The organism is Streptomyces fildesensis, from assembly GCF_016107395.1.
GTDB classification, from domain to species: Bacteria; Actinomycetota; Actinomycetes; order Streptomycetales; family Streptomycetaceae; genus Actinacidiphila; species Actinacidiphila fildesensis.
On record NZ_JAAIKO010000013.1, the window covers coordinates 110,567 to 152,215 of the forward strand.

39 protein-coding genes (1 of these 39 running past the window's edge) are annotated in these 41,649 nt (G+C 70.8%); 24 read left to right on the plus strand and 15 right to left on the minus strand.

The features are described from left to right. On the minus strand, positions 1-807 hold the 5' portion of the coding sequence (locus tag C6N31_RS19980; RefSeq protein ID WP_198357932.1) for a threonine aldolase family protein. It extends 330 nt beyond the left edge of the window; 807 of the gene's 1,137 nt are visible here — the first part of the coding sequence; its start codon is at positions 805-807; its stop codon lies off the left edge, out of view. A 186-nt stretch (positions 808-993) separates the two neighbouring features. On the opposite strand from C6N31_RS19980, the gene C6N31_RS19985 reads away from it, so the two are divergent. From C6N31_RS19985 to C6N31_RS20030, 10 genes are all read left to right on the plus strand, one after another. Then, positions 994-1,893, plus strand: coding sequence for a Rossmann-like and DUF2520 domain-containing protein (locus C6N31_RS19985; protein ID WP_164296156.1), 900 nt, complete (start codon positions 994-996; stop codon positions 1,891-1,893). Further along, complete coding sequence (gene panC / locus C6N31_RS19990) at positions 1,890-2,753, plus strand: pantoate--beta-alanine ligase (protein ID WP_198357934.1); 864 nt, start codon at positions 1,890-1,892, stop codon at positions 2,751-2,753. The genes C6N31_RS19985 and panC overlap by 4 nt, the downstream gene beginning before the upstream one ends. Then, a complete protein-coding gene (locus C6N31_RS19995) occupies positions 2,750-4,513 on the plus strand; it encodes an L-aspartate oxidase (protein ID WP_138354115.1) in 1,764 nt (587 codons plus the stop codon). The genes panC and C6N31_RS19995 overlap by 4 nt, the downstream gene beginning before the upstream one ends. Then, the gene (gene nadC, locus C6N31_RS20000) at positions 4,510-5,547 is read left to right on the plus strand and encodes a carboxylating nicotinate-nucleotide diphosphorylase (protein WP_138354116.1); all 1,038 of its coding nucleotides are present in this window, start codon (positions 4,510-4,512) and stop codon (positions 5,545-5,547) included. Before C6N31_RS19995 ends, nadC begins: the two co-directional genes overlap by 4 nt. A gap of 7 nt (positions 5,548-5,554) precedes the next feature. Then, on the plus strand, positions 5,555-6,352 hold the full coding sequence (locus C6N31_RS20005; RefSeq protein ID WP_138354117.1) for a type III pantothenate kinase: 798 nt from the start codon (positions 5,555-5,557) through the stop codon (positions 6,350-6,352). Between the two features lie 78 nt (positions 6,353-6,430). Further along, positions 6,431-7,162: a hypothetical protein gene (locus C6N31_RS20010; protein WP_232485412.1), complete on the plus strand. Its 732-nt coding sequence runs from the start codon at positions 6,431-6,433 to the stop codon at positions 7,160-7,162. Between the two features lie 14 nt (positions 7,163-7,176). Beyond that, positions 7,177-7,356: a hypothetical protein gene (locus C6N31_RS20015; protein ID WP_138354118.1), complete on the plus strand. Its 180-nt coding sequence runs from the start codon at positions 7,177-7,179 to the stop codon at positions 7,354-7,356. A gap of 39 nt (positions 7,357-7,395) precedes the next feature. Then, complete coding sequence (locus C6N31_RS20020) at positions 7,396-7,791, plus strand: BlaI/MecI/CopY family transcriptional regulator (RefSeq protein WP_138354119.1); 396 nt, start codon at positions 7,396-7,398, stop codon at positions 7,789-7,791. 9 nt (positions 7,792-7,800) lie between these two features. Next, positions 7,801-8,319, plus strand: coding sequence for an amino-acid N-acetyltransferase (locus tag C6N31_RS20025; protein WP_138354120.1), 519 nt, complete (start codon positions 7,801-7,803; stop codon positions 8,317-8,319). A 122-nt stretch (positions 8,320-8,441) separates the two neighbouring features. Further along, the gene (locus C6N31_RS20030) at positions 8,442-8,780 is read left to right on the plus strand and encodes a histone-like nucleoid-structuring protein Lsr2 (RefSeq protein WP_138354121.1); all 339 of its coding nucleotides are present in this window, start codon (positions 8,442-8,444) and stop codon (positions 8,778-8,780) included. Here C6N31_RS20030 and C6N31_RS20035 read toward each other — a convergent pair. Then, positions 8,711-9,292: an SCO3374 family protein gene (locus C6N31_RS20035; protein ID WP_198357935.1), complete on the minus strand. Its 582-nt coding sequence runs from the start codon at positions 9,290-9,292 to the stop codon at positions 8,711-8,713. The genes C6N31_RS20030 and C6N31_RS20035 overlap by 70 nt on opposite strands. Before the next feature lie 429 nt (positions 9,293-9,721). Between C6N31_RS20035 and C6N31_RS20040 the strand changes: the two genes are divergently transcribed. After that, a complete protein-coding gene (locus tag C6N31_RS20040; protein ID WP_138354122.1) occupies positions 9,722-12,256 on the plus strand; it encodes an ATP-dependent Clp protease ATP-binding subunit in 2,535 nt (844 codons plus the stop codon). 86 nt (positions 12,257-12,342) lie between these two features. On the opposite strand, the gene C6N31_RS20045 is transcribed toward C6N31_RS20040, so the two are convergent. After that, positions 12,343-15,615 (minus strand): NACHT domain-containing protein, encoded by a 3,273-nt coding sequence (locus C6N31_RS20045; RefSeq protein ID WP_244809337.1) that lies wholly within the window; start codon positions 15,613-15,615, stop codon positions 12,343-12,345. A 5-nt stretch (positions 15,616-15,620) separates the two neighbouring features. Then, positions 15,621-15,965 carry a trypco2 family protein gene (locus C6N31_RS20050; RefSeq protein WP_138354123.1) on the minus strand — a complete coding sequence of 115 codons (345 nt, stop codon included), beginning with the start codon at positions 15,963-15,965 and terminating at the stop codon, positions 15,621-15,623. Positions 15,966-16,445: 480 nt separating this feature from the next. On the opposite strand from C6N31_RS20050, the gene C6N31_RS20055 reads away from it, so the two are divergent. Next, positions 16,446-17,150, plus strand: a complete 705-nt coding sequence (locus C6N31_RS20055) for a M23 family metallopeptidase (protein ID WP_138354124.1) — start codon at positions 16,446-16,448, stop codon at positions 17,148-17,150. Between the two features lie 39 nt (positions 17,151-17,189). On the opposite strand, the gene C6N31_RS20060 is transcribed toward C6N31_RS20055, so the two are convergent. Then, positions 17,190-17,765, minus strand: coding sequence for a TetR/AcrR family transcriptional regulator (locus tag C6N31_RS20060; protein ID WP_138354125.1), 576 nt, complete (start codon positions 17,763-17,765; stop codon positions 17,190-17,192). A 178-nt stretch (positions 17,766-17,943) separates the two neighbouring features. Between C6N31_RS20060 and C6N31_RS20065 the strand changes: the two genes are divergently transcribed. Further along, positions 17,944-19,530, plus strand: a complete 1,587-nt coding sequence (locus tag C6N31_RS20065) for an MDR family MFS transporter (protein ID WP_187144970.1) — start codon at positions 17,944-17,946, stop codon at positions 19,528-19,530. Positions 19,531-19,604: 74 nt separating this feature from the next. Here the strand turns inward: C6N31_RS20065 and C6N31_RS20070 are convergent, their stop codons facing one another. The 5 genes from C6N31_RS20070 to C6N31_RS20090 form a co-directional block, all read right to left on the minus strand. Beyond that, positions 19,605-20,843, minus strand: coding sequence for a sensor histidine kinase (locus C6N31_RS20070; protein ID WP_138354126.1), 1,239 nt, complete (start codon positions 20,841-20,843; stop codon positions 19,605-19,607). Between the two features lie 6 nt (positions 20,844-20,849). Beyond that, positions 20,850-21,533 carry a two-component system response regulator CseB gene (gene cseB, locus C6N31_RS20075; protein WP_138354127.1) on the minus strand — a complete coding sequence of 228 codons (684 nt, stop codon included), beginning with the start codon at positions 21,531-21,533 and terminating at the stop codon, positions 20,850-20,852. Next, positions 21,526-22,134: a hypothetical protein gene (locus C6N31_RS20080; protein ID WP_244809340.1), complete on the minus strand. Its 609-nt coding sequence runs from the start codon at positions 22,132-22,134 to the stop codon at positions 21,526-21,528. The genes cseB and C6N31_RS20080 overlap by 8 nt, the downstream gene beginning before the upstream one ends. Further along, positions 22,122-22,652 carry a SigE family RNA polymerase sigma factor gene (locus tag C6N31_RS20085; protein WP_138354128.1) on the minus strand — a complete coding sequence of 177 codons (531 nt, stop codon included), beginning with the start codon at positions 22,650-22,652 and terminating at the stop codon, positions 22,122-22,124. Before C6N31_RS20085 ends, C6N31_RS20080 begins: the two co-directional genes overlap by 13 nt. A 178-nt stretch (positions 22,653-22,830) precedes the next feature. Beyond that, positions 22,831-23,727, minus strand: coding sequence for an HhH-GPD family protein (locus C6N31_RS20090; RefSeq protein ID WP_138354129.1), 897 nt, complete (start codon positions 23,725-23,727; stop codon positions 22,831-22,833). 131 nt (positions 23,728-23,858) lie between these two features. Here C6N31_RS20090 and C6N31_RS20095 point away from each other — a divergent pair, with 131 nt between their 5' ends. After that, positions 23,859-24,680: a hypothetical protein gene (locus C6N31_RS20095; protein WP_138354130.1), complete on the plus strand. Its 822-nt coding sequence runs from the start codon at positions 23,859-23,861 to the stop codon at positions 24,678-24,680. A 214-nt stretch (positions 24,681-24,894) separates the two neighbouring features. Here the strand turns inward: C6N31_RS20095 and disA are convergent, their stop codons facing one another. Both disA and radA read right to left on the minus strand, forming a co-directional pair. Beyond that, entirely contained in the window at positions 24,895-26,019 is a 1,125-nt protein-coding gene (disA, locus tag C6N31_RS20100; protein ID WP_138354131.1) for a DNA integrity scanning diadenylate cyclase DisA, read from the minus strand. 101 nt (positions 26,020-26,120) lie between these two features. Further along, positions 26,121-27,506: a DNA repair protein RadA gene (gene radA / locus C6N31_RS20105; protein WP_138354132.1), complete on the minus strand. Its 1,386-nt coding sequence runs from the start codon at positions 27,504-27,506 to the stop codon at positions 26,121-26,123. Between the two features lie 192 nt (positions 27,507-27,698). On the opposite strand from radA, the gene C6N31_RS20110 reads away from it, so the two are divergent. Beyond that, a complete protein-coding gene (locus C6N31_RS20110) occupies positions 27,699-29,330 on the plus strand; it encodes a BACON domain-containing protein (protein ID WP_138354133.1) in 1,632 nt (543 codons plus the stop codon). Positions 29,331-29,528: 198 nt separating this feature from the next. Here the strand turns inward: C6N31_RS20110 and C6N31_RS20115 are convergent, their stop codons facing one another. After that, positions 29,529-30,338, minus strand: coding sequence for a DUF3109 family protein (locus C6N31_RS20115; RefSeq protein WP_138354156.1), 810 nt, complete (start codon positions 30,336-30,338; stop codon positions 29,529-29,531). A gap of 122 nt (positions 30,339-30,460) precedes the next feature. On the opposite strand from C6N31_RS20115, the gene C6N31_RS20120 reads away from it, so the two are divergent. The 6 genes from C6N31_RS20120 to C6N31_RS20145 all read left to right on the plus strand — a co-directional run bounded on the left by C6N31_RS20120 (position 30,461) and on the right by C6N31_RS20145 (position 36,614). Further along, the gene (locus C6N31_RS20120) at positions 30,461-31,429 is read left to right on the plus strand and encodes a Ppx/GppA family phosphatase (protein ID WP_138354134.1); all 969 of its coding nucleotides are present in this window, start codon (positions 30,461-30,463) and stop codon (positions 31,427-31,429) included. A 109-nt stretch (positions 31,430-31,538) separates the two neighbouring features. Then, a complete protein-coding gene (locus C6N31_RS20125) occupies positions 31,539-32,351 on the plus strand; it encodes a sugar phosphate isomerase/epimerase family protein (protein WP_138354157.1) in 813 nt (270 codons plus the stop codon). Continuing rightward, positions 32,348-33,037, plus strand: a complete 690-nt coding sequence (locus C6N31_RS20130) for a TetR/AcrR family transcriptional regulator (RefSeq protein ID WP_138354135.1) — start codon at positions 32,348-32,350, stop codon at positions 33,035-33,037. Before C6N31_RS20125 ends, C6N31_RS20130 begins: the two co-directional genes overlap by 4 nt. 210 nt (positions 33,038-33,247) lie before the next feature. Beyond that, a complete protein-coding gene (ilvD, locus tag C6N31_RS20135; RefSeq protein WP_138354136.1) occupies positions 33,248-35,089 on the plus strand; it encodes a dihydroxy-acid dehydratase in 1,842 nt (613 codons plus the stop codon). 150 nt (positions 35,090-35,239) lie between these two features. Then, on the plus strand, positions 35,240-35,788 hold the full coding sequence (locus C6N31_RS20140; protein ID WP_138354137.1) for a hypothetical protein: 549 nt from the start codon (positions 35,240-35,242) through the stop codon (positions 35,786-35,788). A gap of 67 nt (positions 35,789-35,855) precedes the next feature. Then, positions 35,856-36,614 carry a class I SAM-dependent methyltransferase gene (locus C6N31_RS20145; protein ID WP_198357936.1) on the plus strand — a complete coding sequence of 253 codons (759 nt, stop codon included), beginning with the start codon at positions 35,856-35,858 and terminating at the stop codon, positions 36,612-36,614. A 73-nt stretch (positions 36,615-36,687) separates the two neighbouring features. Here the strand turns inward: C6N31_RS20145 and C6N31_RS20150 are convergent, their stop codons facing one another. Then, positions 36,688-37,149, minus strand: a complete 462-nt coding sequence (locus C6N31_RS20150; protein ID WP_138354139.1) for a hypothetical protein — start codon at positions 37,147-37,149, stop codon at positions 36,688-36,690. Positions 37,150-37,323: 174 nt separating this feature from the next. Here C6N31_RS20150 and C6N31_RS20155 point away from each other — a divergent pair, with 174 nt between their 5' ends. The 3 genes from C6N31_RS20155 to proC all read left to right on the plus strand — a co-directional run bounded on the left by C6N31_RS20155 (position 37,324) and on the right by proC (position 39,944). Beyond that, a complete protein-coding gene (locus C6N31_RS20155; RefSeq protein WP_138354140.1) occupies positions 37,324-38,124 on the plus strand; it encodes an ABC transporter ATP-binding protein in 801 nt (266 codons plus the stop codon). Next, a complete protein-coding gene (locus C6N31_RS20160; protein ID WP_138354141.1) occupies positions 38,121-38,960 on the plus strand; it encodes an ABC transporter permease in 840 nt (279 codons plus the stop codon). Before C6N31_RS20155 ends, C6N31_RS20160 begins: the two co-directional genes overlap by 4 nt. A 174-nt stretch (positions 38,961-39,134) precedes the next feature. Next, the gene (gene proC, locus C6N31_RS20165) at positions 39,135-39,944 is read left to right on the plus strand and encodes a pyrroline-5-carboxylate reductase (protein WP_138354142.1); all 810 of its coding nucleotides are present in this window, start codon (positions 39,135-39,137) and stop codon (positions 39,942-39,944) included. Between the two features lie 57 nt (positions 39,945-40,001). Here proC and trpS read toward each other — a convergent pair whose 3' ends face one another. Continuing rightward, positions 40,002-40,991, minus strand: coding sequence for a tryptophan--tRNA ligase (trpS, locus tag C6N31_RS20170; RefSeq protein WP_164296179.1), 990 nt, complete (start codon positions 40,989-40,991; stop codon positions 40,002-40,004). Positions 40,992-41,649: the final 658 nt, after the last annotated feature.

Sequence of the window (41,649 nt, forward strand, 5' to 3'; positions counted from 1 at the left end):
GCGCGGCAGTTCGGTGTCCAGCCCTGCCAGCGCGGCGAGCACCGTCGGGAACTGCTGGAAGGGCAGCCCGCCGTACCGGTGGCGCCAGGCCTTCGCCTCCGCGATCAGGTCGGCCGGGCCGGCGAGCACCGCGCCCGCGATGCCGTCGAGCGACTTGTAGAACGACACATAGACGCTGTCCGCGAGGTCCGCGATCTCCGCCAGGGAGTGCCCGAAGTGCGGCGGGCACTCCCACAGCCGGGCGCCGTCGAAGTGCACCACGGCGTCCCGGTCGCGGGCGGCGGCCACCGTCGCGGTCAGCTCCTCCCAGGTGGGCAGCTGGAAGCCGGCGTCGCGCAGCGGCAGCTCCAGCATCAGCGTGCCGAACGGTTCGTCGAGGTTCCGGATCTCCTCCGCGGTCGGCATCCGGGGCGCGGTCGTCGGATGGACGGTGCGCAGCCCGCTCACCACCGAGAGGGCGTCGCGCTCATGCACCTCGGGATGGGCCAGCGGGTGCAGGGCGACCGCCGGGTTGCCCGTCCGGCCCGCCCAGCAGCGCAGGGCCACCTGCTGCGCCATCGTGCCGGTCGGGAAGAACGCCGCGGCCGCCATGCCCAGCAGCTCCGCCACCCGCTGCTCCAGCGTGGCGACGACGCCGTCGCCGTACATGTCCAGCGGAAGGTCCAGGTCGTACGCGGCCGCGCTCTCGGCCACCAGACGCTCCAGCCGTTCGCGCATCAGCGGCCGCTTGCCGCCGGACAGCACCCGGTCGCACGCCCGTACAGCCGCCAGTCGCGCTGCCTTCTCGTCGTCGATCGCATTGCCCATGGCACCGATCCTGCCCCACGGGCCCCCCTTCTGCCGAGGGGGATTTCCCGGCTGCCCGGTGTCCGTCCGGTGGACCCCCGGGGAGGCCGGGAAGCATTCGCGTAGCATTGACGAGAACGTCCGGTACCGCTCAGGACTGGAACGGAAGGCCAGCGCAGCGTGAACGCATCGCATACCCCGGGCCCCATGCCCTCCGAAGCGGAGGCGCGCCCCGCCCGTCTCACCGTCGGCGTCGTCGGCGCGGGCCGGGTCGGACCGGCGCTCGCCGCCGCCCTCAAGCTCGCGGGTCACCGGCCGGTGGCCGCGTCAGGGGTCTCCGACCTCTCACGGCGCCGCGCGGCGACCCTGCTGCCCGACGTGCCGCTGGTCGAGCCCAAAGAGGTGCTCGCCCGCGCGGACCTCGTCCTGCTGACGGTCCCCGACGACGCGCTGCCCGGCCTGGTGGCCGGCCTCGCCGAGACCGGCGCCGTACGCCCCGGCCAGCTGATCGTGCACACCTCGGGCCGGTACGGCACGGGCGTCCTCGAACCGGCGCTGCGGGCCGGCGCCCTACCGCTCGCGCTGCACCCCGCGATGACCTTCACCGGGACCGCGGTGGACGTGCAGCGGCTGGCCGGCTGCTCCTTCGGCGTCACCGCCCCCGAGCAGCTGCGGATGGCCGCCGAGGCCCTCGTCATCGAGATGGGCGGCGAGCCCGAGTGGATCGACGAGGCGGCCCGCCCGCTCTACCACGCGGGTCTCGCGATCGGTGCGAACCACCTGGTCACCCTGGTCGCCCAGTCCATGGAGCTGCTGCGCGCGGCGGGCGTCGAGGAGCCGGGCCGGATGCTCGGCCCGCTGCTCGGCGCCGCACTCGACAACGCCCTGCGCGCCGGCGACGGCGCCCTCACCGGCCCGGTCGCGCGCGGCGACGCGGGCACGGTCACCGCCCACCTGGCGGAGCTGCGCAAGCACTCCCCGCAGGCCGTCGCCTCCTATCTGGCGATGGCGCGGGCCACCGCGGACCGCGCGATCGCCAACGGAATGCTCAAGCCGGAATTCGCCGAGGCACTGCTCGAAGTCCTCGCGGACGGGGGACCCCGATGACCACGCACCTGCTGGAGACGGCCGCGGAACTGCGGGCGGCCGCCCGGGACGGCCGCCCGCGCGCCGTGGTGATGACGATGGGCGCGCTGCACGAGGGGCACGCGACGCTCGTCCGTACCGCGCGGGAGCACGTGGGGGCGGACGGCGAGGTCGTCGTCACCGTCTTCGTCAATCCGCTGCAGTTCGGCCCCGGCGAGGACCTGGACCGCTATCCGCGCACCCTGGACGCCGATGTGAAGATCGCGGCCGAGGCCGGCGCGGACATCGTCTTCGCGCCCGCGGCCGACGAGGTCTACCCGGGCGGCGCACCGCAGGTGCGGATCACGGCCGGTCCGATGGGGGAGCGCTACGAGGGCGCCTCCCGTCCCGGCCACTTCGACGGCATGCTCACCGTCGTCGCGAAGCTGCTCCACCTCACCGCCCCGGCCGTCGCGTTCTTCGGGCAGAAGGACGCCCAGCAGCTCGCGCTCATCCGCCGGATGGCGACGGACCTCAACTTCCCGGCGGAGATCGTCGGCGTCCCCACGGTCCGCGAGAGCGACGGGCTGGCGCTGTCCAGCCGCAACCGCTACCTCTCGGACGCCGACCGCCCGGCGGCCCTCGCCCTGTCGCGCGCGCTGTTCGCCGGCCGGGACGCGGTCCAGGCGGGCCCCGACGCCGTACGAGCGGCGGCGCGCACCGTACTGGAGCAGACGGGGGACGGCGGCCCGGCCGTCGACTACCTGGCCCTCGTCGACCCCTCGGACTTCACCGAGGCGCCGCCCGGCCACACCGGACCGGCGATCCTCGCCGTCGCCGCGAAGGTCGGCACGACCCGTCTGATCGACAACATCCCCCTGGAATTCGGAGCCGCCCGATGAACGGAACCGGCATACGGTTGCACGCCCCCGCCCCCGGCTGGGCGATCGCCGCCGACGTGATCGTCGTCGGGTCCGGCGTCGCCGGCCTGACGACCGCGCTGCGCTGCGCCGCCGCCGGGGCGAAGGTCGTCGTCGTGACGAAGGCGCAGATGGACAACGGCTCCACGCGCTGGGCCCAGGGCGGCATCGCGGCCGCGCTCGGTGAGGGCGACACCCCGGAACAGCACCTGGACGACACCCTGGTCGCGGGCGCCGGGCTGTGCGACGAGCCCGCCGTGCGGGCGCTGGTCACCGAGGGCCCGGACGCGGTGCGCCGGCTCATCTCCACCGGCGCGCAGTTCGACACGTCCGACGAGACCGGCGAGATCCTGCTGACCCGCGAGGGCGGCCACCACCGCCGCCGGATCGCGCACGCGGGCGGCGACGCGACGGGCGCGGAGATCTCCCGCGCCCTCGTGGAGGCGGTCCGCGACGCCGGGATCGAGACCGTGGAGAACGCGCTCGTCCTGGACCTGCTCACCGACGAGGCGGGCCGCACCGCCGGTGTCACGCTGCACGTCATGGGCGAGGGCCAGCGCGACGGCGTCGGCGCGGTGCACGCCAAGGCCGTGGTGCTCGCGACCGGCGGCATGGGCCAGGTGTTCTCCGCGACGACCAACCCGGCCGTCTCGACCGGCGACGGCGTGGCGCTCGCGCTGCGGGCCGGCGCCGAGGTCAGCGACCTGGAGTTCGTGCAGTTCCACCCGACCGTGCTGTGGCTGGGCCCGGACGCCGAGGGCCAGCAGCCGCTGGTGTCCGAGGCGGTCCGTGGTGAGGGCGCGTACCTGGTCGACGCCGAGGGCATCCGGTTCATGACCGGCCAGCACGAGCTGGCCGAGCTGGCGCCGCGCGACATCGTCGCCAAGGGCATCACGCGGCGGATGCAGGAGACCGGCGCCGAGCACATGTTCCTGGACGCCCGGCACTTCGGCGCGAAGATGTGGGCCGAGCGCTTCCCGACCATCCTCGCCGCCTGCCGTTCGCACGGCATCGACCCCGTCACCGAGCCGATCCCGGTCGCTCCTGCGGCTCACTACGCGAGCGGCGGCGTCCGGACGGACCTGCTGGGCCGGACGACCGTGCCGGGCCTGTACGCGTGCGGTGAGGTCGCCTGCACGGGTGTGCACGGCGCCAACCGGCTCGCCTCCAACTCGCTGCTGGAGGGCCTGGTCTTCTCCGAGCGCATCGCGGCCGACATCATCGCCGACCCGACCGTGCCGGGCGCCCCCGTAGTCCCCGCACCGGCCCGCACCCCGCTGCTCGCCTCCGAGGCCCGCTACGAGATCCAGCGGATCATGACGGCGGGCGCGGGCGTGCTGCGCAGCGCCGCCAGTCTGGCGGGCGCGGCCACCGCGCTGGAGCGGCTCCACACCGCCTCGGTCGAGGATCTGGAGCGCGACGGCAAGACCGCGGAGCCGTGCGTCGAGACGTGGGAGGCGTCCAACCTGAGCCTGGTGGCCCGGGTCCTGGTCGCGGCCGCCCGCCGCCGGGAGGAGACTCGTGGCTGCCACTGGCGCGAGGACCGGCCGGACCGGGACGATGCCCAGTGGCGCCGGCACCTCGTCGTCCGCCTGACGCCGAACGGGACGCTGGCCGTCCACACCACCGACACGGCGGACTTCCCGCCGGTGCGCAATGCAGAGGCACCGCTCGACAGCCTGCCGGTGACCGCAGAAACCCCGCGGGGGACGACCCGCGCAGCCCTCAAGGAGCCCTCGTGAGTACCCCGGACCGTCCTCAGCCCGTCCTTCTTCCGCTGCCGCAGTTCGGCCTGCCCGTCGGCCTGCCCGACGAGGGCTCGGGCGGCTGCGGTGACGCGTGCGGCTGCGGCGGCGAGGAGGAGCTGTACGAGCACGACCCGCTGCAGTGCGGTCTGGACGCCGATCTGGCGCAGCTGCTGGTCGACGCGGGCCTGGACCCCGTCCAGGTCGAGGACATCGCGCACATCGCGATCGAGGAGGACCTCGACCAGGGCGTCGACGTCACCACCGTCGCGACCGTCCCCGAGGACGCCTTCGCCACCGGTGACTTCACCGCCCGCGAGGCCGGCACCGTCGCGGGACTGCGGATCGCCGAGGCGGTCCTGTCGGTCGTCTGCACCGACGAGTTCGAGGTCGAGCGGCACGTCGAGGACGGCGACCGCGTCGAGCCCGGCCAGGTGGTGCTGACGGTCCGCACCCGCACCCGTGACCTGCTGACGGGCGAGCGCAGCGCGCTCAACCTGCTGTGCCGGCTGTCCGGTATCGCGACCGCGACCCGCGCCTGGTCGGACGTGCTGGAGGGCACCAAGGCGGAGGTCCGCGACACCCGCAAGACGACGCCGGGGCTGCGCGCCCTGGAGAAGTACGCGGTGCGCTGCGGCGGCGGCGTCAACCACCGGATGTCGCTGTCGGACGCGGCGCTGGTCAAGGACAACCACGTGATCGCGGCCGGCGGCGTCGCGCAGGCGTTCAAGCTGGTCCGCGACGAGTTCCCCGACCTGGCCATCGAGGTCGAGGTCGACACCATGGACCAGGTGCGCGAGGTCCTCGCGGCGGGCGCCGACCTGATCCTGCTCGACAACTTCACCCCCGAGCAGACCGCCGAGGCCGTCACGCACGTCGCCGGCCGCGCCGTCCTGGAGTCCTCGGGCCGGCTCTCCCTCGACACCGCCCGCGCCTACGCGGAGACCGGCGTCGACTACCTGGCGGTGGGCGCGCTGACGCACTCCTCGCCGATCCTGGACATCGGCCTCGACCTTCGCCCGGGAGTCTGAGACCCGCATGCTCCTCACCATCGACGTCGGCAACACGCACACCGTCCTGGGCCTCTTCGACGCGGAGGAGATCGTCGAGCACTGGCGGATCTCCACCGACTCGCGCCGTACCGCCGACGAGTGGGCGGTCCTGCTGCAGGGCCTGATGGGCATGCACCCGCTGCTGGGCATGGAGCTGGGTGACGGCATCGACGGCATCGCGATCTGCTCGACGGTGCCGGCGGTCCTGCACGAGCTGCGGGAGGTCACCCGGCGTTACTACGGGGACGTCCCGTCGGTCCTCGTCGAGCCGGGCATCAAGACGGGTGTGCCGATCCTGGTGGACCACCCGAAGGAGGTCGGCTCCGACCGGATCGTCAACTCCCTCGCGGCCATGCACCTGTACAACGGCCCGTGCATCGTCGTGGACTTCGGTACGGCGACGACCTTCGACGCGGTCTCCGTGCGCGGTGAGTACATGGGCGGCGCCATCGCCCCGGGCATCGAGATCTCGGTGGACGCCCTCGGGGTGCGCGGCGCGCAGCTGCGCAAGATCGAGCTGGCGCGCCCGCGCAGCGTCATCGGCAAGAACACCATCGAGGCGATGCAGTCCGGCATCCTGTACGGCTTCGCCGGCCAGGTCGACGGTGTCGCGGAGCGGATGGCCCGGGAACTCGCCGACGACCCGGACGACGTCACGGTGATCGCCACCGGCGGTCTCGCGCCGCTCGTCCTCGGCGAGGCGTCGATCATCGATGTGCACGAGCCGTGGCTGACGCTGATCGGGCTGCGCCTGGTCTACGAGCGGAACGTCTCGACGAGTTAGTCCCCCGGTTGGTCGGTGTCCCCAGATCCAGCCATGTCGTTACGGGAATTTTGTCCGTTTAGCACTTAAAGTCGTCTCATGCCCACGCCACACGGGTCCCGGGGCGGCATGGCGTTCAGCGCGGACGAACTGCGTGTGTTCCGGCGCGCCCTCGCAGCGGCCCTCCGACCCGCCACCACGACATCCGTCCCCGACGACCTCCAGGAGTACCTCCGGCTCGCCGAGGCCCTGGACGAAGCGGTCAGCGAGGGCGGGCGGCTCCGGACGTTCCTCCTCGCCGAGCTGGCCCGCTACCGCGAGGCCCTCCCGGGCAGCGCCGCCGGTTATCTCGCACGGCTGCGGGACGCCCTTGACACCGGCTACCTGCCGGGCCCCGACGACCTCGCGGCGCTGCGGCGGCTGCGCAGTCACCCCTGTGGCACGGTCGAGCACCGCCGCCGCACCGTGTTGCTGCGGCGCTGCGAGGACCTGGCCGAAAACGATCTACGAGCCCGCCTGGAGGCCCATATGCCCACGTCGCGCCGACGCTCCACGATCGCCGACCGCGGACGGCTGCTCTCGCTGCCCGGCGGCCGCACGGAATCGCCCGTGCCGGCTCTCCTGTTCGGCTCCGCGGCCGACCGGCCGGACACGTCGGGCAAGCCCGGGGAGAAGCCCGCACGGCCCTCCCAGGTGCCCGCTCCGGCCCCGGCGCCGTCCAGGGGCCCCGCGGCCCCCGACCCGGGCCGCCGGGTCCCCACGCCGGCCGAGGTGTTCCCGCCGGGACACCACCGCGCCACGCCCCCGGACGAGGAAGCCCGCTCGGCCTGACTACGCTGGACGGCATGGACTACGTATCCGCGCTCGTGCCGCCGTTCGTGATGGCGGTCTTCTTCATCGGCCTCGTCGTGACGATCATCAAGAACCAGGGCGGGGCCAACAAGGCCAAGGAGGACGCGGCGGTCGACGCCGCGTTCGCCAAGGCCGAGGCGGTCCAGCAGGCCGGAACCGACGAGGTTCGCTAAATAAGCGGCATTTCCGGCAATCGTCACTAGTATTCGAGAGTGCCCCGTCCATTGGGAGACCTCGAAGACGCAGTGATGACCAGGGTGTGGCAGTGGAATCGCCCGGTCACCGTTCGCGAAGTGCTCGAAGACCTGCAGCAGGACCGTTCCATCGCGTACACGACGGTCATGACCGTAATGGACAACCTGCACCAGAAGGGCTGGCTGCGCCGCGAGGCGGAAGGCCGCGCCTATCTCTATGAGGCGGTATCCACAAGAGCTGCTTACTCGGCCGCACTGATGAACGAGGCATGGGCGGCGAGCGACAACCCGGCCGCGGCCCTCGTGCACTTCTTCGGCATGATGTCGCCGGAACAGCGGGAAGCTCTCAGGGACGCAATGCGCGTAGTCCAGTCCGTGGACCCCTCTGCCCCTCCCGAGCCCGACGAACGATAGCGTCCGGCCATGCCCCTCGTATCAAATGACGTCACCATCCGCCGGGCCAGGACCAGTGATGTGCCGGCTGTCCGCAGCCTGCTGGACTCATATGTCCGTGACCGCATCCTGCTGGACAAGCCCACGGTGACTCTTTATGAGGACATCCAGGAGTTCTGGGTCGCCGAACGCGACGAGGACGCCGCCGTCGTGGCCTGCGGCGCACTTCATGTGATGTGGGAGGACCTGGCAGAGGTCCGCACGCTGGCGGTTCATCCGGGACAGCGTGGGAAGGGCGTCGGACATCAAGTCCTGGCCAAGCTCTTGCAGACCGCGCGCTGGCTCGGAGTCCGCAGGATTTTCTGTCTCACCTTCGAAGTCGACTTCTTCGCGAAGCACGGCTTCGTCGAGATCGGCGAGACGCCGGTGGACGGTGATGTCTTCGGCGAGCTGCTGCGTTCCAATGACGAGGGAGTGGCCGAGTTCCTCGACCTCGAGCGAGTGAAACCGAACACCTTGGGCAACAGCCGCATGCTGCTGCAACTCTGAGGGTCCCGGTATGTCCGGTACGCGCACGGGCATCTTGCTCAGCTTCGCGCAAGGGGTTTGTGTTTTTCCGTAAAAGGCGCTTTGCTTTTACCGTTAATCCGTTTTCGATGAAAGGGAAGCCGGTGGCACAGAAGGTTCAGGTCCTTCTTGTTGACGACCTCGACGGCGGCGAGGCGGATGAGACCGTCACGTTCGCACTCGATGGAGTGACGTACGAGATCGACCTCACCACTGCCAATGCGGACAAGCTGCGCGGGCTGCTCACCCCGTACCTGGACAGCGGTCGCAGGACCGGTGGACGGGTCGGCCGTGGCCGCGGTCCCAAGGTTGTGCGCGGCGGTTCGGCGAGCCAGGACACCGCGAAGATTCGTGCGTGGGCCAAGGACAAGGGCTATGAGGTCAATGACCGCGGCCGTGTTCCCGCGTCCATTCGCGAGGCGTACGAGAAGGAACACGGCTGATTCTCCAGCAGCCGGACCCGGTGGCAGGCCGTCGCGAGAGCGGAGACCAGTGCCACCAGGCCGATGGGTCCCCCCACACCATCGGTACCGGAGCGGCCCGTGAAGCACATCGCGGGCAACGTAGGTTCCACCTCGCAGCCCGGTTGGGGAGGCCGCAGCCAGACCGGCGCCGTCCGGTCGTAGGCGGCCTCCCGGCGTCCCCATTCGGGATGAGCCGGCGCCCGCATCAGATCGCCCGCACCCAGGGCGGTCAGATCGAGCGGGATTCCGCCCCATTCCAGCCATTCCAGCAGCCCGGTCAGTTCCTCCGCCGTACCCGCCGCCACCAGCAGCAGGACCCGCCGTCCGTCCAGCGCGACGGGCCCCAGTTCACCGGGCCGCGGGAAGCGTGTCAGTGCGGCGAAGCCCACCTTGGCGGGAACCTCCAGCGCGTCGAAGCGCGCACCGGTGACCAGGTGCGGAGGCGTCGTACCGGCGATCGGCCAACCCAGCTCGTGCTCGTACCAGCCCATGCAGTATGCAACTCCCGCGGAGCACAAGGGTTACGAGCGGTGGCGCTCCGGATACGCTCCGTGCCCGCCGAAGGTGCCAGGTGTGCGGCCGATGAGCGCAAGGTTGTTCGCCCGTAGCGCACCCGTTGGCCCCGCGCGGCATGGAATGTCGGTGCCGGCGGGTAAGAAAGTCCTAGTGGGACGGGACGACGGCCGCCGCGGATGGGCGCGCGTTCGCCATCGGCGTACTCGATAAAGGTCTATTCACCTGGCCTGCGGGAACATCGTCTCGCACCATCAGGTTGGAGCTGTTGTCGGCTGCGTGGGACTAAAGGGCCCAGGTGGGTGTCTACGGTTGAAGTGAGCTGCCCCGCTGTCGGGACTAGCATGCGGAAGGACAGGGAGGGGACCGCCCCCTAACTGCCCGACCGCTCTGAGGAGCGATTAACGATGTTCGAGAGGTTCACCGACCGCGCGCGGCGGGTTGTCGTCCTGGCTCAGGAAGAAGCCCGGATGCTCAACCACAACTACATCGGCACCGAGCACATCCTCCTGGGCCTGATCCACGAGGGTGAGGGTGTCGCCGCTAAGGCCCTGGAGAGCCTCGGGATTTCGCTCGAGGCGGTCCGCCAGCAGGTGGAGGAGATCATCGGTCAGGGCCAGCAGGCCCCGTCCGGGCACATCCCCTTCACCCCCCGTGCCAAGAAGGTCCTGGAGCTGTCGCTCCGCGAGGCCCTTCAGCTCGGACACAACTACATCGGGACCGAGCACATCCTGCTCGGCCTCATCCGCGAGGGCGAGGGCGTCGCCGCCCAGGTCCTCGTGAAGCTCGGCGCCGACCTGAACCGGGTCCGGCAGCAGGTCATCCAGCTGCTGTCCGGCTACTCCGGCGGCGGCAAGGAGTCGGCGGGCGCCGGCGGCCCGGCCGAGGGCACGCCCTCGACCTCGCTGGTCCTGGACCAGTTCGGCCGCAACCTGACGCAGGCCGCTCGGGAAACCAAGCTCGACCCGGTCATCGGGCGCGAGAAGGAGATCGAGCGGGTCATGCAGGTGCTGTCCCGCCGCACCAAGAACAACCCCGTCCTCATCGGCGAGCCCGGCGTCGGCAAGACCGCCGTCGTCGAGGGCCTCGCCCAGGCGATCGTCAAGGGTGAAGTTCCCGAGACGCTCAAGGACAAGCAGCTCTACACCCTGGACCTCGGCGCCCTCGTCGCCGGTTCCCGGTACCGCGGTGACTTCGAGGAGCGCCTGAAGAAGGTCCTCAAGGAGATCCGCACCCGCGGCGACATCATCCTGTTCATCGACGAGCTCCACACCCTGGTGGGTGCGGGTGCCGCCGAGGGCGCGATCGACGCCGCGAGCATCCTCAAGCCCATGCTGGCGCGAGGTGAGCTGCAGACCATCGGTGCCACGACGCTCGACGAGTACCGCAAGCACCTGGAGAAGGACGCGGCCCTTGAGCGCCGCTTCCAGCCCATCCAGGTCGCCGAGCCGTCGCTGCCCCACACCATCGAGATCCTCAAGGGTCTGCGCGACCGGTACGAGGCACACCACCGTGTGTCGATCACCGACGCCGCCCTGGTCGCCGCCGCCACCCTGGCCGACCGCTACATCTCGGACCGCTTCCTCCCGGACAAGGCGATCGACCTGATCGACGAAGCCGGCTCCCGGATGCGCATTCGCCGGATGACCGCACCGCCGGACCTCCGCGAATTCGACGAGAAGATCGCCGATGTGCGCCGTGAGAAGGAGTCCGCGATCGATTCGCAGGACTTCGAGAAGGCCGCCTCGCTCCGCGACAAGGAGAAGCAGCTCCTCGCCGCCAAGGGCAAGCGCGAGAAGGAGTGGAAGGCCGGCGACATGGACGTCGTCGCCGAGGTGGACGAGGAGCTGATCGCGGAGGTCCTGGCCACGGCCACCGGCATCCCGGTCTTCAAGCTCACCGAGGAGGAGTCCTCGCGCCTGCTGCGCATGGAGGACGAGCTCCACAAGCGCGTCATCGGCCAGAAGGACGCCATCAAGGCGCTCTCCCAGGCGATCCGGCGTACCCGTGCCGGCCTCAAGGACCCGAAGCGTCCCGGTGGCTCGTTCATCTTCGCCGGTCCGTCCGGTGTCGGTAAGACCGAGCTGTCCAAGACGCTCGCCGAGTTCCTCTTCGGCGACGAGGACGCGCTCATCCAGCTCGACATGTCGGAGTTCAGCGAGAAGCACACCGTCTCGCGGCTCTTCGGCTCGCCTCCCGGCTACGTCGGCTACGAAGAGGGCGGCCAGCTCACCGAGAAGGTGCGCCGCAAGCCGTTCTCCGTCGTGCTCTTCGACGAGGTCGAGAAGGCCCACCCCGACATCTTCAACTCCCTGTTGCAGATCCTGGAGGACGGTCGGCTGACCGACTCCCAGGGCCGGGTCGTGGACTTCAAGAACACGGTCATCATCATGACGACCAACCTCGGCACCCGGGACATCTCCAAGGGCTTCAACCTCGGCTTCGCGGCCACGGGTGACGCCAAGACCGGGTACGAGCGGATGAAGGCGAAGGTCGGCGAGGAGCTCAAGCAGCACTTCCGTCCCGAGTTCCTCAACCGTGTCGACGACATCGTGGTCTTCCACCAGCTGACGGAGGAAGACATCATGCAGATCGTCGACCTCATGGTCGCCAAGGTGGACGAGCGCCTCAAGGACCGCGACATGGGCCTGGAGCTCAGCGTCGAGGCCAAGAAGCTGCTCGGCAAGAAGGGCTACGACCCCGTCCTGGGCGCCCGGCCGCTGCGCCGGACGATCCAGCGGGAGATCGAGGACATCCTCTCCGAGAAGATCCTCTTCGGTGAGCTGCGCCCCGGTCACATCGTGGTCGTCGACACCGAGGGCGAGGGTGAGGAGAAGAAGTTCACCTTCCGCGGCGAGGAGAAGGTCACGGTCGCGGACACTCCGCCGATCGAGGCCGCGGGTTCCGGCGGAGCCGCGCCGAACCTGTCCAAGGACGCGTAACGCCTGCTGCTCGGCATTGCACGGCGCCGGCCCCGAAACCTTCTGGTTTCGGGGCCGGCGCCGTTTGCGCGGTCGGCGGGTGCGGATCAGTCACGACGGTGCGGGGTGATGTGCAGCCGGTCCTGCGGGAACAATTCGGCGCCGATGACCCGGGCCGCGTTCTCCACGGTGAGACGGATTCCTTCGACGCCCCGGAGTGCGGTGAGGTCGAGCGTGGTGGTGGCCGGGGCGGTGGCGTAAAGGAACCGCAGATCCACCAGGCCGGGCAGAAGCCGCACCAGAGAGGCCAGATCGACGACGGGTGACGGATCGACGAGCTGGAGCGTCGCGACAGCCGGCATGGTTACCAGAGCCTCGGTGATGTGGTGCCGGACATCCCGGAGCACCAGTTTCCTGAGATCGGGCAGGCCGGCGAGAGCCGATAGACAGGACACCTCGTCGGGACAGTCGATCGACACCCACCCCAAACTGCGCCATTTCTCGATTCCGCGCAGGCTTCGGACGTCTGCGTTCCGAATCAGCCAAAGACGAGTCAGCTGTTCCAGTGCCGGCGCGTCGCGGAAATCGGCCCACTCAACGTGTGTGGCGAGGCCCAGAGAACGCAAGGACTCCAGACTCTCCAGTACCCGGAGATCCAGAGGCCGCGTGAAGTTCCAGAGGTCGAGGTACTCGAGGGAAGTGTTGTCCCTCAGATCCTCGAGGTCGGTGATGCCCGGACAGTTGGCGATACCCAACAGCTCCAGTTCAGGAGCGGCCGAAACCCGGCCGAGGTTGTCCAGAAGCGGATTGTCCTTGATGTTGAGACGTTGTAGGTGGACCGTTCTGGACGGCGGCAATAGCTCTTCAGGAGGCAGCGCTCCCACACACCAGAGGAGCCTGGCGTGGGCCAGCGAAGGCAGGGCCCGGAGTTTGGCCGCGCTGTCGATGGTTACCCATGAGTTGAGAAGCGAGTACTTGAGTACCTGCTCCGCATAGGCGTCGACGGGGAAGTGGTCCCACGCCTCGACAATGCTGAATTGCACCTGCGACCGCTCGTCCTGGGTGAACCTGCTGATGAAGGCCATGGCCGCATCCGTGCCGAGTTTCCCGGCGGTGCGGACCACCGCCGCCGCCTCCTGCACCGAGAGGCCGGCGGGTCCTGGCAGCAGTTCCAGGACGACGGGGCCGACCGCGGCCAGCGCGTCGGCGCCCTCGTCCGAGCGCGGCGGGATGAGGGCCGCCGCCCGCTCCTCCACGGCGGTCCGGACGACCGCGTCCAGTTCCACCGCCTGCTCCAGGCAGGCCATCGCCAGCAGATGGAGCCGTGAGCGGTGGCTTTTGGTGCGGTCGCCCCGGGCGACGAGCTGGTTGAGGAGCCGGGCGCGCTCGTCCGGGCGGGCGTGGGCCACCGCCATCCGCAGGACGTCCTCCCACTGGTCGTCGTGGGCGTTGCGGACGAGGAACGCGAAGTCGCGCTCCTCCACGGCCGCCTTCGCGCCCAGATAGTCCTGGAAGGTGCGGTGGATGAAGTCGACGGTGCCTTCCGCGGGCTCGCGCAGCAGTCCGCTGCGGAGCAGCAGGTGCTGGAAGACCTGCGACGCGTCCCCCATCGCGGCCACCGCGGGCATCGCGGGGAGCGCTGCCGCGATGAGCTCCTCCGCGTCGGTCTGGTCCATCTCGACCTGGCCGTTGCGGATCATCCAGTAGGCCAGCTTCTGGAGGAGCTGGATCTGGGGTTCCTCGGTGAGCCGTACGTCGATGTCGCGTTCCAGGTCGCGGCGGCCCAGCAGCATGGACATCGCGGCGTCGTACAGCTGCTTGCGGCTGTGCGGCAGATAGCCGCGGCGGTCGCGGTGCAGGGCGCAGATCAGTCCGCACATCAGGGGGTTGGTGGCGAGGCGGGCGAGGTCCTGCTGGGTGCGGACGGCGTCGAGCAGGGAGCGCTGGTAGCCGTCGGTCCTGGCGGTCTCCTCGGCGTCGGCGTCCGTCGCGCGGGCGGCGTCGTGCCAGCGGGTGATGAACGCGCCGACGTCGTCACGGCCCATGGGGGAGAGCGCCAGCTCGGCGAAGGCCTCGCCCGCGAGCCACGCGTCCGAGACCGCGGAAGGGCGCGAGGTGACGAGCCACAGGTTGCCGGGGAAGGCGATCAGCAGATCACGCAGCCAGTCGCGGACGCGGTCGCGTTCCCGCTCACCGATCTCGTCCAGCCCGTCGACGAGCAGCAGACCCCGGCCCGCCTGGAGGATCCGCTCGGTCCAGCCGTCCGGCGCGGTCAATGGGACGTTCGCGGAGCGGAGGAAGTCGGCGGGGAGCGGCAGCTCGCCATGGCGGATGAGGGTGCGCAGCGGCAGGACGAACGGGACGCGGTCCCGCAGATGGTGATCCCCGGCGTCCTGGTCCTGCCCGGCGGCGGACACCGCCAGCCACTGCACCAGCGTGGTCTTCCCGGATCCGGCGAGACCGCGCAGCAGGACGCGCTCACGCCCGGCGAAGGTCTGCTCCGCGCGCACCGACCCCCCGCCGCCCGGCAGCGGGCTCCCCGGTGCGCCGCGGTCGGGTTCGGTCACCTCCAGGCTGAGGTAGGCCGCGTCGAGCGGCCAGACGGCCCGGGAGCGGTCGCTGAGGTCGATCCCGAAGATGGTGAGGGTGGAGTGCCGCTTGGCGATGTACGCCGCGTAGCGGGACGTGAACGCCGCGTCCGGGTCGACCGGCCGGGTGATGAACGTGTAGGCGCAGCCGGCGGCATCGAGCGCGCCCATGAAACCCCGGTGTCGCACGAGCTCGGCGACGGGGACGGTGATGAGCCGGCTGTGCGGCCAGCCGCGTGGGTCGCCGCAGACCACGGCCATCAGCAGGGCGCCGCAGAAGACGGCCGCGCCGGACATCCCGGCCCACGCCGACCCGCCGTCCTGTCGTGCGGAGGGCGGGGCGTGGTCGCTGTCCAGGACGTACTGGCGCTTGAGCATCCCGGAGCCGGGTTTGAGGGTGCCGGTCACCTGCTCGCTGTCGAGGGACTTCCCTTCCGGGCCGCCGCGCTGGACGTACGGGAAACCGATCGCCTGGCAGTCACGGATCGGGGAGAGGGAGTCCACCTCGCCCAGCTGGACGAGGCCGGTGGGCGGCACCAGGTCGACGGGGGCCTCGATGAGGGCGACGTCGATCTCGCGCTCGATCTCGTGCGGCTGCCACACGACGCGGCACCGCACGTCGCCCGGGCCGCCGGGTACGGCGATCCGGATGTCCAGGCCGTCACCGATGACGTGGGCGGCGGTCAGCACCAGCCGGGGGCTCAGCAGATAGCCGCTGCCCTGCCGACCGCCCGAGAAGACCGCCGCGATCCGGTTCCGCTGGGGGCCGTCGGCCCCTGGCCCGGCGGCCACGGCGGTCAGCTGCCGGCGTCGGTGAAGTGGCTGCTGTCGCCCTCGTCGTCCATGTGGATGTCGAGATGGCCGCCGGTGGCGGCGTTCTTCGGCTTGAGGGTGAAGGAGACCGTGTGGGTGCGGCCCCGGGAGCGGGTGCCCTCCACCCCGGCGTCCACGACCCAGGCCTTGACGCCGGCCTTGCCGGTCACGTCGCGGCGGATCTCCACGGTGAACTCCATGTGGATGTCGCCGACCTCGAAGCGGACCGCTTTCCCGCTGCCGCGCGCGGCAGCGGTGGCCAGGCCCTCACGGACCGCCTCGACCGCATCCGCCAGCTCGATGTCGTTCAGGTACTCGTCCGCCGCCATCGTGTGCGCCCCCGCCCTGTCGATGGGGCAACGGTAGGGCAGCCGGGGCGGGCGCCGCCATGCTTTCCGGGGAATTGAGTGGCGGGGGTCACAGGACTTTCGGCCCGGGTGAATGACGGAACGTCCCGCGGGAAAGCGATTTGATCTTATTGCGTGGTGACATGGCACACGCGCCATTCCGAGCTTACTAGGCGGAATAGTCGATGCTTCAAGGGCTCGGAAGGCGGTTCCGCACCGGCCGCCGGAACCGCGGGAAAAACACCGTCGGTCCCATGTTCTGGCTGGTCGAGCTAGGTGCGCCGGACTCACTCAGTAGCCGGGGTGAGCTTGGCAAGAGGCGTTTCGTCCTTGCTTTCGCTACGGCCGCAGTTAGTAGCAGCGCGCCTTGTGCGGGCACAGCGAAGCGCGTTACCAATGAATGGCCGGAGCGGCCCACAGTCGCTCCTGCTTCATACCCCCCATTCAGTGAGGTAATCCTGCATGCTTAAGAACTCGACGAAGAACCACGCCCCGAAGTCCGTCATGCGTGGTCGTGCGGCCGTGGTGGCGGGCGGCGTGTGCGTGGCACTCGCGCTGGGCTCTACGGCGGCCATGGCCGCCGACTCGCAGGACGCGGGTCTCTTCGGGACCGCGTCGGCGAACAGCATCGCGGACGTCATGAAGACGCAGGCCGACGTACAGAAGAAGGCCGCCGCGGCGAGCGCGAAGGCCGCTGCCGCGAAGGCCGACGCCAAGAAGCGGGCGGCCGTGAAGTCCGCCGCGGACCGCAGCGCGCGCCAGAACGCCTGGGTGAAGCCCGTGACCAGTTACACGATCGGCGCGTCCTTCGCGCAGGCCGGCTCGCACTGGTCGCACAAGCACTCCGGCCAGGACTTCGTGGTGCCGACCGGCACCCAGGTCAGGGCTGTGCACGGCGGCACCGTCGTCGAGGCCGGCTGGGGCGGCGCCTACGGCAACAACATCGTGATCAAGCACGGGAACGGCACGTACACGCAGTACGGCCACCTGTCGAAGCTCGAGGTCTCGGTCGGCCAGACCGTGAGCACCAGCCAGGAGATCGGCAAGTCCGGCAGCACCGGGAACTCGACCGGCCCGCACCTGCACTTCGAGGCCCGCACCACGCCGGTCTACGGCTCGGGCATGGAGCCGCTGTCGTTCCTGCACCAGCACGGCGTCAACATGTGACGCATGCCGTCAGGTGACCCACAGCGTCATCAGCGGTGATCAGTCCAGGTTCCGGTGAGCCTGGGCGATGAGATCGAGGGCGACCTCGAGGATGGCTTCGCGCTTCTCCTCGGGGTCGCCCTCGATGTTCTGCACGGCGAACATCCCGGCGTGCATCGCGAAGAGCGCGGTGATGCAGCGGACCTGGCTCGCCATCGAGAACTCGGGCTCCTTCAGCAGACCGTTGAGCGCGAGCATCTTGCTCTTGAACTGCTCGCCGATGCTCAGCTCGCGGACCGTGGCCTGGTTCTCCTGGATGAAGCGGAACAGCGCGCTGGCGCCCCACAGGGCGGCGCTGTAGCGGCGCAGCATCTCCTGCTTGTTCTCCAGGGTGCGCGGCTGCGCCTCGGCCCAGGTGATCAGCTCGTCGACCGGCCGGCCGATGTCCTCGACGATGCTGGTGAGGATGTCTTCCTTGGTCTTGAAGTGGTAGTAGAGCGCGGCCTTGGTCACCTCGAGGTGCTCGGCGATCTCGCGCAGCGAGGTCTTCTCGTACCCCTGCTCGGCGAAGAGTTCGAGCGCGACGTCCTGGATGCGGTGGCGGGTGTCACCGCGACGTGCCTGCGAAGTGCCCATGGCTACCGCTCTCCTGCGTCGACCGCCCGAATGGCCGGTATGGCTTTGGTCAAACGTAATCTACTTACTTGACGACCGGCTAGCTGCGGCTTACCTTCGGTATCGTAGCGAACTAGCCGGGCGGCAAGTAAGTACCAAAAGCACAAGCGGGCCGCCCCATCCAGGGGAGGCACCGGTCATGTCCCAGACCGCAGAAACGCCACCCGAAGCGGCTCCTCAGCGCAGTGTGCGTGTGGTTCTGCTCGGGCTCATGATCGCGATGTTGCTCGCGATGCTCGACAACATGATCATCGGTACCGCGATGCCGACGATCGTAGGGGAGCTCGGCGGCCTCAACCACCTCTCCTGGGTGGTCACCGCGTACACGCTCGCGACCGCCGCCTCGACGCCCATCTGGGGAAAGCTCGGCGACATGTACGGTCGCAAGGGCATCTTCATGACGTCGATCGTGCTGTTCCTGGCCGGTTCCGCACTCTCCGGCCTCTCCCAGTCGATGGACCAGCTGATCGCCTTCCGTGCGATCCAGGGCCTCGGCGCCGGCGGTCTGATCGTCGGTGTGATGGCAATCATCGGTGACCTGATACCGCCTCGGGAACGTGGCAAGTACCAGGGCATGATGGCCGGCGTCATGGCGCTCGCGATGATCGGCGGACCGCTCGTCGGCGGCACCATCACCGACAACTGGGGCTGGCGCTGGAGCTTCTACATCAACCTGCCGCTCGGCGCGGTGGCGCTCGCGATGATCTACATCGTGCTGCACCTGCCGAAGAAGCGCGTCCAGGCCCGTATCGACTACCTCGGCGCCGGACTGCTCACCGTCGGCATCACCGCGCTGGTGCTCCTCACGACCTGGGGCGGCACCCAGTACGGCTGGGCCTCGGCGCAGATCATCGGGCTCCTCGTCCTCGGCGTGGTCGCTATCGCGGCCTTCATCTGGGCCGAGACCCGCGCCAAAGAGCCCGTCATGCCGCTGCACATCTTCCGCAACCGCAACTTCTCGCTGATCTCCCTGATCGGCTTCCTGGTCGGTTTCGTGATGTTCGGCGCGATGACGTTCCTGCCGCTCTACCAGCAGACCGTCCAGGGCGCCTCGGCCACCAACTCCGGCCTGCTGCTCCTGCCGATGCTGCTGGCGATGATGGTGGTCTCGCTGATCGCGGGCCGGGTCACCACCCAGAGCGGCCGCTACAAGATCTTCCCGATCATCGGCGGCGCCCTGATCACCGTCGGGCTGTACCTGCTGTCCACCATGGACACCGGGACCACCCGCTTCATGTCCGGCGTCTACATGGCCGTGCTCGGCGCGGGCATGGGCTTCCTGATGCAGATCACCATGCTCGTCGCGCAGAACAGCGTCGAGATGAAGGACATCGGCGTCGGCAGCTCGTCCGCCACGCTCTTCCGCACCATCGGCGGCTCGTTCGGTGTCTCGCTCTTCGGGGCGCTCTTCACCCACCACGTGCAGAACACGATGACGGAGCTCGGCGGCACCGCGGGCAGCAAGGCGATCGGGGCGGGCGCCCAGCTCGACCCCGCGCGCATCGCCCACCTGCCGGCGGAGGTGCGGGACGCCTACCTGCACGCGGTCTCCAACGGCACGCACACCGTCTTCCTGTGGGGCGCGGTGATCAGCATCGTCGGCTTCGTGGCGGCCTGGTTCGTCAAGGAGATCCCGCTGCGCGGTGCTCCGCAGGCCCCCGGCGACGGCGACAAGACCGACAAGGACGAGGCCTCCGAGGCCCTGCACCCGGTCGAGGCGATCTGACCCCCTCGTAGCGCCCGTACGACGACGGCCCCCGGCATCTCCTGCCGGGGGCCGTCGTCGTTGTACGGGCATGTCTACCGGGGCAGCAGCAGCTGCGCGACCGCGCCGCCGCCGTCGGAGGCGGGAGCGTTGCGGAAGGTGAGCCGGGCGCGCAGTACGCGGGCCTGGCCGGTGGCGATGGTGAGGCCGAGGCCGTGGTCGCCGCCGGCCCGGTCGGAGCTGCCGGTGCGGAAGCGGCTGGGGCCCTCGCGCAGCAGATCGTCGGGGAAGCCGGGACCGTGGTCGCGGATCCGCAGGAACGGCCCGTTGATGCTCACCTCGGTCTGCGGCTTGCCGTGCCGGGCGGCGTTGGCCAGCAGATTGCCGAGGATGCGCTCCAGCCGGCGCGGATCGGTGTGCACGACCGCGTCCTCGATCACCGTCACCACGGCATCGGGATCGAGCGCCAGCACCCGCCTGCGGACGAAGTCGCCCAGGGCGACCTCCTGCAGATCGGCCTGCTCCGCGGCCCCGTCCAGCCGCGCCACCTCCAGCACGTCCTCGACCAGGGTGCGCAGCGCCTGCGCCCGGTTCCGCACCAGCTCGGCGGGACGGCCCGGCGGCAGCAGCTCGGCCGCGGTGACCAGCCCGGTCACCGGGGTGCGCAGCTCGTGGGCGATGTCGGCGGTGACCCGGCGCTCGGCCTCCAGCCGGTCCTGCAGGGCGTCGGCCATCGCGTCGACGGCGGCCGCCAGCTCGTCGGTCTCGTCCCGGACCCGGCCGCCGATCGCGTCGCGCACCCGTACCTCGGGGTTGCCGTCCGCCACCTTGCGGGCCGCGACGGCGGCCTTGCGCAGCCGCCGGGACATCTGGCCGCCGATCAGCACTCCGAGCGCGGTGCCGCCCACCACCACCGCGAGCGAGCCGACGACCAAGGCCTGGTCGAGGTCGACGAGGACCGAGTAGCGGTCCTTGAAGGTGGTGCGCAGCGACAGGATGCGGCCGTCGTTGGTCGGTGTCTCGGCCCACACGATCGGCGCGCCGCCACTGTCCTGGACGTACGTCGCCCGTTCGCCCCTGGCCGCGAACTCCTTGAGCGGCTTGGGCAGGGCCGGGTCGTCGAGCTGGGCGGAGAAGACCTTCTTGCCGGTGACCTCGTAGATCCGCAGCGCGGACTGCACCCGCTCGTCCTGTACGTCACGGGAGTTGTCGATCATGCTGACGCGGGCGGCGTTGTGCACCACCAGGCTCAGCGCCACGGCGACGAGCACCGATACGCAGGCGATGGCGGCACTGAGCTTCCAGCGCAGACTGGAGCGGGGGAACAACGGCATGGTCTGTCAGGCCCTGAGCTTGTAACCGAAGCCGCGCACCGTCTCGATCCGGTCCTGGCCGATCTTGACGCGCAGCCGCTGGACGTGGACGTCCACGACCCGGGTGTCGCCACCCCACTCATAGTCCCAGACCCGTTCCAGCAGCCGGTCGCGGGAGAGCACGGCGCCGGGCGCCGCGGAGAACTCCAGCAGCAGCCGCATCTCGGTGGGGGTCAGGGCGAGCCGCTCACCGCCGCGGGTCACCTCGAGGCCCTCGGGGTCGATCTCGATGTCGCCGAAGGACAGCAGGGCAGCCTCCGCCGGTTCGTCACCGGAGGAGGCGTGGCCGAAACGGCGCAGGACCGCCCGGATCCGGGCGACCAGCACCGCCCCGTCGAAGGGCTTCGTCACATAGTCGTCGGCGCCGGCCTCCAGGCCGAGCACGATGTCGATGGAGTCGGCGCGCGCGGACAGCATGATCACCGGCACGGTCGACTCGTCCCGGATCCGCCGGCACAGGCTGACGCCGTCCAGGCCCGGCACCATCACATCGAGCAGCGCGAGATCGGGCTGCTCGGCGCGGAACGCCTCCAGCCCGGCCAGTCCGTCGGCGACCGCCGTCACCTTGAAGCCGTCACGCTCCAGCGCGAGCGTGGTCGCCTCGCGGATGACGTCGTCGTCCTCGACGAACAGGACGTGTGTTTCAGCCATTCGACTTCATTTCCGGCTTGGGGGTGGGGAGCGCGTCCCCGTAGTCGGTGTACGTACGCTCCACCTGGACGAACCTGGTGTCCTTCCAGACGTACGTCAGGGCCTCCTGCCCGGTGGGGCAGCAGACCTGGTCGTCGCCTTTGTACACCTGACGGATGATCTCCAGCTTGCCGTTTTCCGCGCTGCCGTAGACCGGCGGCTGCTCATCGGCGAAGACGTTCCGATACTGCCCGCCGACCATCCGGTACACATAACTCGCGATCCCCATGCCGTCGCCGCAGGTGGCGACGTTCACGATCAGATCGGGTCCTTCTCCGCTGGTCAGATCGCCGGACGAGGTGTCCACCGGGTACTCGTCACCGGCGCAGGGCGCGAGATCCTCGCGCACCTCCTGGCTGACGTTCTGCGTGTCCTTCTTCACCAGCTTCGCCAGCGCCGCCGGGTCACCGGCGATGGACGGCGCCGGGCTGGGCTCCGCCTTCAGCGTCTGGAGCGGTGCGGGGCCCTCACGGCGTGCCCCGGTGCCGGTCCTGCAGCCTGCAAGCGCGGTCAGCAGGCACAGAGCCACTGCCACCGCGGTCAGCGCTGCTAGGCGGCGCACACGCCCTCCATCCGTGAGTAGCCGTAGCGGCCGTGCTCCAGCTCGTGGCGCAACCGGGCCAGTGCCCGGTGCAGGGTGCTCTTCACCGTACCCGTCGACATCCCCAGCGCGCGGGCGGTCTCCTCCGTGGACAGCTGGCCGTAGTGGCGCAGCATCACGACCTGGCGCTGCTTGGGCGCGAGGACCTGCAGCGCGTCGCGGAGCATCTCGCGGTCGGCGCGCTGGTCGGCGCCGTCGTCGACGCTGGCGTCCGGCAGCTCCTGGGTGGGGATCTCGTCGAGCTTGCGGTTCCGCCACCACTCGGTCCGGGTGTTGATCATGACGCGGCGCATGTAGGCGTCCGCGAGCGTCTTGTCGGCGATGCCGTCCCAGCGGGGGTAGGTGCGCACCAGCGCGGTCTGGACGAGGTCCTGGGCGTCGATCGGGTCGGGGACGAGCCGCCGTGCGCTCCGCAGCAGTGCGTCCTGCCGGGTCCTCACGTACTCCTCGAACTCCAGAACCGTGCCGTTCGCCGCCATGGGTCGCCCTCCGTCCCGTGCTGTCCCGCCCTGTCGACTGTTGCGCTGGGGTGCCAACCGTTCCGACGAGGACGACGCTACGGAGGGGATGTTGGGCTTTTGCCACCGTGGGCGCACAGAGGACTCACAGGAAGCCGTCGGTTATGTAACAGCCTCAGGACCAACGTCCCGAAGGGGTTTAAACCGGCAGTCGGTAGACCCCGTCGGCGAGCGGCTCGACGAGACCGTCCGCCACCAGGCCGTCCAGCGCGCGGGCCCGCTGCACCGGCTCGTCCCACACCGCGTCCAGCGCGGACTGCGGCACGGGATCGACCGCGTCCCGCAGCACGGCCAGCAGTTTTCCGCGCACCTGGCGGTCGGTACCCGCGTACGTCTGGCCGCGGCGCGGCGGGCCGGTGTGCTCGGGGGAGCCGGCCAGCCGCCAGGCGCAGCTCGCCGCGATCGGGCAGCGCACGCACTCGGGCCCGCGCGCGGTGCACACCAGCGCGCCCAGCTCCATCGTCGCCGCCGCCCAGCGGGCGGCCGTCCCCTTGTCGTCGGGCAGCAGCGCCAGCGCGGTACGGCGCTCCGCGGCGGTCGTCGCGGTCGGCGGGTACTGGACGCCGGTGACGGCGCGGGCGAAGACCCGGCGGACATTGGTGTCCAGGACGGAGTGCCGCTGCCCGTACGCGAACGAGCCGATGGCGGCCGCGGTGTACTCGCCGACACCGGGCAGCGCCAGCAACTTGGCGTGGTCGCGCGGGACTTCACCGCCGTGGCTCAGCGCTATCGCGGTCGCCGCCGCGTGCAGCCGCAGCGCGCGGCGCGGATAGCCGAGCCGCCCCCAGGCGCGGACGGCCTCACCCGCGGGCTCCGTGGCGAGGTCGGCGGGCCGCGGCCAGCGCGCCAGCCACTGCTCGTACACCGGCAGCACGCGGCTGACCGGGGTCTGCTGCAGCATGAACTCGCTGACCATCACGCCCCACGCACCGGCCTCCGGGCGGCGCCACGGAAGGTCCCGGGCATGCTCGTCGAACCAGTCGATGACGGGTGCGTGCAGATCGTGGTGGGCGGTGGCGCGGGTGTCTGTGCTCATAGCGTCGTCGATCCTCGCACATGCCACTGACAGTGACCGCTCGCGCGGGAAAACGTGATGATCGGGAAAGACCGCGCCCGGTGCGGCGGGTGTTGCGTCGGTGCGCGGCCGATCTCCCCTAGAGTTCGCGTGTGGGCTCTGTGCGCAATCCGATCGGACCTCTTCCGTCGTCCATCTACTGGCGACGGCGGGCTGTTGTGCTCTGCCTGGTCGCACTGCTCGCCGTGCTGGCCGTCTGGGCGGTCAACTCCGGCGGCTCCAGCGGCGGCACCGGCGCGAAGGGACCCGGCGGTCACACCCCCGCGACCTCCATCACGCCCGGCCCCACCCCCAGCGGACCGCACCTCCCCGGCCGCCCGGGCGGCCGGGACACCAGCGGTGGCAGCGGCAGCGGCGGTTCCTCCGACGGCACTTCGTCCGGCGGCTCCTCCGGCTCGCCCTCCGGCGGCACCGACTCCGGTGTCTCCGGCGGCGGTTCGAACGGCGCCTCGTCCGGCGGAGCGGCCTCCGGCGGCTCCAGCGGCCAGCTCCCGGCCGGCTCGACCCTCGCCGACTGCGCCGTCTCCGACGTCCAGTTGACGCTGCGCAGCACGCAGAACTCCTACGCGCCCGGCCAGAAGCCGAAGTTCGAGCTGACCGCGGCCAACTCCGCCGCGACGGCCTGCAAACTCGACTTCGGATCGACGGCGGCCATCGTCACCATCACCAACACCACCGGCAACAAGCACGTCTGGTCCACCGACGACTGCCCGGCCGGCCGCGGCGCCTACCTGCTGCAGGTTCCGGCGCACAGCTCGACGACTTACACGATCGAGTGGAACCGCCAGACCAGCTCCCCCGACTGCGCCACCCCCAAGGGCCAGCAGGCAGCCGTCGGCACGACCTACCTCGTCGAGGCAAGGCTCCAGGGCTTCACGCCGAAGCAGGCGTCATTCGTCCTGAAGGCCGACTAGGGCGTGTTGCGAAAGTAGCGCCGTTCGCCCGGTGGGCCAGGCGGGACTTTCGCAACACGTCCTCGCTCGGCCGAGAAGCCGAAGGGGGCCGGGTCCGCAGGGGCAGGGTCCGAAATGCTGCCGAGCTGTTTGTGGGCCGCCAGGCACGTAAACAGTCGATTTCGGACCCTGCCCCGGAGGGCCCGGCCCCCGACCCGCAAACCGGGACGGAGTCCTAGACGTACCGCTCCAGGATCGACGACTCCGCCAGCCTGGACAGGCCCTCCCGCACCGAACGCGCCCGCGCCTCGCCGACCCCGTCCACCGTCTGCAGGTCGTCGACGCTCGCAGCGAGCAGCTTCTGCAGGCCGCCGAAGTGCTCGACCAGCCGCTCGATGACCGTGTTCGGCAGCCGCGGCACCTTCGCCAGCAGCCGGTAGCCGCGCGGCGAGACCGCGGAGTCCAGCGTCTCGGGGGAGCCGGTGTAGCCCAGGGCACGGGCCACGGTGGTCAGTTCGAGGAGCTCGGCGTGCGGCAGCGCGTCCAGTTCGACGAGCGCCTCCGGCACGGTCCTGTTCCGCTTCGCGGTCGGCTCCGGCACGTAGTCCCTGACGACCAGCTCGCGCTCCGGCTCGACGCCCGCGATCAGCTCGTCCAGCTGCAGGGAGAGCAGCCGGCCGTCGGTGCCCAGCTCGACCACGTACTCGGCGATCTCGGTGGCGATCCGGCGGACCATCTCCAGCCGCTGCGAGACCGCGCTGACGTCCCGGACGGTGACCAGGTCCTCGATCTCCAGCGCGGAGAGCGTGCCCGCCACCTCGTCCAGGCGCAGCTTGTAGCGCTCCAGAGTGGCCAGCGCCTGGTTCGCCCGCGACAGGATCGCGGCGGAGTCCTCCAGGACCCGGCGCTGCCCGTCGACGTACAGCGCGATCAGCCGCATCGACTGGCTGACCGAGACGACCGGGAAGTTGACCTGCTTGCTCACCCGGTCCGCCGTGCGGTGCCGGGTGCCGGTCTCCTCGGTCGGGATGTTGGAGTCGGGGACCAACTGCACACCGGCCCGCAGAATCTTCGTGAGGTCCTTGTCGAGGATCAGCGCGCCGTCGAGCTTGCACAGTTCGCGGAGCCGGGTCGCGGTGAATTCGACGTCGAGGACGAAGCCGCCGGTACAGAGCGACTCGACGGTCTTGTCCATGCCGAGGACGAGCAGACCGCCCGTATTGCCCCGCAGAATGCGTTCGAGTCCGTCACGCAGGCCGGTGCCGGGAGCGACCGCGCTGAGCGAGGCGCGCATCAGGGCATCAGCAGCGGAACTCCCGCCGGACTTGCCGGGAGCTGCTGCCCGGTCGTTGGCTGCCACTGCAATCCTCCGGTCGCTACGGATGCCCAAAGGGCGAGACCAGGGCAAAGTTTACTGACGTTCTCTCCGCAATGGGCCAGCGACCGCTGTTCGGACCGTCTCTAGGCCCGTGAGCCACGCTTCGGGAGCACCCGCAGGGCGTCTCCTATGTCGGCCACCTCGATCACTTTCATGCCCGGCGGGATTTTCCCGGGATCCGGCGGTACCAGGGCATGGGTGAAGCCCAGCCGGGCGGCCTCGGACAGCCTGCGCTGCACCCCCGTGACCCGTCTGACCTCGCCCGCGAGGCCGACCTCGCCGATCGCGACCAGGTTCTTGGGCAGCGGTGTGTCGATCGCCGCGCTGGCCAGCGCGAGCGCCACGGCCAGGTCCGCGGCGGGCTCGGTGAGCTTCACACCGCCCACCGTCGCCGTGTAGATGTCGCGCTTTCCGATCGCCTGAATCCGGCCGCGCTGTTCCAGCACAGCGAGCATCATCGAGACCCGGGACGTCTCCAGACCCGAGGTCGTGCGGCGCGGGGACGGGATCTGGGTGTCGACGGTGAGCCCCTGGACCTCGACCACCAGCGGGCGCTTGCCCTCCAGCGTGACCGTCAGGCACGTACCGGGAACCGGTTCGTCGCGGCGGGTCAGGAAGAGTCCGGAGGGATCGGCCAGTCCCGTGATGCCCTCGTCGTGCAGTTCGAAGCAGCCGACCTCGTCCGTCGCGCCGTACCGGTTCTTGACGCCGCGGATCAGCCGCAGCCGGGCGTGTCGGTCGCCCTCGAAGCTCAGCACCACGTCCACCAGGTGCTCCAGCAGACGGGGGCCCGCGATGGCACCGTCCTTGGTGACATGGCCGACCAGGAGCGTCGACATACCGCGCTCCTTGGAGGCGCGGATCAGCGCGCCCGCGACCTCGCGGACCTGCGCCATGCCGCCGGGCGCGCCGTCGATCTCCGGGGACGCCACCGTCTGCACCGAGTCCAGGATCAGCAGCGACGGTTTGATGTCGTCCAGATGGCCCAGGACCGCCGACAGGTCCGTCTCGGCCGCCAGGTACAGATGGTCGGAGAGCGCGCCGATCCGGTCGGCGCGCAGCCGGACCTGGGACGCCGACTCCTCGGCGGTGATGTAGAGCGTCGGGCCCTGGGCGGTCGCCGCCTTCGCCGCCACGTCCAGCAGCAGCGTCGACTTGCCGACGCCCGGCTCACCCGCGACCAGCACGACCGCGCCGGGCACCAGCCCGCCGCCGAGCACCCGGTCCAGCTCGGGCACACCCGTCGAGCGGGCCGTCGCCTGGCTGACGTCCACCTGGCCGATCGGCTTGGCGGCCGTCGTCACCCGGCCGGCCGCGGTGGTCCTGACGGCGGGCGCGCCGCCGAACTCCTCGACGGTGCCCCAGGCCTGGCACTCCCCGCAGCGGCCGAGCCACTTCACGGTGGTCCAGCCGCACTCGGTGCAGCGGTAGGACGGACGGTCCTTCGTAGCGGTCTTGCGGGGAGGCATGGGGTTCACCGTAGTGGCAGGGTCCGACAACGCGTTCCCGGTGGACCGCGACAGCGCCCGCACTCGCATTCCCCCGGGCACTCGTACGAGTTAACGGGGTGTCCCCTTTTGAGCGGCATCACCACCCATACGGGTTAACGCTCACGAGGACGCCTGAGACTTGTGCTCCCGCCGCCCTACCGTCGCCAGGTGATGAGCAGGCAGGAGACCCACCCCCAGGACGCCGCTACGGGCCCTCGCACCGGTACGCACCGCAAGCACCGGGCGACGGCGCCCCGGACGCGCCCCGAACCGCGTCCGGAACAGCGCAAGGACCGGCGCCCGCACGGCACGTTGCCGATGCAGCCCCCGGCCCACTACGAGCCCTATCTGGACGGGCTGTTCACCTACTGCCTCTCCGTCCTCTGCGAGCACGACGCCGCCGCGGCGGCGCTCGGCGAGGTGCTGGCCCTCGCCGAGCGGCAGCGCGGCCGGCTCCGTGAGGCCGGGCTGCGCCGCCCCTGGCTCTACGCCCTCGCCCGCTGGTCCTGCCGCCGCCGCCTCGCGGCCGGCCGGCCCGATCTGCCCCGCATGTCGGAGGCGGTCGCCGCCGAACGCCGCGGCCAGCTCGCCGCCCTCGCCTGGCCGGAGGCCGCCGGCACCACCCCCGAGCAGCGCGAGGCCCTCGAACTCGCGGTCCGCCACCAGCTCCCGCCGCACGAGGTCGGCCACGTCCTCGGCATCGAGGCGGACGCGGCCCGCGCGCTCCTCGCCCGCGCCGCCTGCGAGGTCGAACGCACCCGCGCCGCGCTCGCCGTCGTCGAGGTCGGCACCTGCGCGGCCGTCGCGCGGCTGGCCGGTGACACCCAGGTGCTGCTCGGCACGGCCCTGCGCCGGGAACTCGTCCGCCATGTCGACGACTGCCCGGAGTGCCGGCTCACCGCCGAGCGCGCCGTCGTCGGCGGCCCCTGGCCCGGCACCGCGACCACCGCGGCGACCGCCGTGCTCACCATGCTCGAAGCGCCACGGTCCGCCGCGTACGCCGCCCTGATGCACTCCATGCGCGACGGCGCCGGCCGCAGCCGCGAGGGCACCCCGCGCTTCGACCGGCGCGGCTTCCCCCTGGACCACAAGGACCGCGCGGCCCGCCGCGCCCAGCTGCGGCACCGCGCCGTCACCACCACGGTCGTCGCCGCCGTCGTCGCCGCCCCGGTACTCGCCCTCTGGGCCGCCTACCGTGGCGCGCCGATCGGCGCCGACCAGCCGGGCGGCGGCATCTCCGCCAGCGAGCCGGATGGTGCCGACGGCATCGACGGCCACCCGTACGAAAAGGCCGGCAGCACGGGCTCCAACGACGCCCACCACCCGGCGACCCCCCGAACAACGGTCAGCGTGGACACCTCCGCCTCACCGTCCACTCCACCCGGCACCCCCACCCCAGGCGCCCCCGGCCACCTCACCGTCACCGCCGGATCCCACAGCGGCACCACCGTCATCACCCTCACCGCCACCGGCGACACCCCGGTCCACTGGACCGCCTCCACCGCCGCCTACTGGCTCCACCTGAGCGCCACGAGCGGCGACCTCCGCCCCGGCGAGTCAGCCACCCTCACCGTCACGGTCGACCACTCCACCGAACCCACAGCCCCCTGGGCCGCCCGCATCCTCCTGAACCCCTCCGGCGCGGTGGTCACCGTCCGAGGCCATGCCACACCCCCCACCCACACCAAGCCCCCCACCCCAACCCCCACCCACACCCCAACCCCCACGCCAACAACCGAGGAGCCCAGCCCCACACCCACCCCAACCCCGAGCGAGTCGTCCTCAGCCCCACCGGCGGCCTGAGCGGCGGGACCACGGGCGGTGTGAGCACGGCGCGGGTGCGGTGACGCGAGGGGGCCGGGGGCCGCAGGGGTGGGTTTCGAAATGCTGCCGAGCTATTTGTGGGCCGCCAGGCCCTAAATAGTCGATTTCGAAACCCACCCCGGAGGACCCGGCCCCCGACCCCACAACGAACCGCCCGCTCAGATCCGCCGGAAGGGTCTACGCCGGGTCCGCCGGATGCGGCGCCATCGGCAACAACGCCGCCAGCCGAGCCTCACAGAGCTCCACCAACCGCCCGTACCCCGCCACACCCATCAACTCCGTCAGCTCCGGCCGGTACGACACATACACCGGATCCCCCGCCCCATGCGCCGACGTAGCACTCGTGCACCACCAATGCAGGTCATGCCCACCCGGCCCCCACCCCCTCCGGTCGTACTCCGCGATCGAGACGACCAGCACCCGCGTCTCGTCCGGCCGGTCCACCCAGTCGTACGTACGCCGGATCGGCAGCTGCCAGCACACGTCCGGCTTGGTCTCCAGCGGCTCCTTGCCCTCCCGCAGCGCGAGGGCGTGCAGCGCGCAGCCCTGCCCGCCGGCGAAACCGGCCCGGTTGCTGAAGATGCAGGCGCCGTCGACGACGCGGGTCTGGCGTTCACCGTCCTCGTTGACCATGGCCCAGGCGCCGGCCTTCTTCGTGCCGAGGTCGTGGAACTGCCACGTCTCGGGGGTGAGCCGGGCGGCGTGGCCGGCGACGCGCTGTTCGTCCTCCTCGTCGGAGAAGTGCGCGCCCAGCGAGCAGCATCCGTCGGCGGCCCGGCCGGCGACGATGCCCTGGCAGCCCTGGCCGAAGATGCACGTCCAGCGGGAGGTGAGCCAGGTGAGGTCGCAACGGAACAGCTGCTCGTCGTCGGCCGGGTCGGGGAACTCGACCCAGGCGCGGGCGAAGTCCGGACCGACCTCGTCGGGCACGGAGGCGGGTACGGACCGCTGCTGGGACTTTTTCGACTGCTTGAGCTTCTTTGCCACGTTCTTCGCCACGCCGCCAGGGTAGATCGCCGGGAGCCCGGACAACGTCTGTGGCGGTCCCCACGCCATCTGTGGCGGCCCCCGCACCATCTGCGGCGCGGATGGGCGCTAGCGTCTGTCCCATGCGACTCGGAGTGCTCGACGTGGGTTCCAACACCGTTCACCTACTGGTGATGGACGCGCACCCGGGCGCGCGCCCGCTGCCCGCCTACTCCCACAAGGCGGAGTTGCGGCTGGCGGAACTGCTCGACGACCGGGGTGCGATCAGCCTGGAGGGCGTCGACCGGCTGGTCGCGACCCTCTCGCAGGCGCTGCGGGTCGCGGAGGACAAGGGCGCCGAGGACGTGCTGGCGTTCGCCACCTCGGCGGTCCGGGAGGCGGCCAACGGTGAGGCGGTGCTCGCGCGGGTCGCCGCCGAGAGCGGTGTGACGCTCACGGTGCTGTCCGGCGAGGACGAGGCCCGGCTGACGTTCCTCGCGGTGCGCCGCTGGTTCGGCTGGTCGGCGGGCCGGCTGCTGGTTCTGGACATCGGCGGCGGTTCCCTCGAAGTCGGCTACGGCATGGACGAGGACCCGGACGCGGCGGTCTCGCTGCCGCTCGGCGCGGGCCGGCTGACCAGCACCTGGCTGCCCGGCGACCCGCCCGCCACCGATGACGTGCGCGCGCTGCGCAAGCACGTGCGGGCCGAGATCGCCCGGACGGTCGCGGAGTTCTCCCGGCTCGGCCGCCCCGACCACGCGGTGGGCACGTCGAAGACGTTCAAGCAGCTCGCACGGATCGCGGGCGCCGCCCGCAGCGCCGACGGCGTGTACACCCAGCGGTCGCTGACCCGCAGGTCACTGGAGGAGTGGGTGCCCCGGCTGACGACCATGCGGCGGGCCGAGCGCGCGCAGCTGCCGGGGGTCTCCGAGGGCCGCGCGGGCCAGCTGCTGGCGGGGGCGCTGGTGGCGGAGGCGGCGATGGACCTCTTCGGGGTCGCGGAGCTGGAGATCTGTCCGTGGGCGCTGCGTGAAGGGGTGATTCTCCGCAAACTCGACCTTATGGGGAATGAGCGCGGTTCGATGTTGACCGTGTCACGTCGGCGCAGATGAGAGTGCCGTTCGGCTGACCCGTCGCCGTACGCTGTCTCCCGTGGCTGAACGAGCGGACCCAAAGGCGTACGCGGACCGGCAGGCGTACGGCGTTCCCGCGCCCGGACATGTGGTCCGGGTGCCGGACGCGAAGGTCGCGCTGTCCACGGCCTCGGTCTATCCGGAGTCCACGGCGACGGCCTTCGAGATCGCCGCCCGGCTCGGTTACGACGGCGTCGAGGTCATGGTGTGGACCGATCCGGTCAGCCAGGACATAGAGGCGCTGCGCCGGCTCTCGGACTATCACCACGTCCCGATCCTCGCCGTGCACGCGCCGTGCCTGCTGATCACCCAGCGGGTGTGGTCCACCGACCCGTGGATCAAGCTCCAGCGGGCACGCGCGGCGGCCGAGACGCTGGGCGCGTCGACCGTCGTCGTGCATCCGCCCTTTCGGTGGCAGCGCAACTACGCGCGCGATTTCGTCCGGGGGATCTGGCGGATGGCGGACGAGACCGATGTCCGCTTCGCCGTCGAGAACATGTACCCGTGGCGGTACCGCGACCGCGAGATGCTCGCGTACGCGCCCGACTGGGACGTCACCAAGGACGACTACCGGCACTTCACGGTGGACCTCTCGCATGCCTCCACGTCCCGCAGCGCGGCCCTGGACATGGTCGACCGGATGGGTGACCGGCTCGCGCACGTCCATCTCGCCGACGGCAACGGCTCGGCCAAGGACGAGCACCTGGTGCCGGGCCGTGGCGGTCAGCCCTGCGCCGAACTGCTGGAACGGCTCGCGCTGAGCGGGTTCACCGGTCATGTGGTCGTCGAGGTCAACACGCGGCGGGCGATGTCCGCCGCCGAACGTGAGGCCGATCTCGCCGAGGCGCTGGCCTTCACCCGGCTCCATCTGGCCACGGCGGCCAGGGTCCCCGGCGCGTGACGGCGCGGGCGAAGGGTGAGCCGCCGGCCGGGCAGGACCACGTCTCCGAAGCCGGATCGCAAGCCGCACCGAAGGGTGGGCCGAAGGGCGAGCCCCGTCGTCGTGGGCGTCCCAGCGGGACGCGCGCCGGGGCGACCGACTCGCGGGACCGCATCCTGGTCGCGGCCCGCGCCGAGTTCTCCGCGCGCGGCTACGACAAGACGTCGGTCCGTTCGATCGCGAAGGCGGCCGAGGTGGACCCGGCGCTGGTGCACCATTATTTCGGCACCAAGGAGCAGGTCTTCGCGGCGGCGATCGAGACGTCCTTCGAGCCCGCGCTGAACGTGCCCGACGTGGTGGGGCAGGGCCCCGACGGCATCGGTGAGCGGCTCTCCCGCTACTTCCTCGGCGTCTGGGAGAACCCGGCGACCCGTGGCCCGCTGCTGGCCGTCGTCCGGTCCGCGCTGACGCACGAGACGGCGGCGGCCGTCCTGCGCGGGTTCCTGCTGCGCATGCTGCTGGAGCGCATCGCGGAGGATCTGCGGGTGCCGGATCCGAAGCTGCGGGCCGAGCTGGCCGCCTCGCAGATGGTCGGGATCGCGATCCTGCGCTACGTGATCAAGGTGGAGCCGCTGGCCTCGGCCGATGTCGAGGACATCGTCGCGCTGGTGGCGCCTACGCTGCAGCGTTACCTGACCGAAGGGTGACGCCGACCGAGGCGTGAGGCCGACCGAGGCGTGACGCCTCCCGAGGCGTGACGCCTCCCGAGGGTGACCCTGGCCGGAGCCTCGGCCCCGCCTGGGAGGTGACCGGGATATGACCCGTTCGTCCCGCATTCCGGACAGGCTGTCCAGAGCGTGGAACCACGGCGTACTGTCGGAAGGATCCGAGGACGAACTTGAGGGAGTGGAGCTACCGTGCCCGATCTGAGGTCACGAACGGTCACCCACGGCAGGAACATGGCGGGGGCCCGCGCTCTGATGCGCGCTTCCGGTGTGGCGAGCGCCGACATCGGCAAGCCGATCATCGCGGTCGCCAACAGCTTCACCGAGTTCGTACCGGGCCACACCCATCTTCAGCCGGTCGGCCGGATCGTCTCCGAGGCGATCCTGGCGGCGGGCGCCGTCCCGCGTGAGTTCAACACCATCGCGGTCGACGACGGCATCGCGATGGGCCACGGCGGCATGCTCTACTCGCTGCCCTCGCGCGACCTGATCGCCGACTCCGTCGAGTACATGGTCGAGGCGCACTGCGCGGACGCGCTGATCTGCATCTCGAACTGCGACAAGATCACGCCCGGCATGCTGATGGCCGCCCTGCGCCTCAACATCCCGGTCGTCTTCGTCTCCGGCGGTCCGATGGAGGCCGGCAAGGCCACCCTCGTCGACGGCACCGTCCGCAAGCTCGACCTCGTCAACGCGATCTCCGACGCGGTCAACGAGAACGTCTCGGACGAGGACATCCTCCGTATCGAGGAGAACGCCTGCCCGACCTGTGGCTCGTGTTCCGGCATGTTCACCGCCAACTCGATGAACTGCCTCGCCGAGGCGATCGGTCTGGCGCTGCCCGGCAACGGTTCGGTGCTGGCCACCCACACCGCCCGCAAGGCGCTCTACCAGGACGCCGGCCGCACGATCGTCGACATCACCAAGCGCTACTACGAGCAGAACGACGAGACCGTCCTGCCGCGCAACATCGCGACCCGCGCCGCCTTCGAGAACGCCGTGGCGCTCGACATCGCCATGGGCGGCTCGACCAACACGATCCTGCACCTGATGGCGGCCGCGCAGGAGGCCGAGGTCGACTTCGACATGGCGGACATCGACGCGCTCTCGCGCCGGCTGCCCTGTCTGTCGAAGGTCGCGCCCAACGGCGACTACTACATGGAGGACGTGCACCGGGCCGGCGGCATCCCCGCCATCCTCGGCGAGCTGTACCGCGCGGGCCTGCTGAACGAGGACGTGCACACCGTGCACTCGCCCTCGCTCGCCGACTGGCTCAAGAGCTGGGACATCCGCGGCGGCTCCGCGTCGCCCGAGGCCGTCGAGCTCTTCCACGCCGCCCCCGGCTGCGTCCGCTCCGCGTCCGCCTTCTCGCAGTCCGAGCGCTGGGACACCCTCGACACGGACGCCGCCAACGGCTGCATCCGCGACGCCGCGCACGCCTACTCCACCGAGGGCGGCCTGGCGATCCTGTACGGCAACCTCGCCGTGGACGGCTGCGTCGTGAAGACCGCCGGTGTCGACGAGTCGATCTGGACCTTCGAGGGCCCCGCCGTCGTGGTGGAGTCCCAGGAGGCCGCCGTCGACGCGATCCTCACCAAGCGCGTCAAGGAGGGCGACGTCGTCGTCATCCGCTACGAGGGCCCCAAGGGCGGCCCCGGCATGCAGGAGATGCTCTACCCGACCTCGTTCCTCAAGGGCCGCGGTCTGGGCAAGGCGTGCGCGCTCATCACCGACGGCCGCTTCTCCGGCGGCACCTCGGGGCTGTCGATCGGCCACTGCTCGCCGGAGGCGGCGTCGGGCGGCACCATCGCCCTCGTCGAGGACGGCGACCTGATCCGTATCGACATCCCGAACCGCGGCGTCAACCTCATCGTCCCCGACGAGGAACTCGCCGCCCGCCGCGAGGCGTTGGGCGGCGTCTACGCCCCCAAGAACCGCGTGCGCAAGGTCTCGCCGGCCCTGCGCGCCTACGCCGCGATGGTGACCAGCGCGGACAAGGGCGCGGTCCGCGACGTCAGCAAGCTCGAAGGCTGAAAGCGGGCCTGAGCAAGGCCCTGAGCGCTTCCGCTGCCCCGACCGGTCGATCATCCCGACCGGGCGGGGCAGCGGTGCGTCCGGGGGCAGTTTTTCCGATACGTCCCTTTGTGGTCCCCGGAGGCCGTGTCGTTCGGCGATAATCGAACCGTGGACGACGACCCCCAGACCCAGCCGACCGACCAGCCGGAACCCGCGGCCTCCGACGGCCCCCAGCCCGAGCCCCTGCGTTTCTTCGGCACGACCTGGGTGCACCACGACGGCGGCTACGCCCTGCGCCGCGCCGGCGTCGCCGTCGGCGCGCTGGCCGCCGCCGCTGCCGGTGCGTTCGTGCTGCGCTTCGGCTTCCAGGGTCTGAGCATCGCGAAGGTCGGCACCTTCGTCGGGCTGCTCGTCGTCGTCGCGTTCGCCGTCTGCAGTGCGCTGGCCTTCCGCAAGACCTGGGAGGGCTTCGTCCGCCGCCCCGAGCCCGGCGCCAGGGGTTCCGACGCGGCAGCGGGCTCCTCACAGGGCATTCTGCTGATCGGTTTCATCGGCACGCTGCTCGCCTACAGTGTCCGCGCCCTCATCGAGGCCCCCGGCGAGAAACTGCACCGCGCCGAATACGAGCGCGCCCGCGAACTGCACACCCGGCGCCGCAGCACCCGCACCGGCAACCCGGCCGCCCGCGCCGCCGCCAAGAAGCGCAAGCGCGGCTAGGTACGGGCAGGCGGCACGTTCGGTTGATCCACCGGCGAGCGGTCCCCGGCCTCGGCAGAATGTTCGTATGACGTCGTCGTCGCACACCGAACTGGCCAGGTCGTTCAACGCGGTCGCGGCCGAGTACGCGGCCGCCCGCCCCAGCTATCCGCCCGCGCTGTTCGACGCCGTGGAGGAACTCTCCGGCTGGTCGCTGACGGATGCCACGGTCATCGACGTGGGCGCGGGCACCGGCATCGGCACTCGTCTGCTGGCAGCGCGCGGAGCGCGCGTCACCGCGGTGGAGCCCGGCGCCGGCATGGCCGCGCAGCTCCGGGCCACGCTGCCGGCCGTTCCGCTCGTCAGGGCCGACGGCAACGCGCTGCCCTTCGCGGACGGCGCCGCCGACTTCGTGACGTACGCCCAGGCGTGGCACTGGACCGAACCGGCCCGCTCGGTCCCCGAGGCGCTGCGCGTGCTGCGCCCGGACGGCGCGCTGGCCATGTGGTGGAACGTTCCCGACCTGAGCCACGGCTGGGTGGCCGACCAGGAAGCGCGACTCGCCGAACGCTGCCCGGGCTACCGGGCGCCCGGCTTCCCGCACACCGCCTCCGGCCTGCTCGCGCCCTTCGCGGTCCGCACCGGGACGCACTCCGTCCGCTGGTCGCGCCGGATCACCGTGGACGACCGGCTCCGGACCCTCGGCACCCACTCGTTCCTCGCCGTGCTGGGTGCGGAAGCGGAGCCGGTCCTGCGCGAGGAGCGGGAGGAGCTGCTCGCGCTGTTCCCCGACGGCGTGCTCGACGAGCCGTACGTCACGGACGTGACGGTGGCCCTCCGGGCCTGAGCCCTCAGGCCGTACGTCACGGTGGCCCTCCGGGCCTGAGCCCTCGCCAGGTCATGGCCCAGGTCGTGTCTTCCTAGCTGCGGCGCGAGGCCGCCACCGCGCCGACCGAACCCACGACAGCGGCCACGATCGCGCCGCGCCACAGGCCGTCCCACAGGCTGCCGAAGAAGCCCTCGCTGCTCAGGATCTGCCGCATCACGAAGTCGGAGACGAAGAGCAGCCCGGCCGGCACCACCGCCACCTGCCAGGGATGCGCGCGCGCCCAGCGGCGAATCCGGCGGTCGGCCTTGGCGCTGGTGCCGAGCACCGCGCCGGCCCCGCCGACGAGGAAGAAGAGCATCAGGGCGACGGACAGCGCACTCACGACCATGCCGAGTCCGAAGTCACCCCCGATGGCATGGAGCGCGAGCGAGACTCCGCCGCCCAGCGCTCCCACGGCCGCGGCGGGCCGCCAGGGCCCGAGCGTCGCCGAGGCCACGGCCAACTGCCGCTTCTCGGACCTGGTCACATCGATGTCGCGGGATGAACGCCTCATACCGCCACAGTCCTGCGGCCGCCTCTTGAACGCCATAGGGGATGACCCTGAGCAGACCCGGACCGACCCGACCCCTGTCCCCATGAGCGTCGGCGCCCGACGAGCGGACGCCGGTGCTCGACGAGCTCCCGCCGGGCGCTTGACGAGGACCCGCCGGCGGAGGATATTCATCACATGATGAATAAATTTGAACCGGCGGTACGGGCCGACGGACTGACCGTCGTCCGCGGCAGCCGTACCGTCCTGAACAGCCTCGGGTTCACCGTCCCGCGCGGTCAGGTCACCGGTCTGCTGGGCCCCAGCGGCTGCGGAAAATCCACCCTCATGCGCGCGATCGTGGGCACCCAGGCGCACGTCACCGGCACTCTCGACGTCCTGGGCCGCGCCGCCGGCCACCCCCGGCTCCGCTCCCGCGTCGGCTACGTCACCCAGGCGCCGTCCGTCTACACCGACCTCACCGCCCGCCAGAACCTCGACTACTACGCGTCCGTCCTCGGCCTGACCCGCGCCGCCCGCCGCGAGCACGTGGACCGCGCCCTCACCGACGTCGACCTCGTCTCCCACGCCGACGCACTCGCCGGAAACCTCTCCGGCGGCCAGCGCGGCCGGGTCTCCCTCGCGGTCGCCCTGCTCGGCGAACCCGAACTCCTCGTCCTCGACGAACCCACCGTCGGCCTCGACCCCGTCCTGCGCCGCGACCTGTGGAACCTCTTCCACCGGCTCGCCGACGAGCGCGGCGCCACCGTCCTGATCTCCTCGCACGTCATGGACGAGGCGGAACGCTGCCATCGCCTGCTCCTCATGCGTGAGGGCGGCATCCTCGCCGACGACACCCCCGACGGGCTGCGCGAGTCCACCGGCTCCGCCACCGTCGAGGAGGCCTTCCTCCACCTCGTGGACGCGGCCAACGCCGGCTCCGACCACCGCACGAACGTCGTCACCCTCCCCGACACCCGCCAGGAGCAGGCCAAATGAACGCGCACCCGTCGCCCGCCGGCACCCTCCCCCGAACTCCGTCCGGGGGGACCCCCAAGGACCCTTCCGAGGCAACGTCCGAGCGGGCTCCCCGCGCCTTCTCTCTCCTGCGCACCCTCGCCACCGCCCGCCGGGTCCTGCGCCAGCTCGGCCACGACCGCCGCACCATCGCCCTGATGCTGGTCGTCCCCTGCCTGCTGCTCGCGGTCCTGAGCTGGGTCTACGACGGCAAGCAGCACACCTTCGACCAGGTCGGAGCATCGCTCCTCGGCATCTTCCCGCTCATCCTGATGTTCCTGGTCACCTCGATCGCGACCCTCCGCGAACGCACCTCCGGCACGCTGGAGCGGCTGCTGTCCATGCCGCTGGGCAAGGCCGACCTGCTCGGCGGCTACGCCCTCGCCTTCGGCGGCGTCGCCGTCGTCCAGGCGTGCCTCGCCACCGGGCTCGCCGTCTGGGGGCTGGGCCTGGACGTCGTCGGCTCGCCCTGGCTGCTCCTCGTCATCGCCCTCGCCGACGCGTTCCTGGGCATCGCCCTCGGCCTCTTCGTCAGCGCGTTCGCGGCCAGCGAGTTCCAGGCCGTCCAGTTCATGCCGGCCGTGCTCCTCCCGCAGCTGCTGATGTGCGGACTCCTCGTCCCGCGCGACACCATGCAGCCGGTGCTCGCCGCCGTCTCCGACGTGCTCCCCATGTCGTACGCGGTCGACGGCATGACGCAGGTCGTCCAGCACACCGGAGTCACCGGCGACTTCGTCCGCGACCTGGCCGTCGTCGCGGCGTGCGCCCTCGTGGCCCTGGCCCTGGGAGCAGCCACCCTCCGCCGCCGCACGGCCTGACGCCGGTCCGCGCGGTCCGACGCCGGGCTGCGCGGTCTGACGCCCGCCGCCCGGCCCGACGCCCGCCGCCCGGCCCGACGCGCCCCGTACCGGCAGTTGGACCGAAAAGCCGCGGGTGGCGCACGTGGTGCGAGGATGGCCGCGAAAGCCCCCGTACCGCTCGAAGGTGACGCCATGACCCAGAAAGTCGCCGTACTCGGCACCGGCAAGATCGGTGAGGCCCTCCTCTCCGGCATGATCCGGGCCGGCTGGTCGCCCGACGACCTGCTCGTCACCGCGCGGCGCCCGGAGCGGGCGGAGGAGCTGCGGACCCGGTACGGCGTCGAGGCCGTCAGCAACGCGGAGGCGGCGAAGGCCGCCGACACCCTCATCCTCGCCGCGAAGCCGCAGGACATGGGTGCCCTCCTCGACGAGCTGGCGCCGCACGTCGCCGCCGACCGCCTCGTCATCAGCGCCGCCGCCGGCATCCCGACCGCGTTCTTCGAGGAGCGGCTGACGGAGGGCCTCGCGGTCGTCCGCGTCATGCCGAACACCCCGGTGCTGGTCGACGAGGGCATGTCCGTCATCTCCGCGGGCAGCCACGCCACCGAGGCGCACCTCGTCCGCACCGAGGACATCTTCAAGCCGGTCGGCAAGACGCTGCGCGTCCCCGAGAAGCATCAGGACGCCGCCACCGCGCTGTCCGGCTCGGGCCCCGCGTACTTCTACTACCTGGTCGAGGCGATGACCGACGCCGGCATCCTCCTCGGCCTGCCGCGCGCCCAGGCGCACGACCTGATCGTCCAGTCGGCGATCGGCGCGGCCGTGATGCTGCGCGACAGCGGCGAGCACCCGGTGAAGCTCCGTGAGGCGGTGACCTCACCGGCCGGCACCACCATCAGCGCTATCCGGGAGCTGGAGAACCACGGGGTGCGGGCCGCGCTGATCGCCGCCCTCGAAGCGGCCCGCGACCGCAGCCGCGAGCTGGCTTCCGGCAACGGCTGAGGGCAGCGGACTCCCAGAGCTTCGAAGGGGCGGGCCACCTGAGCCCGCCCCTTCCTCTCACAGCAGCCCGATCGCCCGGTACGCGGCGTCCACCGTCGGCCGCGCGAGGGTGCGCGCCCGCTCGGCGCCGTCGCGCAGCACCTCGTCGAGAAAGCCGGGATCGGCGCAGAGCGCGGCATGGCGTTCCTGCAACGGCCGCAGGAGTTCGACGACCGCCTCCGCCACGTCCTTCTTCACCGAGCCGTACGAGTCGTACCCCGCGGCCAGCTCCGCCGGCTCGCCGCCGGTGCAGGCGGCCAGGATCTCCAGCAGGTTCGCGAGCCCCGGCTGTTCCACCCGGTCGTACTCGACGTCGGACCCGCTGTCCGTCACCGCGCGCATGACCTTCTTGCGGATCACCGCCGGCTCGTCGAGCAGGGAGATGACCCCGGTCGTCGCGCTCGCGGACTTGCTCATCTTGGAAGCCGGCTCCTGCAGATCCATCACCCGCGCGGCCACCGGCGGGACCACGGCACGGGGCACGGTGAACGTGTGCCCGTACCGCTGGTTGAAACGGACCGCCAGATCACGGGACAGCTCGACGTGCTGCGCCTGATCGTCGCCGACCGGCACCTCGTCGGTCCGGTACGCCAGGATGTCCGCCGCCATCAGCACCGGATAGGTGAGCAGGGAGACCCGCACCGACTGTTGTTTCGCGGACTTCTCCTTGTACTGGATCATGCGCCGCAGCTCGCCGTCCGTGGCGGTGCATTCCAGTACGTACGACAGCCGGGTGTGCTCGTCGACGTGGCTCTGCACGAATACCGTGCACACCTTCGGGTCGAGACCGGCTGCCAGCAGGAGTGTCGCCGTCTGCCGTGTCAGCCGTCGCAGCCGGGCCGGTTCGTGCTCGACGGTGAGGGCGTGCAGGTCGACGATGCTGAACAGGGCGTCTTCCTGGTGCGGGCTCTGGTGCTGGTCGACCGAGACCCACCGCTGGATGGCCCCGAGGTAGTTCCCCAGGGTGAGGTGCCCCGACGGTGTCACTCCGCTGAAGATCCGCGTCATCTCAGAGACTTCTTCCTTGTCGTGGCCGCCGCGGTCGCCGGCCGGGCGTCAAGGTCGAGATACGCGAACGGCCGCCGAAGCGGCGGCCGTTGGGTGCATGCGCTGCAGGGGTCGGCCGCCTTCAGGCGGCCCACCAGAGCTGTGTGTGCGCATGCGTCGTCATGGGGCTCAGGATACCCCCGGGTGGTGTCCTTGGCACGGAGTTGACGAAGGTGGGTCGCGTGCGTAGTGTTCTCCGAGTTGCCCGCCGGTGAACGCCGACGCGAGTCGGTCCCGAGGCAGCCACTCCAGATGACAACCATTCGAACGAACGACGCTCTGTCGTCTTGTTTTCGTGCGCGTTTTCGGAATGGGAACGGAAAGCAGCCGATTGGATCGGAAGCCGAAGTTCCGCTAAAGTTTCACTCGTCGGAAGGGCTCAACGGCCCTGATGACAAACCCCGCTGACTGGGAGTCAGGCCCGAAAGGTTCTGATAGAGTCGGAATCGCCGGAAAACGCGAAAGCGAAGAAGGCGAAACCCGCTGACTGGGAATCGGACGCGAAAGCGTCTGATAGAGTCGGAAACACGAAGGGAAGCCCGGAGGGCGCCGGTGACGGCACCAAAGGAAGCGTCCGTTCCTTGAGAACTCAACAGCGTGCCAAAAGTCAACGCCAGAC

Coding starts and splice junctions, on each gene's coding strand:
- C6N31_RS19985 (WP_164296156.1), top strand. CDS start 994: ATGCCCTCCGAAGCGGAGGCGCGCCCCGCCCGTCTCACCGTCGGCGTC.
- panC (WP_198357934.1), top strand. CDS start 1,890: ATGACCACGCACCTGCTGGAGACGGCCGCGGAACTGCGGGCGGCCGCC.
- C6N31_RS19995 (WP_138354115.1), top strand. CDS start 2,750: ATGAACGGAACCGGCATACGGTTGCACGCCCCCGCCCCCGGCTGGGCG.
- C6N31_RS20005 (WP_138354117.1), top strand. CDS start 5,555: ATGCTCCTCACCATCGACGTCGGCAACACGCACACCGTCCTGGGCCTC.
- C6N31_RS20010 (WP_232485412.1), top strand. CDS start 6,431: ATGCCCACGCCACACGGGTCCCGGGGCGGCATGGCGTTCAGCGCGGAC.
- C6N31_RS20015 (WP_138354118.1), top strand. CDS start 7,177: ATGGACTACGTATCCGCGCTCGTGCCGCCGTTCGTGATGGCGGTCTTC.
- C6N31_RS20025 (WP_138354120.1), top strand. CDS start 7,801: ATGCCCCTCGTATCAAATGACGTCACCATCCGCCGGGCCAGGACCAGT.
- C6N31_RS20035 (WP_198357935.1), bottom strand. CDS start 9,292: ATGGGCTGGTACGAGCACGAGCTGGGTTGGCCGATCGCCGGTACGACG.
- C6N31_RS20040 (WP_138354122.1), top strand. CDS start 9,722: ATGTTCGAGAGGTTCACCGACCGCGCGCGGCGGGTTGTCGTCCTGGCT.
- C6N31_RS20050 (WP_138354123.1), bottom strand. CDS start 15,965: ATGGCGGCGGACGAGTACCTGAACGACATCGAGCTGGCGGATGCGGTC.
- C6N31_RS20055 (WP_138354124.1), top strand. CDS start 16,446: ATGCTTAAGAACTCGACGAAGAACCACGCCCCGAAGTCCGTCATGCGT.
- C6N31_RS20060 (WP_138354125.1), bottom strand. CDS start 17,765: ATGGGCACTTCGCAGGCACGTCGCGGTGACACCCGCCACCGCATCCAG.
- C6N31_RS20065 (WP_187144970.1), top strand. CDS start 17,944: ATGTCCCAGACCGCAGAAACGCCACCCGAAGCGGCTCCTCAGCGCAGT.
- C6N31_RS20070 (WP_138354126.1), bottom strand. CDS start 20,843: ATGCCGTTGTTCCCCCGCTCCAGTCTGCGCTGGAAGCTCAGTGCCGCC.
- cseB (WP_138354127.1), bottom strand. CDS start 21,533: ATGGCTGAAACACACGTCCTGTTCGTCGAGGACGACGACGTCATCCGC.
- C6N31_RS20085 (WP_138354128.1), bottom strand. CDS start 22,652: ATGGCGGCGAACGGCACGGTTCTGGAGTTCGAGGAGTACGTGAGGACC.
- C6N31_RS20090 (WP_138354129.1), bottom strand. CDS start 23,727: ATGAGCACAGACACCCGCGCCACCGCCCACCACGATCTGCACGCACCC.
- radA (WP_138354132.1), bottom strand. CDS start 27,506: ATGCCTCCCCGCAAGACCGCTACGAAGGACCGTCCGTCCTACCGCTGC.
- C6N31_RS20110 (WP_138354133.1), top strand. CDS start 27,699: ATGAGCAGGCAGGAGACCCACCCCCAGGACGCCGCTACGGGCCCTCGC.
- C6N31_RS20120 (WP_138354134.1), top strand. CDS start 30,461: ATGCGACTCGGAGTGCTCGACGTGGGTTCCAACACCGTTCACCTACTG.
- C6N31_RS20145 (WP_198357936.1), top strand. CDS start 35,856: ATGACGTCGTCGTCGCACACCGAACTGGCCAGGTCGTTCAACGCGGTC.
- C6N31_RS20150 (WP_138354139.1), bottom strand. CDS start 37,149: ATGAGGCGTTCATCCCGCGACATCGATGTGACCAGGTCCGAGAAGCGG.
- C6N31_RS20155 (WP_138354140.1), top strand. CDS start 37,324: ATGATGAATAAATTTGAACCGGCGGTACGGGCCGACGGACTGACCGTC.
- C6N31_RS20160 (WP_138354141.1), top strand. CDS start 38,121: ATGAACGCGCACCCGTCGCCCGCCGGCACCCTCCCCCGAACTCCGTCC.
- proC (WP_138354142.1), top strand. CDS start 39,135: ATGACCCAGAAAGTCGCCGTACTCGGCACCGGCAAGATCGGTGAGGCC.
- trpS (WP_164296179.1), bottom strand. CDS start 40,991: ATGACGCGGATCTTCAGCGGAGTGACACCGTCGGGGCACCTCACCCTG.